Source organism: Algibacter sp. L4_22, assembly GCF_023473045.1.
In the GTDB taxonomy this organism is placed as follows: domain Bacteria; phylum Bacteroidota; class Bacteroidia; order Flavobacteriales; family Flavobacteriaceae; genus Algibacter.
The window spans coordinates 57,672-115,342 of record NZ_JAMCOK010000004.1 but is presented as its reverse complement, the minus strand read 5'-3'; the positions used below and the strand labels follow the sequence as shown (position 1 = coordinate 115,342).

General features: G+C 32.5%; 39 protein-coding genes (2 of these 39 cut by a window edge). 12 read left to right on the top strand and 27 right to left on the bottom strand.

What is annotated here, in order from left to right; translation table 11 throughout:
• The 10 genes from M4I23_RS12185 to M4I23_RS12140 form a co-directional block, all read right to left on the bottom strand.
• Positions 1–801, bottom strand: partial view of a sugar MFS transporter gene (locus tag M4I23_RS12185; protein WP_249754560.1) — the 5' portion only. The gene continues 504 nt to the left of window position 1, outside the view; the window shows 801 of its 1,305 coding nt (coding positions 1–801); the start codon lies at positions 799–801; its stop codon lies off the left edge, out of view.
• 369 nt (positions 802–1,170) lie between these two features.
• Positions 1,171–2,352: a PNGase F N-terminal domain-containing protein gene (locus M4I23_RS12180; RefSeq protein ID WP_249754559.1), complete on the bottom strand. Its 1,182-nt coding sequence runs from the start codon at positions 2,350–2,352 to the stop codon at positions 1,171–1,173.
• A complete protein-coding gene (locus tag M4I23_RS12175) occupies positions 2,349–4,568 on the bottom strand; it encodes a GH92 family glycosyl hydrolase (RefSeq protein ID WP_249754558.1) in 2,220 nt (739 codons plus the stop codon). Before M4I23_RS12175 ends, M4I23_RS12180 begins: the two co-directional genes overlap by 4 nt.
• 135 nt (positions 4,569–4,703) lie before the next feature.
• A complete protein-coding gene (locus M4I23_RS12170) occupies positions 4,704–5,723 on the bottom strand; it encodes a N(4)-(beta-N-acetylglucosaminyl)-L-asparaginase (protein ID WP_249754557.1) in 1,020 nt (339 codons plus the stop codon).
• A 13-nt stretch (positions 5,724–5,736) separates the two neighbouring features.
• Positions 5,737–7,983, bottom strand: coding sequence for a GH92 family glycosyl hydrolase (locus tag M4I23_RS12165; protein ID WP_249754556.1), 2,247 nt, complete (start codon positions 7,981–7,983; stop codon positions 5,737–5,739).
• Between the two features lie 6 nt (positions 7,984–7,989).
• Positions 7,990–9,105 carry a family 10 glycosylhydrolase gene (locus M4I23_RS12160; protein ID WP_249754555.1) on the bottom strand — a complete coding sequence of 372 codons (1,116 nt, stop codon included), beginning with the start codon at positions 9,103–9,105 and terminating at the stop codon, positions 7,990–7,992.
• 8 nt (positions 9,106–9,113) lie between these two features.
• Entirely contained in the window at positions 9,114–10,184 is a 1,071-nt protein-coding gene (locus M4I23_RS12155) for a carbohydrate-binding family 9-like protein (protein ID WP_249754554.1), read from the bottom strand.
• A gap of 10 nt (positions 10,185–10,194) precedes the next feature.
• Positions 10,195–11,160 (bottom strand): glycoside hydrolase family 130 protein, encoded by a 966-nt coding sequence (locus tag M4I23_RS12150; RefSeq protein ID WP_158850768.1) that lies wholly within the window; start codon positions 11,158–11,160, stop codon positions 10,195–10,197.
• A gap of 17 nt (positions 11,161–11,177) precedes the next feature.
• A complete protein-coding gene (locus M4I23_RS12145) occupies positions 11,178–13,082 on the bottom strand; it encodes a sodium:solute symporter family protein (RefSeq protein ID WP_158850770.1) in 1,905 nt (634 codons plus the stop codon).
• Entirely contained in the window at positions 13,082–15,337 is a 2,256-nt protein-coding gene (locus M4I23_RS12140) for a GH92 family glycosyl hydrolase (protein ID WP_249754553.1), read from the bottom strand. The genes M4I23_RS12145 and M4I23_RS12140 overlap by 1 nt, the downstream gene beginning before the upstream one ends.
• Before the next feature lie 392 nt (positions 15,338–15,729).
• Between M4I23_RS12140 and M4I23_RS12135 the strand changes: the two genes are divergently transcribed.
• Complete coding sequence (locus tag M4I23_RS12135) at positions 15,730–16,551, top strand: sensor histidine kinase (protein WP_306799993.1); 822 nt, start codon at positions 15,730–15,732, stop codon at positions 16,549–16,551.
• A 14-nt stretch (positions 16,552–16,565) separates the two neighbouring features.
• Positions 16,566–17,276 carry a LytTR family DNA-binding domain-containing protein gene (locus M4I23_RS12130; protein WP_158850774.1) on the top strand — a complete coding sequence of 237 codons (711 nt, stop codon included), beginning with the start codon at positions 16,566–16,568 and terminating at the stop codon, positions 17,274–17,276.
• A gap of 29 nt (positions 17,277–17,305) precedes the next feature.
• On the opposite strand, the gene nagB is transcribed toward M4I23_RS12130, so the two are convergent.
• From nagB to M4I23_RS12115, 3 genes are all read right to left on the bottom strand, one after another.
• Positions 17,306–19,219: a glucosamine-6-phosphate deaminase gene (gene nagB, locus M4I23_RS12125; protein WP_249754552.1), complete on the bottom strand. Its 1,914-nt coding sequence runs from the start codon at positions 19,217–19,219 to the stop codon at positions 17,306–17,308.
• Positions 19,220–19,348: 129 nt separating this feature from the next.
• Positions 19,349–20,998: a beta-N-acetylhexosaminidase gene (locus M4I23_RS12120; protein ID WP_158850776.1), complete on the bottom strand. Its 1,650-nt coding sequence runs from the start codon at positions 20,996–20,998 to the stop codon at positions 19,349–19,351.
• Positions 20,999–21,024: 26 nt separating this feature from the next.
• Positions 21,025–23,379 (bottom strand): beta-N-acetylhexosaminidase, encoded by a 2,355-nt coding sequence (locus M4I23_RS12115; RefSeq protein ID WP_249754551.1) that lies wholly within the window; start codon positions 23,377–23,379, stop codon positions 21,025–21,027.
• A gap of 605 nt (positions 23,380–23,984) precedes the next feature.
• Here M4I23_RS12115 and M4I23_RS12110 point away from each other — a divergent pair.
• The 4 genes from M4I23_RS12110 (at position 23,985) to M4I23_RS12095 (ending at position 34,405) form a co-directional block, all read left to right on the top strand.
• Positions 23,985–27,194: a SusC/RagA family TonB-linked outer membrane protein gene (locus M4I23_RS12110; protein ID WP_158850780.1), complete on the top strand. Its 3,210-nt coding sequence runs from the start codon at positions 23,985–23,987 to the stop codon at positions 27,192–27,194.
• Positions 27,195–27,252: 58 nt separating this feature from the next.
• Complete coding sequence (locus M4I23_RS12105) at positions 27,253–28,968, top strand: RagB/SusD family nutrient uptake outer membrane protein (protein ID WP_158850782.1); 1,716 nt, start codon at positions 27,253–27,255, stop codon at positions 28,966–28,968.
• A gap of 412 nt (positions 28,969–29,380) precedes the next feature.
• Entirely contained in the window at positions 29,381–32,680 is a 3,300-nt protein-coding gene (locus M4I23_RS12100; RefSeq protein ID WP_158850784.1) for a TonB-dependent receptor, read from the top strand.
• Between the two features lie 18 nt (positions 32,681–32,698).
• Positions 32,699–34,405 carry a RagB/SusD family nutrient uptake outer membrane protein gene (locus M4I23_RS12095; protein ID WP_158850786.1) on the top strand — a complete coding sequence of 569 codons (1,707 nt, stop codon included), beginning with the start codon at positions 32,699–32,701 and terminating at the stop codon, positions 34,403–34,405.
• Between the two features lie 360 nt (positions 34,406–34,765).
• Here M4I23_RS12095 and M4I23_RS12090 read toward each other — a convergent pair whose 3' ends face one another.
• The 3 genes from M4I23_RS12090 to rhaD form a co-directional block, all read right to left on the bottom strand.
• A complete protein-coding gene (locus tag M4I23_RS12090; protein ID WP_249754550.1) occupies positions 34,766–36,070 on the bottom strand; it encodes an FGGY family carbohydrate kinase in 1,305 nt (434 codons plus the stop codon).
• 225 nt (positions 36,071–36,295) lie between these two features.
• Positions 36,296–38,083 carry an L-fucose isomerase gene (locus M4I23_RS12085; RefSeq protein ID WP_249754549.1) on the bottom strand — a complete coding sequence of 596 codons (1,788 nt, stop codon included), beginning with the start codon at positions 38,081–38,083 and terminating at the stop codon, positions 36,296–36,298.
• An 18-nt stretch (positions 38,084–38,101) separates the two neighbouring features.
• Positions 38,102–38,896, bottom strand: coding sequence for a rhamnulose-1-phosphate aldolase (gene rhaD / locus M4I23_RS12080; protein ID WP_249754548.1), 795 nt, complete (start codon positions 38,894–38,896; stop codon positions 38,102–38,104).
• Positions 38,897–38,998: 102 nt separating this feature from the next.
• Here rhaD and M4I23_RS12075 point away from each other — a divergent pair, with 102 nt between their 5' ends.
• The 3 genes from M4I23_RS12075 to fucP all read left to right on the top strand — a co-directional run bounded on the left by M4I23_RS12075 (position 38,999) and on the right by fucP (position 43,157).
• On the top strand, positions 38,999–39,898 hold the full coding sequence (locus M4I23_RS12075; RefSeq protein WP_249754547.1) for an AraC family transcriptional regulator: 900 nt from the start codon (positions 38,999–39,001) through the stop codon (positions 39,896–39,898).
• 415 nt (positions 39,899–40,313) lie between these two features.
• On the top strand, positions 40,314–41,753 hold the full coding sequence (gene aldA, locus M4I23_RS12070; RefSeq protein WP_249754546.1) for an aldehyde dehydrogenase: 1,440 nt from the start codon (positions 40,314–40,316) through the stop codon (positions 41,751–41,753).
• 105 nt (positions 41,754–41,858) lie between these two features.
• Positions 41,859–43,157, top strand: a complete 1,299-nt coding sequence (gene fucP / locus M4I23_RS12065; RefSeq protein ID WP_249754545.1) for an L-fucose:H+ symporter permease — start codon at positions 41,859–41,861, stop codon at positions 43,155–43,157.
• Positions 43,158–43,501: 344 nt separating this feature from the next.
• Here fucP and M4I23_RS12060 read toward each other — a convergent pair whose 3' ends face one another.
• From M4I23_RS12060 to M4I23_RS12050, 3 genes are all read right to left on the bottom strand, one after another.
• Positions 43,502–43,909 (bottom strand): hypothetical protein, encoded by a 408-nt coding sequence (locus M4I23_RS12060; RefSeq protein ID WP_158850801.1) that lies wholly within the window; start codon positions 43,907–43,909, stop codon positions 43,502–43,504.
• Between the two features lie 21 nt (positions 43,910–43,930).
• Positions 43,931–44,701, bottom strand: coding sequence for a sigma-70 family RNA polymerase sigma factor (locus M4I23_RS12055; RefSeq protein ID WP_249754544.1), 771 nt, complete (start codon positions 44,699–44,701; stop codon positions 43,931–43,933).
• A gap of 109 nt (positions 44,702–44,810) precedes the next feature.
• A complete protein-coding gene (locus tag M4I23_RS12050; RefSeq protein WP_158850805.1) occupies positions 44,811–45,299 on the bottom strand; it encodes a hypothetical protein in 489 nt (162 codons plus the stop codon).
• A 163-nt stretch (positions 45,300–45,462) separates the two neighbouring features.
• Between M4I23_RS12050 and M4I23_RS12045 the strand changes: the two genes are divergently transcribed.
• The 3 genes from M4I23_RS12045 to M4I23_RS12035 are packed head-to-tail and all read left to right on the top strand — an operon-like array spanning position 45,463 to position 46,375.
• A complete protein-coding gene (locus M4I23_RS12045) occupies positions 45,463–45,792 on the top strand; it encodes a YtxH domain-containing protein (RefSeq protein ID WP_158850807.1) in 330 nt (109 codons plus the stop codon).
• Between the two features lie 6 nt (positions 45,793–45,798).
• Positions 45,799–46,152 carry a hypothetical protein gene (locus tag M4I23_RS12040; protein ID WP_249754543.1) on the top strand — a complete coding sequence of 118 codons (354 nt, stop codon included), beginning with the start codon at positions 45,799–45,801 and terminating at the stop codon, positions 46,150–46,152.
• Entirely contained in the window at positions 46,145–46,375 is a 231-nt protein-coding gene (locus M4I23_RS12035; RefSeq protein WP_249754542.1) for a DUF6327 family protein, read from the top strand. The genes M4I23_RS12040 and M4I23_RS12035 overlap by 8 nt, the downstream gene beginning before the upstream one ends.
• Positions 46,376–46,395: 20 nt before the next feature.
• Here the strand turns inward: M4I23_RS12035 and M4I23_RS12030 are convergent, their stop codons facing one another.
• The 8 genes from M4I23_RS12030 to M4I23_RS11995 form a co-directional block, all read right to left on the bottom strand.
• A complete protein-coding gene (locus tag M4I23_RS12030) occupies positions 46,396–47,466 on the bottom strand; it encodes a response regulator (RefSeq protein ID WP_158850813.1) in 1,071 nt (356 codons plus the stop codon).
• Positions 47,444–49,978: a PAS domain S-box protein gene (locus tag M4I23_RS12025; RefSeq protein WP_249754541.1), complete on the bottom strand. Its 2,535-nt coding sequence runs from the start codon at positions 49,976–49,978 to the stop codon at positions 47,444–47,446. The genes M4I23_RS12030 and M4I23_RS12025 overlap by 23 nt, the downstream gene beginning before the upstream one ends.
• A 199-nt stretch (positions 49,979–50,177) precedes the next feature.
• Positions 50,178–52,253, bottom strand: coding sequence for a glycogen debranching protein GlgX (gene glgX / locus M4I23_RS12020; protein ID WP_249754540.1), 2,076 nt, complete (start codon positions 52,251–52,253; stop codon positions 50,178–50,180).
• Positions 52,250–53,428 (bottom strand): alpha-amylase family glycosyl hydrolase, encoded by a 1,179-nt coding sequence (locus M4I23_RS12015; protein ID WP_249754539.1) that lies wholly within the window; start codon positions 53,426–53,428, stop codon positions 52,250–52,252. Before M4I23_RS12015 ends, glgX begins: the two co-directional genes overlap by 4 nt.
• Before the next feature lie 627 nt (positions 53,429–54,055).
• Entirely contained in the window at positions 54,056–55,450 is a 1,395-nt protein-coding gene (locus M4I23_RS12010) for a hybrid sensor histidine kinase/response regulator (protein WP_249754538.1), read from the bottom strand.
• A 2-nt stretch (positions 55,451–55,452) separates the two neighbouring features.
• Positions 55,453–55,851 carry a response regulator gene (locus M4I23_RS12005; RefSeq protein WP_158850823.1) on the bottom strand — a complete coding sequence of 133 codons (399 nt, stop codon included), beginning with the start codon at positions 55,849–55,851 and terminating at the stop codon, positions 55,453–55,455.
• A 4-nt stretch (positions 55,852–55,855) separates the two neighbouring features.
• On the bottom strand, positions 55,856–57,568 hold the full coding sequence (locus M4I23_RS12000; RefSeq protein ID WP_249754537.1) for an ATP-binding protein: 1,713 nt from the start codon (positions 57,566–57,568) through the stop codon (positions 55,856–55,858).
• Between the two features lie 94 nt (positions 57,569–57,662).
• Positions 57,663–57,671, bottom strand: the 3' portion of a protein-coding gene (locus M4I23_RS11995; protein WP_249754536.1) for a hypothetical protein. The gene runs 465 nt beyond the window's last position; only the last 9 of its 474 coding nucleotides appear in the window; its start codon lies beyond the right edge, outside the window; it ends in the stop codon at positions 57,663–57,665.

Below are 57,671 nucleotides of genomic sequence, written 5' to 3'. Positions count from 1 at the left end.
GATTCCGTAAGATATAATAGTATCTCCAGCAATTACTTCTGCGCCTACATATACAAATAAGGCTAAAACACCTAACCATAAATGTGGGAATTGAAAGATACTAGTTTTAGTGCTTTTACCTTCTATTGTACCCTCTGAGTCTTCTGCTTCAACATCTGGTAATGGAGCCATTCTAATTAAAACACCCAATACAAAAAGAACGATAGCCATAATTAAATAAGGCATAAATACGCTATCGGCCATAGTATCTAAAAGTACATTTTTCTCTTCTAAAGAAACGCTTCCTAATTTATCCTTAACTTCATCTATACCCGATAGTAATAATGCACCAAAAATCAAAGATCCTAAAGCTCCTGCAGTTTTGTTTGCTATTCCCATAATAGCAATACGTTTCGCTCCACTTTCCATTGGGCCTAAAATTGTGATGTATGGGTTGGCAGCTGTTTGTAAAAGCGTCATACCAACACCTTGAATAAAAATACCTGTTAAAAATACCCAGTAAGTTCTAGCTTCGGCTGCAGGTATAAAAAGTAAAGCACCTATACCCATAATAATTAAGCCCAAAGACATACCTTTTTTATAACCTATCTTATTTAATATATAAGATGCTGGCAATGCCATTAAAACGAAAGAGATGTAAGATGCAGAAGCGACTAAATAAGATTGCGCATCTGTTAATTCGTTTATGGTTTTCATGAAAGGAATTAACGCCCCGTTGATCCAGGTAACGAATCCAAAAATGAAAAACAAACTCGCTATAATAACGATTGGAACTAGATTACTTTTTTTTGGTGATTGCATATTTTTTTTGATTTTTATTATTAAATCTGAATAAATAAAAAAAAATACAAAAAATCTAATGGTTGGTTCCCATTCTAATTCTTTAGTCGATTAATTGTTTTTTTGAATTTTGCAGATAGTTTTAATTGTTGACTAAATTAGATGTTATAATGTATTGAAACAAATACTAAGTTAGTAGAAAACTATTTTATTCTTTTAAGAAAAGGGAGGACGTTATGAGGATCCTCCCTTAGACTTAAAATAAAACAAAACTAAACTTCAAATAAACTTACCATAAAGTAACTGACTTTAAAGAAAACCAAGAAATTAGTTCGACGAATAACAATTCTAAAAAGGCGTTGGTTAAAAACATTTTAAATTAATGTTATTTTATCTCTCGTAAGTGATGTAGGCAGAAACTAACCAATGGTTAGTCTTATCTTTTTCCGCTTTTGTAGCGGGAATACTTATAGTTAAATTTTGCTCACCAAGTTTTAAATCGCCTAACTCTGCAACATAAGGTGTCACTTTAGAGCCTGGACACCAGTTAGATCTAGATAAATCTGAAGAAGCAAGACGTTCTTCTATTTCTTTAATTTTGTAGGTTTTTGCTTTTCGGTCCCTATAATAGGTTGAGTCTTTTCGTAACCAAACACCAGAAGTAGGGTTAAAACGTCTAAACGAAGCACAATCATCTCTCCAAGGAATTGTATCGATTACCGTTTTCTCATTAAATAAAACGCTGTTCTTTATTTTTATAAATTCATCGCCACCACTATGCCCACCATGACCTGTAGTTATATAATGAAGTTTTGCGTTTTTTATATTTTTATCTAAGTTGAAAGTATATTCTAGAGGTCCTTCAGCAAAAAAATAAGGTAAAGCTTGACCTTTAACATAGCTCACCACATTTATTAACGGTATTACGTTTCGCTGCGTTTTTGGTCTACCAGAATAACTAAGACTCAAATCTATTTTATAACCTACTTTGGTCCAAGTATCAATCCAAACACCTACATAGAAAGTATCGCTAACAATACTTTCTAAATCTGATATATCTTCATTCCAAACCACTTCCTTTTCCCATTTTGGTACATAAACAGGTTTTCTATGTTTAACCTTATCGTTACTATAATGTCCAACACCAAAAGGCGTCATAAACCTTAATAATTCAACAACAGGTTTATAATTTTCGGTTGCTTTAACTCCTCCATGTTTTTCATTAACATAAGAATCCTTAGGAAATTCCGCTTTAGCCTCTGCTATATTTAAAAATGAAATATCATCTGGATTTGTAATTACAAAGCAAGAACCCGATTTGTCCCATTTATCACCATTAGAACGTAGCGATAATTTAATATTAACGTCTGTTCCTTTTTTAAATTTTGGAACGGTAACTTTCTTTAAAATAACTCGACCACCTTGCAGTCTAATAATTTCAGGGTCATCAACCGTTGTCTTTCCATAATTTATTATTTGATCTTTAAATATTACTTTTTCTATTTTGTTTTGCGAAAAAGAAATTGAAACACTTATTAGAAGAATGAATAAAACTATTGACCTGACTTTCATTTTAAATTGATTTTTAATTTAGAACCTTTTATTAAATCTGAATGGTTTATAAAGTAGCTTTTATGCGTTTTACCATCGAGTTGAATATTATTTATAACACCATTCTTAATCCCTTCTTTTTCAATAACCAAGGTTTCCCCTTTATAGTAATTAGAATCTAATGTAATAGTGATTTTATCGAAAACAGGTGTAGATATCGTGTAAATAGGCTCTCCTGGAGATACTGGGTAAATCCCCATCATACTATAAATTAACCAGGCAGACATAGTACCTGTATCATCATTTCCAGGGAGGCCAGCGGGTTTGTTTTGGAAATATTTTTCCATTAATTCATTTACCATTTTCTGAGTACGCCATTCTTCCCCTTTAACATAATTAAACAAATAAGGATAGGCTATATCTGGTTCATTTGCCATATCGAATTGGTTTGTGCTAAATACTTTTTGAAGCTGATTACTAAATGCTTTTTGTCCGCCCATTAATTTCATTAATCCTTTTATATCATGCGAAACCATAAACGCATATTGCCAAGCATTTCCTTCTATAAAACCAATATTTTTAGTAAAATTTGCTCCAGCTAAAGGGTCGAAAGGTTCATACCAAGAACCATCTGCATTTCGCGGACGTAAAAGTTTTAGGTTCTTATCAAATAAAGATCGGTAAGAAATAGAACGTTTAGAGAACCGTTTATAATCTTCTTTTTTACCCAATGATTTTGCTAGTAACGCTATAGAAAAATCTGTAGCATTATATTCTTGAGTTGTAGATACAGAACCAATTTGTTGGCTTGTTAAATAACCTTTTTCTATATAAGGTTTAATACCAGGGCGCAACGGATTATTTTCTAAAGCATCGGCACTTTTCACCATCGCTTCGTATGCTTTTTCAACATCAAAATCGGTGATGCCTTTTAAATAGGTATCGGTTAGAATTATACCTGCAGGATCACCAACCATTGTTGTGGTTTCAGTAGCATTTAGTTCCCATTTTGGAAGCCAACCACTTTCGTCATAAATATCAAGCATACTTTTAACCATATCCGATTGTTGCTTCGGATACACCAAAGACATCAACGCATGCAGGTTTCTATACGTATCCCAAAAAGAAAACACAGTAAAACGCGTATTCTCAGTTTTTAATGTTTCGCGAGTTGACATTTTCGGATATTCACCATTAAAATCGTTAAGAATATTAGGATGAATTAAGGTGTGATATAATGCTGTATAAAATATGGTTTTATCATCTAGAGTACCACCTTCTACTTTAATTTTAGATAGCTGCTTTTCCCAATTAGACTCACTTTGTTTCTGTAAATCTTCAAAAGTAAATTCTTGCGTTTCCTTTTCTAAATTCTCTCTGGCATTCTCTATACTTACGTACGATACGCCTATTTTCACTTCTACTTGTGTGGGTTTATCAAAATTGTAACTAAAATAACTTCCAATACTATCACCTAAAACTTCCTTACGGTAGCCTTCCATTATTCTTGGTTTCCCATTATAAGGCATCCATTCTGCTTCGGCTCCTTTATATTTACGCGGTGTTTTCCAAACGCCAAAAGATTCTGCAGGTTTACTAAATTTTGCAACAAAATAAACAGGATAAGCTTCCTCTGGTTTATAATAACAAAACGATCCTACAGTTCTAATACCTTCAACTTCTGTTGGTGATACAATTTTAATGGCCGCGCCTTCTTCATTGGTTAACCCTAATCCAAGATTCAATAATATATTCGATTTACCTTTAGGAAATGTATATCTAGAGATACCTGTTCTAGTGGTAGCCGTTGTTTCTACTTTAATTTTATACCTAGTTAAAACATTAGAATAGTAACCAGCTTTGGCTATTTCGTTTGTATATGCACTCCCGTATTTTAAATAATTTGTTTCTAGTTCACCAGTAGTTGGCATCAATAAAATAACACCCAAATCTGGACAACCCACTCCACTTAAATTAACATGAGAATATCCTGTTAAAAATGTGTTCTCATTTACGTAGGGATTAGACAACCATCTGCTATCTTTTTCTAAAGTGTTTTGTTTTCCCGCAACATTAAAAGGCGATACACTTACCATACCTCTTGGCGCAATAGCTCCAGGATTTGTAGCACCAAAATTTGATGTTCCTATAAACGGATTAACAAATTTTGTAAACTCTTGTGCTTCTAAAATAAAAACATTGATTAAAATCGATATTATAAGAAGTTTGTTTTTCATAAGAAATTAATGTTATCAGTATTTTTGGATAAGTTTACTTTTAAATATCTTCTTGATTCCCAATTACCAAAAATAAAAAAACCTCTCAATTCCATTTCATCATTGGAAGTAAAAGGTCTTTTAATTTCTATGTATTTAATCTTTCCAAGTCATCTTAAAGTCTGGCTTTTCCATTCTATTCCCATTCTCACCATCACAAATGGCAAAATTAAAACCACCACGTAAACTATAACCACCGTATTCACCTTGCTTATTTACCGCAATAAAACCAACCTGAAGATAAGGCATGTCTTTATGGTTTTTGTGCTTATTGTAAATACGCTCTACAATAATTTTACAAGCTTCGTTTGGCGATTTTCCTTGGCGCATTAATTCTACAACCATAGCGCTCCCTGCTGTTCTAATTACAGCTTCTCCCAAACCTGTAGCTGCTGCTCCACCAACCTCATTATCTAAAAACAAACCTGCACCAATTATGGGAGAATCGCCAACGCGACCATGCATTTTCCATGCTGCGCCACTCGTTGTACAACCTCCAGATAAATTACCATCGGCATCAATAATTAGCATACTTATGGTATCGTGATTCTCTATATTTATTACGGGTTGGTATTTAGATTTCTCTAACCAGTTTTTCCAAGCTTTTTCAGATTCGGCCGTCAATAAATTTTCCTTTTTAAAACCTTGAGCTAATGCAAAATCTTGAGCGCCTTTACCGGTAAGCATAACATGCGGTGTTTCTTCTAGAACTTTTCTAGCCACCGAAATAGGATGTTTTATGTCTTGCAAAAAAGATACCGATCCACAATCGCTATTTTGATCCATAATACAAGCATCTAGCGTTACTTTGCCTTCTCTATCAGGAAGACCTCCATAACCAACGCTTCTTACTTTTGGATCTGCTTCAGATATTTTTAAACCTGTTTCAATCGCAGAGATTCCAGAATCACCTATTTTCAAAGCATTCCAAGCAGCTTCATTTGCTGCCAAACCATGGTTCCAAGTAGAAATTATTACTGGTTTTTTAACCGGCTTTAATGGTATTGTTTTATTTGCTGAAATAGCTTCGGCTGCTTGAGCCCCACAAGCACTAAATGCGCTAAGAGCAACAGAACCTAATGCTGCCTTTTTTATAAATTTTCTTCTACTTGACATAAAATGATAATCGTTAATTAAACACTTTTGATGATGGAGCCATTAGGAATTGATTGTCCTTATTTGGCTCACTTCCCATAACAAAAACTAAGTTACCACCTTCCATAATATTTTTGTGAGTAATATAACTTTGATTTATGGATTTCCCGTTAAGTGTTATAGATTGAATATATTTATTAGTCTCACTATTATTGTTAGCCGAAACTGTAAATATGTTTCCATTCTCTAAATGAATTGTCGCCTTATCAAATAATGGCGATCCAAAACTATAAACACCTTGAGCTGGGTTTACTGGATAAAAACCTAAACTACTAAAGATGTACCAGGATGACATTTGTCCGCAATCTTCATTTCCACAATGTCCATTAGGTGCATTTTTATACTGTGTTTGTAAAATTTCTCTAACTTTTTCTTGTGTTTTCCATGGCTTGCCAATGTAGTTGTATAAATACCCAACATGGTGGCTTGGTTCGTTTCCGTGTGCATATTGGCCAATCATTCCTGTGCTAAATATAGGTAGTTTATCTTCAGCTAAAGGATAATAAGAAAACATAGAATCTAATTTTTTCTCAAAAGCTTTTTCTCTTCCTATAGTATCAATTAATGTTTCTATATCCTGTGGCACCGACCAAACGTATTGCCAAGCATTACTTTCGCAAAAATAAGGTGTGTATTCCTTTGGAATAAAATGTTCAATAAATTTATCGTTTTTATATTTTGGCCGCATAAATGTACTAGAAGAATCGTATATATTTTTCCAGTAATTAGCACGTTCAGAAAAATATTTATAATCCTCATCTTTTCCTAAATCTTTAGCAAATTGAGCAATACACCAATCATCATAAGCATATTCTAATGTTTTTGATACCGACCAATTTTCATGATCTTCATCAATAGGAACAAAACCATATTTCATGTAATCATCAATTTGCCGCGTATTATCCATGGCGCTTTTTTTACAAGCTTCAAAGGCTAATTCAACATTAAAATCTTCGATCCCTTTAAAATAAGCATCTACAATTACGGGAACGGCGTGATAACCAATCATCATATTAGTTTCATTACCTTGCATAGACCAAACGGGCAATAACCCTGTTTCATTATAATGTGCTAATAAAGAATTCACCATACTAGATACACGTTTTGGGTGTAAAATAGTATGTAAAGGATGTGCTGCGCGATAGGTATCCCACAAAGAAAAAGTATCATATCTATCGTAACCTTTAGCGTTCATTATGGTATCATTCGCACCTTTATAGTCGCCATTTAAATCACTTAATAAAGTAGGAGCTAACATAGATTGGTACAACATAGTATAGAAAATAGTTTTCTTTTCCACATCGTCCGTTTCAATCTTTATTTTCTGTAATTGGTTATTCCAAATACTATCGGCTTTGCTTTTATATGTTTCAAAATTAAAATCTGGTGCTTCTGTCGAAATCGATTTGTAAGCACCATCAATACTACCTGTTGATAATCCTGTTTTTAAAACTATCTTCTCGTTTTCCGAAGTACTAAAATCAAGAATAAGTTTTGTATTCACACCTTTTACAGGAGAAATAACTTTTTCATCATTACTTAATAAAGTGTAAGATTTAAATGGTTTTGAAAGATTGATAACAAAATACAAACGCTGATCTCTAGCCCAACCTTTAGACATTCTATAGCCTTCAATAGTTGTATCATCAACGATATTAAAGTATGTTTCTGTTGGCTTATCCCAATTTAAAGAATACCCTAAATCAATATGAATTTGTGATAAGCTATCCTTTGGAAATGTATATTGGTGAATACCTGTTCGTCTTGTTGCCGTAACCTCAGCTTTTATACCAAAATCGGATAACATCACGCTATAATAACCTGGTGAAGCCGTTTCTTCTTCATGCGAAAAACTAGAAAATGGTTTAAAATTATTGTCTTTTATTTTTTCTGAGAATCGACTATTGGTTGGCATTACAAGAATATCGTACATATCTCCCGCTCCTGTTCCGCTAAGGTGTGTATGCGAAAAACCAGAAATTATAGAATCTTGATAAAAATAACCCGAAATTCTATCCCAACCAGGAATACCATGATCTGGACTTAATTGCACCATACCAAAAGGAACCGTAGCACCAGGATATGTATTACCTGGCCCATCGGTTCCTATAAATGTATTTACAAAAGAAGTTAGTGCTATTGGTTTTGTTTCGTCTTGTTTTTCTTTTTTGCAGGCATAAAAACAAGCAATTAATAAAACTAAATAAACACTTTTGTTCATGATAATTTATTCTTTTGAATTTTTAATAATTTCGAATTGTTCTTCCGTCATACTGTAATCATCGAAAAACGCAACACCCGCAGCACCGTTATCTTTAGCTAATTGAATAGCGTCTTTTAAATCGGCATTACTTAATTTTGGCGTATACAAACCTGTGTGTAATTCTGTTGGTCTGCCTTCTAAATCTTCAACACCTTGTTTCGTAGCATAACCAATCCAATCTAATTCTTCATTATAGAAGTTATAATAAATCATAGGTAAAACCATATCTACATTCCATTTATCCCAACGTTGGCGCACCATATGGTCTGCCATTTCAGGGTAAGGAAATACGGCTGCACTTAATTTTTTATTGTGATCGTGTACAATAGTATACGCTTCGTTTACTAAAGATTTTATTTCGTTTAAACGGAAATTTTTCCACTCAATATCTATTGCAGGATTTTTCATTTTCCTTGGATCTTTATGATGAAGTGCTATAAACTTCTCGACACTAGCATCAGAATAATCGAAATCGTAATCCGCCATTTCATCTTCTTGTTCTAAATTATATTTAGGAAGCAAACCAATTGGTAAATACACATCTGGATAACGTATATAATCTAAATGGACACTGGCAACACCTTCAACTTCAGCTAAACCTTCAACTAAACTTAAAATATGTTTTCTAGCATCTGGATGACTTGGTGATAACCATTGATAATAACCAACATAAGGTCTATCTTCTTTAACAAAACAAGACTTTCCGCTTCTGCTTACCATATACCATTCTGGATGTTGTTGAGCTATAGAATCTCCAGGTCTATTGGTTGTAAACATCCAAGCATGAACCTCTAAACCCTCTTTTGTTGCTATAGGTGTTAACCTTTTTAAAAGTTTTGGATCGGCACCTGTGTTTAATAAAACAGCATCGAAACCATTATTTTTTAATTTTTTGAAATGCGCTGTATATGCAGAATCAGATTTTTTATTTCCTACACTCATCCAGCTCCAATATTTGAATTTCGCTACCGCCTCTGTAGTTACGTCTTCTGTTTTACTTACTTCTGTCTCTTTTACTGTATTGTTGCAAGACATTACGCTTAATAGTAGACTTAAAACTGCTAATTTTAATACTTTCATGAGATATTTTAGTTTGATATAAATTTACCGTCTTCTGTAACCGTTAGTACTTTATTTGTAAACGGACTTTTAGTTGAAATATTCCATCCTGTACTATGGTTTTCCAGTGTCGGTGTAATTAATTTTCCTTCTACTTTAATTGGCGAGTTTGTTAAACTGTCTATTGAAGTGAAGTATTTTTTATGCTTTTTAAAATTTGTGGTTTGAACTCTATATAATTTATATAATTCCCATTTCACCTTATCATCTTGAGGAATAACAAACGTATTTGTGATTTTAGGTAATTCTGAAGAAAACAAAACGTACGCCCATTTTTCAGGTTCGTGCATATTTACAACTCCCATTGGCGACCACACCCAATTATATTCGTGTAGCAGTTTACCATTGGTGTCTTTTTTTCTTTCGTATTTACCATCGTTAATTTGATGATCCCAATTCACTCTGGAAAAATTAACACGCCAAAACTTATCTGTTGGCACATTTTTATGAAAATAACCCGTTTTATAAGCTGCCCAAGGAATAGCTATTTCTAAAACCCAACCGGTATCTATATCATTCGGGTTATTGATGGTGCCGTTAACTTTTACTGCAGATTTTAAACCTGTAATATTCCAATCGTTCAATACAACATTGGTATTTCTGTAAGGTTTGCTTACAAATAAATCCCATGCGGTGTTTAGTGCGTTTATTTCAAGTTCATAGTAATTATGTGTATCTCCGGTTGGATCTACAAAAATTTCAAAATCATTATTATGAAAAATAATTGCATCGCGTTTAGTGATATCTCCCCAAACATGTGGTTCTTCCATTTTGGCTAACACATAAAAATAGGTGTCGTCCCACAACATTTTAACTTCCGTTTTATACTTGGGATGTTTTTTGCCTTCAATATCAATAAAAGGATTAGTCCAAGATACTTTACTCCAAGCTACATCATGATCTTCACCATCTATAATAATTTTTTCTGAAGTTTTATAAGCGGTATATGTTTGTGGAATAATATCTGCTTTTTCCTGTGCACAGCTAATAGCCGATATGCTACATAATAGTACCCATAAAAATTTCACCTTAACCTGCATGCATTTTATTTTATAAACTATTATTTTTTGTAAACTCTATAACCTCGCTAAGTTTACCAAACGCTAAAGCTACAACAGTATCTGCTGCACCATAATAAACGGCTAATTTATCTTCTTGAACATCATGTAAAGCAGCACATGGGAATACCACGTTTGGCACATCTCCAATTTGCTCGTAAGGTTCTGCTGGACCTAATAAATAAGGTTGTGTTCTATATTTAACTTTATCGGGTTCGTTTTCATCTAAAAGCGCAGAGCCCATAGCATATCTAAATCCATTACACGTATTGATAACACCATGATATAGCATTAACCAACCTTCATCTGTTAGAATGGGTATTGGTCCTGCTCCAATTTTTGTGCATTGCCAAGCGCTATCCTCAAAGTTAGACGCCTTCATAACACAACGATGTTCTCCCCAATATTTCATATCTGGACTATAACTTATATAAATATCACCAAAAGGGGTATGACCATTATCACTTGGCCTGCTTAACATAGCATATTTACCGTTTATTTTCTTCGGAAACAAAACACCATTTCTATTGAAAGGTAAAAAAGCATTTTCACACTGAAAAAACTCTTTAAAATCGAAAGTATATCCAATACCAATTGTTGGACCATTATACCCATTACACCAGGTAATCCAATAACGATCTTCTATAAAAACAACACGAGGGTCGTACTTATAATCAGAATCTATCATTTCGGTATTTCCAGCCTGCATTTTAATAGGTTCATGTTCTATATCCCAATTGATACCATCTTTACTAAAACCTGCAAAAATATTCATTTGCACGGCTTTATTATCACAACGAAAAACACCAGCAAAGCCATCTTCAAATGGAACTACTGCACTGTTAAAAATACTATTAGACGACGGGATAGCATATCTATCTATAATAGGGTTTTCGCTATAGCGCCACATAACATCGTTACTGTTACTTGGTTTATCTTGCCAAGGTATTTGCTTCATTCTTATTAATTTTTGAATTAATTTTCTATAGAAATCGAATCGTCCGTATCTGGAAGTTTTCGAACTTTATCTAACCATGTAAATTTTAGAATAACCGTAGTTATTACAAAAACAGACAATGCTATTAATGTTTTAGGATAATCCCTAATCATAAAATAAATAGGCAATAAAACCATACTAGATTGCCAAACAATACCAACAACGCAATTTAACATATCTGCTGTAAAATCACTGTTTTTGGTTACGGTGTTATCATCTTTTTTAAGTTCATTTAAAACGGGTTTCCACCATCCCCATGGACGAACATTAAAATAAAATGCTTTTAATGTTTTCATATTAGTAGCTGGTGTTAAAAACGTTCCTAAAAACGAACCTAATAAAGATACTGCAAATATGATTGGAAAAATATAAATAACAGGAATATGAGCGCAGTAATATAACCAAGAACCAACCTCAAAATTAGCTTTATTCATATCTAACAAAAACTGTAATGTTGCTATAATTAACCCAGAAGTCATCCCCCAAAAATAACCCCAACCGTTAAAACGCCACCAAATCCATTTTAAGAAATTCGATGCCACGTAACCACCATAAAGTGCACTTGTTATCCAAAGTGTTATTGCATTGATAGACTCTGCGAAAAACCCCATAATAACACCGAAAATCACAATAACAAACGATGTAATATGACTCGCTTTTATGTAATGAGACTCTTCCGCTTCTGGTTTATAGTATTTTTTATAAATATCGTTTACAACATAAGCTGGCCCAGAATTAACAAATGCTGAAAAGGTAGACATAAACGCTGCTAAAAGCCCTGCAAGTAATAACCCTTTGATACCAACAGGCACATGATTATTAATTACGTTAGGTAAAATAATTTCCAAATCGTTTAGACTTAACGTTGGAGATACTGCCATAGATGGTGCTAAATGCACTAAAGCTAAAACAACAATACCACCAATAAGTAAGTAGCGCGGTATAAATAAAATAAGATTTGTAAAACCACTCATGTAAGCTGCTTCTTTTACCGACCTAGTCGACAAAATACGTTGCATATCATAACTTGGTGTTGGCCCAGCAATACTTGCAAAAAAGCCCTTAAACAAACACATACCAATAAAAGCACCAAACATTTTATAGCCTTGCGTATCTACCAAATCATTAAAGGCTGTAAGTTTACCCGACCACGATCCTTCAATAGTATTTCCGAAAAATATGGTACTCCATTCTGTTGAAATGATATTGTTAATTTCTGCATCGCTAACCGAAATAAATGCATAAACAGCTATTAAAATCCCAGAGAGTACCATAATACCATATTGTAAAACCTCTGTTGCTACAACCGAAAACATACCACCTTTTATGGTATAAATAGTGGTTAAAAATATTATGATTAAAGCATAATTCTGACTAGATGTTAGCAAAACAGCTTCGTTTATTATTAAAGAAATATCCCAAGGTAGAATAACAGACATAAATTTACCTACCCCTTCAAAAAAATATGCTATGAAACCTACCGATGCTACAATAGCAAAAATGGCAACGATTAAGTGTGAAGCTCGCCCTGCTCTATCATCTCCAAAACGTGTTAAAATCCACTCGGACCCTGTCATGATATTAGAACGCCTTATCCAAACGGCAAGAAACACCATAATAAAAATTTGGTTCCAAATAGGCCACATCCACATAAACATAAAACTCTTTGCTCCGTAAAGAAATAGCAAACCAACCATCCAAGCAGTTCCAGAAACATCAAACATCCCAGATCCATTACTTAAACCTAAATAATACCATTTTATACTTTTTCCTCCTAAGAAATAAGAACTCAATCCTTTTGATGCACGTTTAGATATCCAGATACCAACTCCAAGCGTTAATAGGATATAGAGTACAATTATTATAACATCTATACTATGCATTATTTATTGCTGTTTTTGTTAATTCCCCATGTTTTGTTTGGTCTATTCCCCATTACGAAATGAAGTGTACCACCTTGCCATATAGTTTTGTGAGAAATTGACGATTGGCTAAATAATTCGCCGTTTAATGTTGCTGACTGTATGTAAATATTTTTATCTGAAACGTTTTCTGCTTCAATAGTAAATGTTTCATTATCTGAAACAGTAAGTGTTGCTTTATCAAAAATAGGGCTTCCAATTTCGTATTCGGTAGATGCAGGATTCATGGGATATAGACCTATGGAACTTAAGGCATACCATGCACTCATTTGCCCACAATCTTCATTACCACTCAATCCATTTGGTGTTGTATTGTATTGCGTATCCATAATATAGCGCGACCAGTATTGCGTTCGCCAAGGTTTATCAGCATGATTAAACATGTAAGCGATATGATGACTAGGTTCGTTACCATGCGCATATTGACCTATTAAACCTGAAATATCTGCAGATGTGTTACTACCAGTAATTTCTGAACTTTCTGTAAATAATTGCTCTAATCGGTCTGTAAAAATATCGTTGCTGCCGTGTAGTTCTATAAAATTATCAACATTATGAGGCACAAACCAACTGTGCTGCCATGCGTTACCTTCGGTATAATCTGTATGTTCTCTATGGTTAGAATATTTTGGATCGAAAGGTGTGTGCCAAGATTTTCCATCTTCAGCTTTACCTCTCATAAAACCTGTTTCAGAATCAAATAAATATTTATAAGCGTTAGAACGCTCTAAAAAATAATTATAGTCCTCAGTTTTACCTAATGCTTGTGCCATTTGCGCAACACACCAATCATCGTAAGCATACTCTAATGTTATGGTTACAGATTCATCCAGTAAATTATAAGGGATATATCCAAATTCTTTGTAAAACTTCAAACCTCTTTCATCTTGCATCATTGTTGTTTTCATAGCCTCGTAAGCCTTTTCAGCATCGAAACCTTTAATACCTTTTAAATAAGCTTCAACAATTACAGGTATAGAATGGTAACCCGTCATGGTATTGGTTTCGTTAGCATAAAGCGTCCAAACTGGAAGAATCTTTTTTGTTTCATAATATGCCAACATCGTATTCGTAATATCCGAAACTTTATCTGGCGCAATTAATGTTAACAATGGATGTTCTGCCCTAAACGTATCCCAAAGAGAGAGGGTGGAATACGCTGTATAATCTAAGGCAGTTTCAATACTATCATTCTCTTTTCTAAATTGTCCGTTTTTATCGCTATATGTAACCGGAGCCAATTGCGCATGGTACATAGCGGTATAAAAAATAGTCTTTAAAGAATCAATTGAGGTTTCTACTTTTATTTTCGATAAGGCTTCTTCCCAAGTATTTTCGGCAGTTGCTTTTATGGCTTCAAAATTAAAACCTTCAGTATCTAAATTACCTTTTGCATTTTCTACACTCACCGATGAAAGTGAAACTTTTACAAGTAATTCATTAGTTTCTCCTGCTTCGAAAAACAATTGTGTTGCTGTTTTCACTCCTTCTGCAATACTTTTTTGCACGGTATTATTATTGGTAACTAAATTATACTTTGCAATAGGTTTAGAAAATTTAGCAACAAAAAATACTTTTTGATTTTTTGCCCAACCTGTACTAAAGCGATACCCGCTTATAGTGTAATTGTCCTCAATGTTTATAGATGAGCTCGTTGCTTTATCCCAATTAATACCAAAACCTAAATCTACTACTACAGCTTGTGTATCGGCTTCTTTAAATGTATATTTATGATAAGCAGTTCTTAACGCTGTAGTTAACTCTACATTTATATTGTGATCTTCAAGAAAAACTTGATAATATCCTGGAGTTGCAGTTTCATTTTCATGACTGTAAGTTGATTTATAACTTAAAGAGTCACGGCTTTTAGGTGTTTTAGATATATCGACTTCTTTATTTATAGGCATAAATAAAATATCGGCTAAATCGCCAATACCTGTTCCGCTTAAGCTTAAATGACTAAATCCTATAGCAATAGAATCTGAATAATGATAACCAGAACACCAATCCCAACTACTTATACCATTTACAGGACTTACTTGTAACATTCCAAAAGGAACGGTTGCACCAGGGTAAGTATGTCCATGACCTCCAGTACCTATAAAAGGATTTACATGTTTGATAGCAAAATCATTAATAGAAGTCTTTTTTTCTGTTTTTTTATTGCAACTTGTAATAAAAACAATTGACAAAAAGAATAGTGTAATGTTTTTCATAAAATGATTTAAACGGTTTAATACATTAAATTTTCATAAATTTAGCGAATATTGAAAGTAATTTAGACGGATAACGTATTAACTAAGGTAAACATCAAAAAATACCTTCAAATTTTAAATTCCAAGTGCAATTTATCTCAAATCATCTTTACAAAGTATCGCTAAAGCATCATATTCTTTTCTGGCTAGTGTATTTTTCACTAAACACTTTACGCTGGGGTAGTTACTTCAACGATGTTTCTTTCGAGGGAGCCATAAAACTCCCATATCTATATTCTTTAAAAACAAACACGCTAGGATTCCCAATCCACATGATATTATGTTATTTAAATATCTATGTACTTATGCCAATGTTTGCATTAAAAAAAAGATATGTTTCTTATTTTATACTAATGCTAACAGCCATTTTTGTAATGGTATTTGTAAAGTTTAATTTAACTTATTTCCTGGTGAGCCAGAATGTTTGGCCAGAAGGACCAGAAGTTATAAACAACTTAACTCTAAACTACACAATAGACATGATGTTTGGCGAATTCTATGTTATTACATTCGTTACAGCCATTAAAATAACTTTAGATTTTTTAGAGGAACATAAAAGAGTTGCAGATTTAGAAAAAGCACAATTAGAAACAGAATTATTATTCTTAAAAACACAAATCTCTCCTCATTTTTTCTTCAACACACTTAATAATATTTATTCTTTAGCTGTAGAAAACTCAAAAAAGACTCCTAAAATAATATTAAAGCTAGCTGAATTAATGCGCTATTTACTTTATGAAACAAAGGGTAAAAGGCAATCTTTGGAAAATGAAATCATTTGTATTCAAAATTATTTAGACTTAGAACGCGTTCGCCATAATGATGATTTAGAGATAGATATGTCTATTTCTGGTGATATTGAAGATAAGGAAATCTCACCAATTCTAATGTTGACATTTATAGAAAATGCTTTTAAACACGGTGTCCATAAAAATATTGGAGAAGTTAAAATCACGATTGATTTATCAATTAAAGAAGATTTTCTGTACTTTACAATTTCTAACCCTATGCCGGTTATTACCAAGCACCAAGATTCCTTTAGCCAATCTAGTGGAATTGGTTTAGAAAACGTAAAAAAGAGATTAGCTTTAGGTTATAAAAAAAATGATTATAAACTAGAAATCAAAAATGATGATAACATGTTTGTAGTTAAACTTAAAATAAAAGTATCATAAAATATTTTGAATAAATGAAGGTAAAGTGCTTAATAATTGACGACGAACCATTGGCTATAAATATCATTAAAAATTATTTAGAGCAGATTGAGGATTTCGAGCTAATAAATACTTTTGGTAATGCCATAGACGGTTTAAATTTTTTAAAAAGTAATACGGTCGATGTGATATTTTTGGATATCAATATGCCCGTGCTTGATGGTCTTAATTTTATTAAAAGCCTAGAAAACCCTCCGCTTATAATAATTACAACTGCTTATGATGAATTTGCTGTTGAAACTTACGAGTTAGATGTTCTAGATTATTTAATAAAACCTATTGAATTCCCAAGGTTTATGAAAGCCTTAAACAAAGTAAACAAAAGATTAGAAAATAATAAAGTTATAACAGATACCTCTAGCGACAGGCCTTACCTTTTTGTTAAAATTGATAAGAAGAAAATGAAAAAGATTTTTTTAGATGAAATTTTAACCGTAGAATCGTTAAAAGATTATTTAAAAATAAATACCCTTACGGGGAAATATATTATACACAGTACACTATCGGATTTCACAAACTTATTACCGTCTAACGATTTTATTAGAATACATAGATCTTATACCATTGCTATGGATAAAATAGATGCTGTAGAAGGCAATAGTGTAGAAATAGAAGGACTTAGGTATGTAATAGGAAGGTCTTATATTGAAGAGGTTAAACAAAAAATATTAAACTCTTCTATATAAGACCAAAATTTACTTGCTATTAATAAATCCTAAAAATGATAGCGTTTAAAGGCCTCAATAGCTGCATAATCAGCTAAGCCAAGATCATTATATTTTTTTGCTGTTAATCTATTTCTATCTTCAGCTCTTACCCAAAACTCTCTGTTATCGTCTCCTTGAAACATAACACCATCTTTTTGTGATTGATGACAAAATATAGCATGTCTTTTTCTAAGTACTTGATCCGGACTCATAGGCACTGCCATTTCAATCTCGTAAGATTCCCATTCGTGCCAAGCACCACGGTATAACCAAACCCAACAATCGTTCATATAGTCTTGCCCTTTTAAATCATCTAAAGCTTTAAAAATAGCATCAAGACAAACTTTATGAGTACCATGCGGATCTGCTAAATCTCCAGCGGCATAAATTTGATGTGGTTTTATTTTTTCGATTAAATCGGAAACAATACTTATATCCTCGTATGATAAATTATTTTTCTTTATAGTTCCTGTTTCGTAAAACGGAAGGTCTAAAAAATGAACATTACTATCTTTTAATCCTAAATATCGTGTTGCTCCCAAAGATTCACTTCTTCGAATTCGCCCTTTTAGTTTTCTTACTTCTAATGAATCTATTTCGTTACCCGTTTTATTATTTAGATCATCTATAATGGCATTAGGTTCTTTACTATCTTCATTATATGATTTAACAATTTCAGCAAACTTTAAAGCCTCATCATCTGAAACCGCTATATTACCCGAGGTTTGATAAGCAACATGCACATCATGACCTTGTTGCACTAATCTATCGAACGTGCCTCCCATAGAAATAACATCATCATCTGGGTGCGGACTAAAAATAATTATGCGTTTTCTCTCCGGCGTTGCTCTTTCTGGACGGTTAGAATCGTCTGCATTAGGTTTTCCTCCTGGCCATCCTGTAATTGTTTTTTGCATTTTATTAAACATCTTTATGTTTAAATCGTATGCAGAACCTTCTTCAACTATCAAGTCGGACATGCCGTTATCATTATAATCCTTATCGGTTAATTTTAGGAAAGGCTTATCTACTAATTGACTTAACCAAACCACAGCTTTTAGCTCAAGTTCTTCAGTCCATTGGCAAGTAGCTACCAACCATGGAGTTTTTACTCGCGTAAGCTCTGCCGATGCACCTTGATCTAAAACAAATGTAGTATTATCGTGATCTTGTAAATATGTTGCCGGAACTTGACCTGTAATTTCGCCTTCAATTGTATCCTTAAGAATACTTGCTTTATTTAAACCCCATCCTAATAAAACAATTCGTTTAGCAATTCTTACTGTACCAACACCCATTGTAATAGCTTTCCTTGGAACATTATCTATTCCTCGGAATGAAGGTGCAGCATCTGCTCTTGTAATATGATCTAAAATGATACTTCTAGTTCTAGAATTAAAATGCGATCCAGGTTCGTTAAATCCAACATGTCCTGTACGCCCTATTCCTAATAATTGAAAATCTAAACCTCCAAGTTCTTTTATTTTGTTTTCATAATCAATACAATATTGATGTAAATCATCTGGGCTAACTGAACCGTTAGGAACATTAACATTTTCAGGACGAATATCCACATGATTAAATAAGTGCTCATGCATGAAGTAGTAGTAACTCTGGATATTATTTTTATCCATTGGATAATATTCATCCAAATTAAACGAAACTACGTTTGCAAAACTAAGCCCTTCTTCTTTATGCATTCTTACAAGCTCTTCATAAACTTTTATAGGTGAAGATCCTGTTGCAAGGCCTAAAACGCAAGGTTCGTTGATAGCACTTTTGTTTTTAATTAAAGTTGCTATTTCTTGAGCAACGATAATTGAAGCTTCTTGTGATGATTCAAAAATAACGTTATGAATTTTTTCAAAACGTGTTTCTTCAAATTTACCGGCTTCTTTGTATTTAATAAGTTCTGTTTGCATATAACTTCTAATTTTATACTTAGCGATTAAAATTAAATTTTTAAATACCTAATAGCGCATAATTTCGACCAGTAACTTCTGGTTATAGATAAAAAAACAAATGAGTTACAACTTTTTTTATAAAACCGTTTATTTTTCGGTCTTTAACTCTAAACTGTGCTTAGCATAATTTAAACCTAAAGCATCATACCTTTTTGTTAAATGAATTAAACGCATTTGAAAATCGCTCCAATCCTTTGTTTCGTAAGTAGACCAAACCACCTCAGACAATGCTGTTAATCTTGGTAAAACCATATATTCTACCTGTTTGGGTGTTGTAATATATTCACTCCACACATTGGCTTGCGCTCCTAAAATGTATTTTTGCTCTTCTTTAGTTAATTCTTGTGGCAAAGGATTATAACTATATACTTTTTCTACAGATGTATAACCTCCTATAGCAAGTGGTTCGTTTTTTCTATCTTTAGTTTGATAAAAATCGAAATAACAAAAACCTGTTGGCGTCATAACTACATTATGGTGCATTTTTGCTGCTTGAATACCGCCTTTTTCGCCTCTCCAAGACATTACGGTTGCATTTGGAGCTAAACCTCCTTCTAGAATTTCATCCCAACCAATAATATTTCGTCCTTTAGAGTTTAAGAATTTCTCTATTCTTCTTATAAAATAACTTTGTAACTCGTGTTCATCTTTTAAGCCTTCTACTTTAATAATATCTTGAGCCAATTTGCTAGATTCCCATTGTGTTTTTGGAGCTTCATCGCCTCCTATATGAATTAGTTTACTTGGAAATAACGCAATAACTTCTGTTAAAACATCCTCCAAAAATTTAAAGGTTTTCTCGCTTGGCGCATAAATTTCAGGAAAAACACCCCATCGTGTTCCTACTTCATATTGCTCTCCTGTATTTCCTAATTCTGGATATGCTGTTATAGCCGCTAAAGAGTGTCCTGGCAGTTCTATTTCTGGAATTATGGTTATGTGCCTTTTTTCCGCATAAGCGACAACGTCTTTTACATCTTCTTGTGTATAAAAACCACCATAAGGTCTTCCATCATATTTAACATCGGGATTTCTCCATGTATTACCATGACCAACAATAGTTTCTTTTCTAATACTACCAATAGATGTTAGTTTTGGATATTTTTTTATTTCTATACGCCATCCTTGATCTTCGGTTAAATGCCAATGAAACGTATTCATTTTATGCATAGCAAGTATATCTATATATTTTTTCACGAATGAAACAGGAAAAAAATGTCGAGCAACATCTAAGTGCATACCTCTATAAACAAACTTTGGGCTATCTGCTATTGTTGCAGCAGGAATTAAAAATTCTGTATTTAGACTAGCTTCCGGGTTGCTAGCTAAAGGAATTAACTGGCTTAGAGTTTGTATGCCATAAAACACCCCTTTACTTGTGCTTCCCGTTATTGTTATTTGATTGTAATTGATTGTTAAAACATAACCTTCACTATTAGGTATAGTTGCATCTAGTTTCAATAAAATATTACCATCCGCTTTTCCTTCATCTGTAAAAGGTATAGGCTTATCTAACATGCTACTTAATAAACTTGAAAGATAATCACCTTCGTTTTCCAGAGCTGCTTCACCTATAACCTTTGTGTTTGAATCTAACAAAAACTTACCATTAGAAATCTCTAATGATGTTGGTTTTGGAACTATAAGATAATCACTTTCAGAATTCACAATAGCCTCATATTTATTTGAGCATGAATTAACGAGTAAATAGAGTACTACTATAAATAAATGTTTCATTTTATATATTCTTTATTATTAATGTTTTAAAATATTATAAGTTCGTCAATTAAAATTTTTGATGCACCTCCAACCCTGCGATGTCCTTCTGGAATTGGATTAACACTTTTTGCTTTTACCTTTATTACTTTTACCGTTGTTTCCTTAAAATTAATTAAAGAAACCACCTTGTTTCTTCCTTGAGTGTGGCTTTTTTCAAGTTGTTTAATTTCTCCTAACTTAGTAAATGTGTTACCATCTTCAGAACCATAAATTTCAATGTATTCTGGAACATAAACACTCGAATTAGTAAATCTAAGACTTGTAACTTCTAACGATTGTATTGATATTGGTTCGTTAAAAAATAGATCCACATCTAAATCTCCATTAATATTTTGCCAATTACGATCGCCTCTATTCAGTTTTGCATAATTTAAATCGACTAAACGATGTAGTGATTCTTCATCATTAAGTTTTGGTGAATTATAAACTACTTTTGCTCCAACCGCTTTATGAATAGGAAAATATTTTGTTGAAACATTACCCGTTTGCTCTTCTTTTTTATATGAAGTTGCTTTTACGGTCGATGTATTTTTTAGTAAAAATGGCGATTTGTATTTAGTTGAAGTTAATGATGGCTCCGTACCATCTAAAGTATAGTAAATATCCAACCCATTAACTTCGGTTTTAAGTGAAACATTGATAGAACCTTCTTTTTGACCTTTATGATCTATTCTAACATTATAAGCACTTGTAGCATAACGCTCTCCTTTTTCTTCTAATCGTTCTAATTGATTTAGTAAACGGTCTGTAAAATCATCCCAATTTTTTGCTTTTTGATCTGTCCATCCATTTTCTGCAACTGCATATAACCTAGGAAAAGTCATATAAGTTAATTGGCTCCAATTGGTTATAGACTCTGTCCACAAATTCCCTTGTATACCTAAAACGTGTTTTCCTTGTTCGGCAGTTAAACTATCGGATACTATTTTATAGTTATATGTATCTTTTAAAAAGGAGTATGCGTAGCCCAAATTAGGCTCTAAATCGTCGTCGCCTTGTTTTAAATCTAAATAACAATATCTTGAAGGCGTCATAATAACATCATTACCAAGTCTTGCCGCAGCAATACCGCCTTTTTCTCCTCGCCACGACATTACGGTTGCATTTGGAGCTAAACCACCTTCTAATATTTCGTCCCAACCAATCATATTTTTATCATGTGCATTTACTATTTTCTCTACTCTTTTAACAAAATAACTTTGCAATTCATGAACATTGGCAAGATTTTCTTCTTTCATACGCAATTGGCAATCTGGGTCTACTTCCCAAGCTTCTTTATTACACTCATCACCGCCAATATGCATATAATCAAAAGGAAATAAATCCATAACTTCTCCTAAAACATTTTCAACAAACTCAAAAGTAACTTCTTTACCAGGGCAATACGTATTGTTCCTAACAACTCCGCCTGTACCCACATAAAAAGGGCCTTCGGAACATGATATTTCTGGATACGATGCTATAGCTGCCAATGAATGCCCCGGCATATCTATTTCTGGAATAATTTCGATATAGCGCTCTTTAGCATAAGCTATAATTTCTTTAATATCTTCTTGAGTGTAAAAGCCTCCATAGGTTGCTTTCTCACCTTCTTTTTGTCTAGGTCTCCCCCACCAATTGGATGTATTTTCATCTTTAGCATTATAGTCTACACGCCACGCTCCTACTTCTGTTAATTTTGGATATTTTTTAATCTCTATACGCCAGCCATTATCATCTGCTAAATGCCAATGGAAGCGATTTAGTTTCACTTCTGCCATAAAATCGATAGCATCTTTTACTTCTTCTTTTGTGAAAAAATGACGAGATACATCTAGCATATAGCCACGCCATTTAAAAGCCGGTTCGTCTTTAATAGTAACAGCTGGAATACCCCAAATGGTATTTGCTTGTTTTTCTTTGGAATATAATGTTGCAGGTAGTAATTGCCCAATGGTTTCCATAGCATAGAAAAAACCGGCCCCTGAGGCCGATTTTACATGTATGCCCCCTGTATTAATGACTAATTCGTAAGCTTCAGGGTTGAGAGACTTTTCAGTATAAAAAATAATATCTGCTTGATCATTATTTATACTTATTTCTGGGATCCATCCGGATGCTGTTTCAAATTTTTTAAAAAAATTAATTACAATAGTTTTTTGCTCTTCATTATTAACGGAAATTGTTGTTTTCTCGCTAATAATGAAATGTCCGTTGCCTTCTATTAATTCTGCTGGTAACGGGATAATTTCAGTTTTACCTATTTTTAGTTCTTTTTTATCGCATGATGTAAGCGCTAGTAAGAAACATAATAAGTATGGGGTTAATGTGCTTTTTATCTTTCTAAAAAGGGTACTCATGTTTTGGTTGATGTTAGAAGTTAGTGTTGTTAATAGTTTACTTTTTAGCGGTGTAAAAAAACAAACTGATTTTATCTACACATATAAGTATGTTATAAAAATATACTTATTTATGTTTTATGAGTTGAAATTTCGACCAATAACTTAGGGTTATAGATAAAAGTCGTTTTCGTCTCACGTCTTTTAGGTTTCATAAAAGACTAAAGGAATATTATTCAGTAATCAGGTGTATGATAGCGTACTAGGTTGTATTTGTAGGTTTTAAGAGCAAGAATTTATGCTGTGCTTAGGTGCGTATCTGGAGGTAAATACTGCTTTTTGTAAGATAAGAAACACGTTTTATGTTAAGGATTATCCTAGTGATAATGGGCTTTTAGGTTGTGTTTTGATTATTTGTCGAGAGCTAGAGGTCATTGGTCGAAATAGTTACCTGTTAACTTTAAAGAACTTATAAATTTATTACATTCTTAATGTAAATTTTAAAAGTATTAGTATTAAAAGTATTCTATATTGTTTAAACAATATTGAGTGTTGATTAATATTTTTGCTTGAAAATAAAATTAAGAATATCTAAAAAAAAATATTGTTAATTAATTCGAATTTCTATGAAAATTAAATTAAAAAATTTCTCTTTCTATCGAAAAAAAGAGCACTTAAGTTTTTTCTTGAGCGTATTGGTTTTTTCGTGTGTTTCTGCTAGTTACGGTTTGGAACCTATTATGAGTGTAGAATCTAAAAAAACTACAAACTATTTACAACAACAAGTAAAAGGACTTATTACAGACGTTAACGGGCAACCTATTCCGGGTGTTAATGTTGTTGAAAAAGGTACAACAAACGGAGTTCAATCTGATTTTGATGGTGGCTTTTTTATTAGTCCATCAAACGAGAATGCCGTTTTGGTGTTTTCATTTGTTGGTTTTGTCACAAAGGAAGTTCCTATTGGTAGCCAAACAGATATTACAGTTGTTTTGGCTGAAGATATTGCACAACTGGATGAAGTTGTAGTTGTTGGTTATGGTACACAGAATTCTAGTAAAGTAGTAAGTTCTGTAGTTCAAGTTACTAATAAAGAACTAAATCTAGAGAAAAGACCTGTAACTAATGGATATTCTGCTTTAGTAGGATCTGTTCCTGGTTTAGTTATGAATAATACTAGTGGTTCTCCAGGAGCTATACCTAGTATTCAAATTAGGGGAACTAGTACTATTGGCGATGCTAATGATGTATTGGTTATAATTGATAATTTTGAAGGTTCTTTATCTGATATTAATCCTCAGGACATTGAAAGTGTATCTGTTTTAAAAGATGCTTCTGCTGTAGCTGTTTATGGTGCCCGTGGTGCAAATGGAGTATTATTGGTAACCACTAAAAAAGCATCTAGAAATAAAAAGACAACTGTAAGTTATAATATGACGAGTTCTATACAAACAACTCCGAGATTACAACAAACATTAAATTCTAGCCAATATATGGCGTTTCAAAATGATATTGCTCCGGGGACTTGGGATGAGAATTCTGTAAGTTTGGCTAATAGCGGCTTTTACCCTGAAACTAATTGGATAGAAGAAGTTTTTGAAAGTAGTGCTGTGCAACAATCTCATAGTTTAACCTTATCTGGTGGATCTGAAAACACAGGGTATTTAATGACAGGAAGTTACCTTACGCAAGAGGGGTTAGCGCTTGGAGAAGATAAATTTGAGAGATTGAATTTACGTTTAAAAATAGATACAGATATTAATAGTTGGTTAAACGTTGGTACTAACACATTAATTAGTAATAGAATAGATAAATCTGTAGAGGTTGTAGGAGGAACTAATGTAAGAGGTTTGCCTTTTTATCCTGTAAAAACGGAAGATGATTTATGGGTAAGTAATGGAACTGCAGATGGGTCTAACCCAGTAGCAAGTGCATCTTCAGGAAGCTTTAGTGAATCTGATTTAGATAGAATAAATGTACAGTTATACGCTAAAATAACACCTGTTAAAGGATTATCTTTGGAGGAACGTGTATCTTACATAAAAACTAATGAGTATGCAAGAGCATGGTCTAATCCATTTGCATCAGTAGGTCTTGATGCTACGGATCCTGACTCTTACACAAACCCAGATTCTGCAAACAGAGATTATTTTTCAGTTTCAACAGATGAAAGAGTATTAGAGGTACAATCTACTAAATCTCATAATTTTCGTTCTTTAACCTCTTTAACATACGAGTTTGAGAAAGGAAAACATTCTGCAAAAGCATTTTTAGCAATACAAAGTGAGAGTGGAGAATCAGAACTTTTAGCGGCAAGTAGAACAGGATTTCTTTTTGATAATATTATATCGTTAAATCAAGGTGAGCTTGTAAACGATTCTAACACTTATGATGGTCTTGGAAACACTGAGACTAGAGGTGGTAATGCAAGAACTTTGTCTTATATAGGTAGGTTTAACTACAGTTTTGCCGATAAATATTTAATTGAAGCATCTTTTAGAAGAGATGGGTCTTCTTATTTTACAGACGAAAATAAATGGGGCTTTTTTCCATCTGTTGCTGTAGGTTGGGTTGCTTCTAGAGAGAAATTCTTTGATAACGTTAATTTTGTAAATCTATTAAAATTTAGAGGGTCATACGGTTCTGCAGGTTCAGATGGTACGTTAGGTTCTGTAACTCAGCAATTAGTAACTTATGATGCTTCTGGATATCCTTTAGGAGGAGTTTCAAATGCAAGACTTGGAGTAGATAACTTTGTAAACCCTGATTTAATTTGGGAAACATCAACAATATTAAACATTGGAATTGACGCTTCATTATTCAATAGAAAACTAGACATTGGAGCTGAGTACTTTGTGAATAATCGTAAAGATATCTTGGATAATATTTCTTCAACGGCATACGAATATGGTTTTGGAGATGCGCAAGGTAACCCATATGATGTTAGAAGTTCTGGTTGGGACTTTAATATAAAACATAAAAATACTATTGGGAAATTCAAATATTCTGTTGGAGCTAATATCTCTAATTATGATAATGAAATTACTCGTATTGAAGGTGGTTCGGAAAGTAATAACCTGCAAGTAGGTTTAAGTGTAAATAATAGATTTGGGTATCAAGTAGATGGCTTTTTTGACAGTCAAGAAGAAATTGATACTTATGTTACAAGCGATGGAACGCTTATAGACCAGAGTAACGTTAGTGGTGCTAATGGTGTTGGAACTTACTTAGGTGGATTTAAATATATCGATCAGTTAACTATAGATAGTGATGGAGATGGTGTAATGGACACTGGAGATGGTGTTATTGATAGTGAAGATCGTGTTACAATAGATGATAATAGTGATAGAAACTGGAATGTTGGTTTTAACTTAGGAGTATCTTACGAAAACTTAACATTATCAGCTCGATTTTATGGTTCATTTGATAATAATCAGTATTGGAATTCAGCAAATGTAGTAGATCCGTTTTTAGGTGGAGGTATTCCATGGACATACCAATTAGATTACTGGTCTGAAGGAAATACAGATGCACTTTTACCAAGACCTGTTAGTACAAGTAATGAAAATTATAATAGTGCTGTAGATCACTTTATTGTGGATGCAGAATTTATTAAGCTACAAAACGTAACGCTTAATTATGATTTTGGTGAAAACATACTTAATCGTATTTCATTTATTAAAAGTATGAATTTATACTTGTCTATGGAGAACGTTGGAGTGATATGGACTAACAGTCCTGTATATGAGCATGGTTGGGATCCTGAATTAGGTGTGAATAATGTGGATTACCCATTACCATTTACTACGGCATTAGGTTTAAATATTAAATTTTAAAACTATGAATAGAATAAAAATATATCAAAAACATTTATTTTTAAATATATTATTTAATATGAAATATATAAAAACATACAAATTAGCATCTCTACTTGTGTTGCTTGTTTTCATTACATCTTGTAATGAAGACTTTCTAAAAGTAGATGATCTAGATGATCTTGATTTATCTACTGTTTACCAGTCGGAAGAAGATTTAAATTTAGCATTAAATAACCTTTACTTTTCATTGCCTAATTTAGATGTTGAAGATCCGTTATTTTCGATAGATGCAAACCAGGCCTATATTGTTCCTTATTTTTGGACAGATGATGCAATACATAGAAATATTGCAAATACTGCAGATAACCAAGGTTCAGATTTTAATTGGAGTGATAGTAGAAGATCTTTAAGAACTTTTTATAGATATCAAGATATTGCAAATATTAATTTTTTCTTAGAGTCATTACCTGGTGCTACGTTTCAAACAGAATCTAATAGAGAAAGATTTGCTGCAGAAGCAAGGTTTTTTAGAGCATGGATATATGAAACTATGGTATTAGCTTACGGAGATGTTCCATTAGTAACAACAACATTAACACCTGCTGATAACCCTGCTAGAACACCAAGACAAGAAGTGTTTGATTTTATTATTAGTGAATTAGATGAAATTGACAATCATTTACCAGAAACATACTCAGGTGACGATGTTGGTCGTATAACTAAAGGTGCTGCATTAGCATTAAAATCGAGAGCATATTTAAATGCTTTAGGTTGGCATTCGGACCAAAATGCTTTATATGAAGGAGCAGAGGCAGCTTGTTCAGAAATAATTAACAGTGGTGTTTACGCTTTGGTAGATGGTATTGATGGTTTTAAAGAGCAGTTTACTCCAAATAGCGATTTAATATCTCCAGAAACTATACTTGCAACAATTTACGTAACAGGTATTAATGTAAGTAGATATGCGTTGCAGGTTTCTCCTAGAGATTTATATAAAGGGATTAATGGTAGTGGAAATAATCAAAGAAGACCAGGGTTTACTTCAAATTTTATAGAAGAAGTTCAAACTATCAATGGTTTATTTCCTAAAGATGATTCAACATACGACCCTGCTAACCCTTGGGTGAATAGAGACCCTAGACTTGAGGCTTCTGTTAGGTTACCTTTAGATGAATATCTTGGAACTGATGGTGTAAATAATGATATCTTTTTACCTCACCCATCTTATGGAGATACAAGAGATAGAGTTCAAGGCTCTAACAATAACCCAACGGGATATGGTTTTAAAAAGTATACAGATTATACTATGCTTAACAATATAGAAGGAGATGCTGATCTTAAAATAATTAGATATTCTGAAGTTTTACTGATGTATGCTGAAGCTTTAGCAGGACAAGGAAGAGATGGAGAAGCTATAACATATTTAGACCAAGTACGTGAACGTGTTGGAATGCCAAAATATGCAGATATTGGATTACCAACTGTAACAAGAGGAACCACTGGTAACTCCATGATCGATGCTATTCTATTAGAAAGACGCTATGAATTTGCTGGTGAAGGCCCACAACGTTGGTTTGATATTTGGAGATATAAATTAGGTAACCAAGTTATTGGTACTGTTTATGGAATTCCTGATGATGTAGACTTACCGGGCGATTTAATAGGTCCAAAATACGATTCATCAGATCTTGAAATTTATCAAAGAGTTTGGGATGATAATTACTATTTATTACCAATTTTTATTAACTTTTTAGATGATAATGTTAATCTAACACAGAATCCTGGGTACTAAAATTCAGAGTATTTATTCATAATAAAACCTCCAATGATTTAAAATCGTTGGAGGTTTTTTATTTGGTTTAAACACCTTGAATATTAAAATTTTATACACCCCGATACCATAATTTAATCAATTTCTTATTGTCTGTATAAAAAGGGTTCTTTTTTAGTTAATAAAAAATTAACATGATTTTAATACTTATCTGTCGAATGGTAGGTGTTGTTTGTCGAAATTCTTATCTTCATTACGTTTAGAATATATAGGTTTATTATGTTTTTAACATTGTTTTATGAAAATAAACGCTACAAAACCGAATTCGTTTAAGATTTTTTTTGCTTTCGTTTGTTTTTTTTAGAAGATGTTTAAAGATGAAAAGCTATTACTAACCACAAAAATTTTTAACTATTAATTAACTCACATTTCTATGAAAATTAAATTACACAATTTCTCTTTCTATCGAAAAAAAGAGCACTTAAGTTTTTTCTTGAGCGTTTTAGTTTTTTCGTGCGTTTCTGCCAGTTATGGTTTGGAGCCTATCACGAGTGTAGAATTTAAAAAAACTACTAACTATTTACAACAACAAGTAAAAGGAACAATTACCGATATTAACGGTCAACCAATACCCGGTGTTAATATTGTAGAAAAAGGCACAGCTAATGGAGCTCAATCTGATTTTGATGGAGGTTTCTCGATAACACCATCCAATGCAAATGCAGTGTTAGTATTTTCATTTGTGGGATTTGTTACAAAAGAAGTTTCTGTTGGAGGCAAAACAACACTTAAAATTGTTTTAGATGAAGATATCTCTCAATTAGACGAAGTTGTTGTTGTTGGGTATGGTACACAGAAAAAAGTAAATTTAACCGCAGCAGTATCTCAAGTTGGTGCAGAAACTTTTGAAAACAGACCTTCAGCAAATGTAGCTCGTTCATTGCAAGGTTCCGTACCAGGATTAGTAATTAGTAACTCATCTTCTGGTGGTGCGCCTGGTGCTGATACCAATATTAATATACGTGGATTTTTAACTAGTGCAGGTAGCGGTGGTAATGTTCAAGAATCTTCGCCATTAGTACTTGTTGATGGTATTGAAATGAATTTAAATGATATTGACCCTGAAAGTATCGAAACTGTTTCTGTACTTAAAGATGCTGCAGCAGCCTCTATTTATGGATCACAAGCTGCAGGTGGAGCCATATTAATTACCACAAAAAGCGGTAGTAATATGAAAGGGAAAATTAGAGTAACTTACAGTACTAACTACGCTTTAACCCAACCAACAAAAATTCCCGAATTAGCTAGCCCCATTAATTTTGCTTATGCTGTTAATGATTCTAGGATAAATAATGGTCAAAACCCATATCATGATGAAACAGATTTAGCTAATATTTTGGCCAACATGGCAAACCCTGGAAGTGCGCCATCAATAGGTGTTAATGCTGCGGGTACAAACTGGAACTATACCAGTATTGGAATTGATGCTACAGGTGCTACCGATTGGACTGAAGTTTTATATAAAGATTGGGCTGAAAGAACTAAACATAACTTAAGTATATCAGGTGGAGATCAAAAATTAAACTATTATTTTTCTGCTGGGGCTTATGACGAAGGTGGTCTTTTGAAAGTAGGAGATGAATCTTTTCAACGATACAATCTTGATGCAAAAATTTCTTCACAAGTTAATAAATGGTTAAAAGTAGAATTATTAACTAAAGTTTTAAAAAGCTACTCAGATTACCCAACGCAAGGAGGTACAGATAATGACTTATCTGGAGTTTTAGACTTATTATCTAAAATAAAACCAACCTTTCCTTTAGTAGATCCTATTTATGGAGAGGAATGGCTTGGACACTCATATTTTCCGTTTTGGGCTACTCAGCGTTTTAAAACAGAACAAAATCAACTTGTTTTATTACCAAGATTTATTATTGAGCCTATTAAAGACTTGAAATTAAACGTTAATCTTAATTATAAAAGAAGTAATAACTATGAAGAAGAGAGTATTTTATCAAGTCAACAAATAAGACCTGCCGGATTTATTGATAGAGTAGCACAGCAAAACACATCTTATTCTCCAGCTTTTGCAACAACCGAATATTTTTCTCCTAACATTTTTACTACTTATGATAAATCTATTGGGAACCATAACCTTAATGCTACAGTAGGATACCAAAGTGAGGTGAATAATTTCCATAGTTTAGGTGCACAGACTGATTATTTAATTTCTGATAATGTAGTTTCTATAAATGCATCTTTAGATGATGATCAACTTGTAAGTGAAGCCATAACGCATTGGGCAACACAAAGTGTGTTTAGTAGATTTAGATATAATTACAAAGAAAAATATTTATTTGAATTTAGCTACCGAAGAGATGGATCTTCTAGATTTGCTCCAGAGGATAGATGGGCTGGTTTTCCAAGTTATTCGGCTGGATATAATGTAGCTAAAGAGAATTTCTGGCCAATAGATGCTATTAACACCTTCAAATTAAGAGGGTCTTATGGTACGTTAGGAAATCAAAATGTTAGTAATTATTTGTATTTATCTAATATAGAATTAAATACTGGCGGAACAAGCTATTTATTTGATGGTCAACGCGAAACTTACGCTTTTACGCCAGGTTTAGGTAGTGAAAACTTAACTTGGGAAAAAGTAAAAACTACAGATATTGGTTTTGATCTTAGCGCATTTAACAACAAACTGGATATAGGTTTTTCTTGGTATCGTACAGATATCGAAGGCATGGCTACAGGTGGTCTTAATTTACCTGCACAGTTAGGAACAAATGCTCCTGTAGCAAACGCAGGAATTTCAAGAGTTCAAGGATGGGAAGTAGAGGCTAAATGGAGACAAAATATAGGTAAAGATTTTAGTTATAATATTAGAGCGGTACTTTCAGACTATACAAGAAGCATAGTAGATTACCCTGTTCCTGATGGAACAGCGGAGCAATCTTTAACTCAAACCTACTACCCAGGACAGGATTTAGGTACAATTTACGGTCTTACATGGGATGGCTGGTTTTTAACAGATGAAGAAGCAGCAAATCATCCTATAGACCAAAGTGCGGTTACTGGTTGGTCTTATTCAGCTGGTGATACAAAATATAAAGATCTTGATGGCGACGGATCTATAAACAGAGGCGCATGGGAAGTTGGAGATACTGGAGATTGGAGTGTACTTGGTAATACTACACCACGTTATCAATATGCAGTAAATCTTGGTTTTGTCTATAAAAATTTAGATTTTAATGCTTTTATACAAGGTGTTGGAAAAAGAGATGTCGTAGTATCTAATCACCAAAGGTTTAGAGGTCCTGCTCAAGGCGCATTTCATGCTAATGTTTGGGAAGAACATTTAGATTATTTTAGACCTGAAGATACCACAAATCCATTAGGTCCAAATTTAGATGCTTATTTCCCAGCACCATACTCTGCCAACCCAGGTAGAAATAACAAAAATTATAGTCAAGTAGTTGACCGTTATATACAAAATGGAGCTTATGCTAGATTAAAAAGTTTACAATTAGGATATACAATACCTAAAGATGTAACTAGCAAGCACGGTATAACCAATTTTAGACTTTATGTTACCGGAGAAAACCTATTTACAGTTAACGATATGCTCTTCTTTGATCCAGAAAATATTACAGCTGGTGTAACAGGTAGTGCCATATCTTACCCGTTACAGAAAATTGTATCCATGGGATTAAACGTATCATTCTAATTACAAAATTGTAGAAATATGAAAAATATAATAAAATTATTTATTTTAAGTACAGCAGTGACTTTGTCGTCTTGCGAAGACTTTTTAGAAAAAACACCTTTGGATGTTGTCTCGGAGGTTGATTTTTATAGCACACCTGGTGATTTAAGAGCATCAGTTAATGCTTTTTATAATGATTTACCAGGTTGGTCAAATACTAATGTAGGTTTCTCTGTACTACCCGATCTTGATTCTGATATGGGTATTGCTGAAAATATAAACTCTAGACTTAGTGGTCAAACAGGTGTAGCTACAGAGTCTTCAAATTCAGTTTGGAGTTGGGACGAGGTAAGAGAAGTTAATTGGCTTTTAGATCATGTTGATCAAGCAGAAGGTGATCAAACAGAAATTGACCAATACATAGGAGAAACTTATTTTTTTAGAGCGTATTACTATTTTAATCTTTTAGTTGATTACGGTGATTTACCAATATTTGATAAATATTTTGATGATAAGGATGAAGAGTTTTTATTCGCTGCTAGAGAACCAAGAAATGAAGTAGCCGATTTTATTCTTTCGGATTTAACCACTGCTATTTCTTTATTACAATCTTTTCCAGATATCTCAACAAGTCCTCGTGTAAGTAAAGAAGCTGCTTTATTACTAAAAGCAAGGATTGCTCTTTATGAAGGGACATGGGAAAGGTATCATAATGGAACAGCTTTTGGCGTAGAAGGCTCTAACGGTTCTGCTTATTTAGAAATCGCTGCAGATACTTCTGAAGAACTTATCGATAGTGGTGTATTTACACTTGAAGATGATTATTCTTCTTTGTTTAACCAAGTTGGACTGAGCGGTAATAGCGAAGTAATGCTTTGGAGAGATTTTAATGACGATTTAGGTTTTAATAATAGTTTACAACTTTCTTGGCCGAACCGTTGTGCTTATACTAGAGAAGCAATACGTAGCTATTTATGTATTGATGGTGACCCTATTTCAGTAAGCGATTTATACGATGAAGGAGATAAGTCTTTAGCTACAATTGAAGTAGACAGAGATCCAAGATTAGCCGCTTTAATAATGGTGCCTGGAGATTTAATTAAAAGAGATGGTAGCTCAACTGTTGCTTATATAGCTCCTGATTTCACTACTGCTAATGCAGGACTTACGGGGTATGAATCACAAAAATATAGAAATATTGATATAGATCCTGTTACTAGTGATTTTACTAAAAACACGTCCAAGGTTATAATGCGTTATGCTGAAGCTTTATTAATTTTTGCTGAAGCTAAAGCAGAATTAGGTACCATTACTCAAGCTCATTTGGAAAAGTCTATTAATAAGTTACGTACTCGTGTAGGTATGCCTGGTATAACGTTAGGATCAATAACTATGGATCCTGATTGGCCAAATTATGGATATACCCTTACAGATATTTTGTATGAAGTTCGTAGAGAACGTACTGTTGAACTAATGGCAGAAGGTTTTAGACTTGATGATTTATTACGTTGGAGAGCTCATGAATTAGTTAATGGAACCACTCCTAGAGGAGCATATTTTTACGATGGTATTGTAAATTCAGATACACCAGAATCAAATGTAACGATAGATTCTGAAGGTTATATTGCTCCATTTCTTAGTTCAGACCCTTATAATTTTGATGAAAGTAAAGCATATTTATTGCCTATACCAAGTAACGAATTAATACTTAACCCTAATTTATTACCACAAAATCCAGGTTGGTAAAATTTATTTAATAATTAGTTTTTTTAATTAAAAAGCTCAACATCAAATTTTGATGTTGAGCTTTTTTTTATAAACGAATATAAATAATTTATAGAATACCTTACCCCTTATTAAGTAAAACGCCTTATCTATTTCAATACTACTTTTATTTTTAGTGCTCCATTACTTTTATAACCATCATTAAAAATAGTTATAATTAATTAAAACCCTCCTGATTAAATAACTGTAAGCTTCTTAGAAAACCGAACTGGTTAAAATAGTTCTATACAAGAAAAAGTATTGAATAAATTGCTAGAGAATATGGGGTTGGCTCATTGGTGTTTTACAAATCATATTCGTTCTTAACCATGTGAAATATAATTACAAATAATCTTTCATCAACAAAGCCGCACCTAAAGCACTTTCATTTTTACAGTCTGAAATTTTAACAGTTATATTTGGTCTTATACATTTTAAAAACTTAATAAACACTTCATTTCTATTAAATCCTCCAGAAATAAATACATTTGAAATTTTAGAGTTTTTATCCGATATTAAATTAATACCAGAAATTACTTTTTTTGAAATTTCAAAAATTAACTGATAGTAAGCCGTTTCATAAGAAAAAAAGTTTTTCAGTAATTCAGGGTGCGCTTCAAAATCGGTATCAATACCTTCCGCTAAAAATATGCGGGCATCTTGATCCATTAATTCTTTACAAAGCGTGGTATTTAATACTAAATCCATATACGTATTGATATCTACTTTAAAATAATCACTCAACGCTTTTAAATATACCTCGTGAATACGCCCTAAAAACTGCATGGACGATTTTACTTGCTGCTTTTCAGGTGTCATAAAACACAAACAATTATGTTTTAATTGATCCTGTGTTAAAGTTTCTTTGCTAAACGGATTCATAGCAATAATCCAAGTTCCCGTAGAAAGTAAAACAAAATCTTTTTCTTTTTCCAAAATAGGGATAATAGATGATGAACTATCGTGCAACCCTGTACCAACAGCAATGCTTTCTCCATTTATTTCGGATATTACAGCTTTATTACCTTTACAAGGTTCTGGTAGTATAATATTTTCATCTTTTAACCATTTATGGTATTGCATGGTATCAAAATCCCAAGTAGCTGTATGTGCACCTACAGAGGTAAAATCGGCCGTTATTTTCTTTGTAAATAAATAACTTAGATATTGTGGGTAATGCAAAATAGCATCGACTTGTTTCCATATATCCGGTTTGTTCCTCTTAAGCGATAACATTTGGATTCCTGTATTTAACATGCCATAAGCTGGTGATGCTGTTTTCCTAGAAAACTCTTCGACACCTCCTTGCGATTCATAAAAACCATTATAATCATTGATATCCAATGGTTTTAAATAATTATACAATGGAGCAATGCGTTTTCCTTCTTTATTTAAATATACCAATGAAGCGCCATGTGTTGAAAAATTTATAGCTTTAATTTTATAGATACCTTGATCTTGAATTTTTTTTATCTCGTTTTGAATCCAATTTTCAATCGATTCTATATCGTCACAACAAAACCCATCATCATCTTTAATTTCTTTAAACTGAATGGCATTTTGAGACACCACTTTAAACGTTTCATCAAATAAAAATATTTTTTTATTGGTTTTCCCTATATCTATAACTGCTATAACTTTTTTCATGCGTATAAGTTTTATTTGTGCTTTTGGTATTATGATATTTGTCCATTAAGAATATAAATGGACAAAAAAATAAAATATTCTATGAGTTAGAATATTAAAAAATGAGCGACCTTCCTTTTTATAGATTTTACGTCGTTAAAAGGATAAGCCACTCATCATTCTACAAATCAGATCAGGTATTTTAAACTAAAAAAATATACCTCTCCTTTTTTTATATTGCTATTATTATTCTTTAAAACCGTAAAGTGGCCCGTAGTTTTTACAAGCTCTATAATCGCCTCCCTCTAGGTTTTCACCAAAAGCCGACCATGCACTTGGTCTAAAAACATCATTTTCCTCTACATTATGCATGTTCACAGGAATGCGCAACATAGCCGCTAATGAAATTAAATCGGCACCAATATGGCCATGAGAAATTGCACCGTGATTAGCACCCCATTTAGACATTACAGTATAAACATCTTTAAAAAAGCCCTTACCTGTTGTTCTTGGTACAAACCAAGTTGTTGGCCATGTTGGATCTGTTCTTTCATCTAAAACTTTATGAACATCATCTGGTAACTCTACACTCCACCCTTCAGCAATTTGTAAAACAGGTCCAATCCCTTTAATTAAGTTTATTCTACACATAGTTAAAGGCATAGTTCCTTTGGTTAAAAACTGAGAAGAGAATCCGCCACCTCTAAAATATTCGGTTGTAGCCGGTGGCCATTTTGTATTATCTAAACATCTCTTAACATCATCCTCGGTAATATCCCAGAAAGGTTTCATGGTAGGATTTCCATCAGCATCTTTTTGTTGAGCCGTAGCATCTAAAGTTGTAGAACCAGAGTTAATTAAGTGAATGATACCGTGTTCTGCAATTCCAGTTAATTTTTTACCAGTTACACGTTTTACAGATTCTGGACTCCAATAGGTTCTTACATCTGAAAACAACTGCGCTTTATTAGTCAATAAGTGACCAAATAACATAGAAATAGCATTTAAACAATCGTTTTCCGTAGCAAAGGTATAGGCTTGACGAATACCATTCCAATCGAAAGATGAGTTTAAAATAGACTCTGTAAAATCGGCATTAGGCTGATAATCTGTCCATTGGCGTTGTCCTTGAAATCCGCCCATAATGGCATTTCTTCCTTTAGATTCTTCACCAAATCCCAAAGCTTTCAACTTAGGATTTCCATTCATTAAATCTTTACAGATCAAAGTCATTTTTACAACTTTTTTCCACTCTTCATCTTTTTGTTCACGTGTTTTTTGTGATTCTGGACTATTTCTATCTTCGCCTTCTTCACAATTTTCTTTGGTCCAAGCTAAAGCTTTTTGATACTCTTCTTGATCAAAAATATTATTATCAATACGTCTTAAAATCTCAATAGACTCTACAAACTCTGCTCTAACTCCTAAGTAGTCTTGTAAAAAGTTTACATCAACCATAGAACCAGCAATTCCCATAGAACTATAACCTATAGATAAATACGATTTACCTTTCATTTGAGCGACTGCTAAAGCCCCTTTTACAAAACGTATAATTTTTTCTGAAACATCTTGAGGAATACTTTGATCGCCTCCATCTTGAACTTCTTTACCATAGATTCCAAAAGCAGGTAATCCTTTTTGAGAATACCCTGCTAAAGCAGCAGCTAAATACACCGCTCCAGGTCTTTCTGTTCCGTTAAATCCCCAAACGGCTTTAGGTGTTAACGGATCTGTATCCATAACTTCTGTTCCATAACACCAACATGGAGTTACTGTTAATGAAACCTCTACGCCTTCTCTTTTAAACTTATCTGCACAAGCTGCAGCATCTGCAACACCGCCAATTGTTGTATCTGCAATAACACATTCTATTTGTTCTCCACTTGGGAAACGCAATGTATCTTGTATTAATTTTGCAGCCGCTTTGGCCATATCCATACATTGAACCTCTAAAGATTCTCTAACTCCTAATTCACGCCCATCGATAACTGGGCGAATGCCTACCTTTGGTAGTCTACCTATTAATCTACTCATGATATATAATGCTTTAAATTATGTAAATTGTTCTAATTCTGTTAATTGAGCGTTCGATAAGCCTGCTGGTTTAAATCCTGCAGCCCAGCACATCATTAACATTTTAGCGCCTTTGTTTGCTACATCTAAAAAGTCCCAAGCTTTCATGACATCGGGAGCGGTAGACGTTGCACCATGTTTTTCCCATAGGGATACGTTTCTTGTTTTAAACGCTTCCATAGTTACTTCTGCTAAAGCTGCTGTGCTTGATAAAGCATATGGTGTACAGTGAATGCCTTTAGGTACAAATACTTTCACCTCTGGGCACATCATCCAAATTTGTCTGTTTAATTCGTCTTCATTATCAAACAATTCATGATGACTCATACAAATTAATTCTAGCGGGTGGGTATGTACCACAGCTAAGTTTTCTGGATGGTATTGTGAATTGAATAAATGGATACTCGCGTGAGAAATTAACTCGCAGGTAGGACCAAAATTATCACGTTTTCCTCCCCAAATAATTGAATACCCAGTAGCATTTTCATTTATATAAAGAATACAAGACACTTCTTCAAGTTTATCTACTAAATCCCGTAAATAACATCCTGTTCCTGTTATGTAAATAACAAACCCTGCGGATTCTTTAGGAAAATCGAAAGCCACTTCTGTACCAATCCCCTTAACTTCTTCTTTTGTAAAAAAAGACGTTAAATTCATCGATATATTTCCGGCATTTCGTTCTGCCCATTCACGCTGCCATAAATAGCCCGCTACTTCTGACACTTTTTTTAATTCTGTTTCTACCTGTATTGGGAGCTTTAACGTTTTCATAAAATTTGAATAATAATTTATTCCACAAATATACTTGTACACTTCAATGATATAAATATTCAAAATCTGTATTTTTGTATCTAATTCAAACATTCCACTTTTATGAAGTTTGTAAAAAACATAGAACTAGGAGATCCATCATTAAACAAACAAAACTTTATAGACCTAAAAATAAAGATGTTATGTTGCAGATATTGGTTATTAGATTTATGGGATTGCCACGAAATGGTTTTCCCGTTTTGGCGACTATATTGGAATAAAAACTCAGGCGGTCAATTAATTGATCAAGATACTGTTATAGAAATGGACCCTAATCATATATACATTATACCTCCATTTACATCATTTTCTTCGCGCTACACAAAAAATCATATTTATAATGAAGGTATTCATGTTTCTGGTAAACATTTAAATACAAACCATAAAGAAGAGGACTTTGAAGATAAGTATCTCATTCATTTCTTCATTCATTTTAATTTAGGTATCCCATTTGACAATATATATCCTGGTATTTTAAAAATTGAACTAACCGATTATTTAAAGGATAGATTGAGCTATTTAACGGAACGATTAAAAATAGAAAATAAAGATTTCAAACTTACATTTAATTTAAAATTACAAGCTTTTATTAAAGAAGCACTTACCAATATAGGTCCCGAATTATGGAAAGCAATAAATATAGACGAGCGTGTTTTAAAAGTAATCCGTTTTACAGAAGTCAATCTTCATAAAAAATTAAGGAATACAGAGATGTCTTCTCTTGTAAACATGGCACCAAATTCGTTTGCTAGATTGTTTAAAGAAGAAATGAATATAACACTTCATAATTTTATTCAAAATCGAAAAATAGCAAAGTCTTGTGAATTGTTTGAACATACCAACAAGTCTATCGAAGATGTTGCGTTTAATTTAGGGTTTTCAGACAGATACCATTTTTCCCGAGTATTTAAATCTGTCACAGGATTAACACCTGCCTCTTACAAATCTGGAAAATACACATAGCCCACTCTTTATAATATAGGTCGTTTTTTATTATCGTATTTTAAAAACAACATCAAGGACGAAATGGCAAATACATCTCCATTTTCACTTTTAAAAAAATCTATCCCTATTAAAAATGGCTCCTTTTTAAAGAAGAAGGAATAAACGAGTACTCTAATAAATTAAGCTTAATATCTACTCTTAATTTTTCTACAATTAGTAGCATAAAATACATCGATTTAATAATCTATAACGGTTAAAATAAAAACCGAAAATAATCACTATGTTTAAATTATACATATTATTGATTATTATGGATAAATATTTAAACACCATTATATCATAAGTTTGCTAAGCACATCCTTCCAAATAGCACGCAGTGTTTGTTTGTTTATAAAAATAACCAATAATACATATAACTAAACGTAAATAAGCCATGAAAGAATTTAAACAATTTATAAACGGAAAATTCATAAAATCGACTTCAACAGATGTCATTGAAATTTTAAACCCCTGTACTGAAGAGGTTTTATCTTTAATGCCTATCGGAAGTGTTAAAGATGCAGAATTAGCTCTAGAAGCTGCGCAAGCATCTCAACATGCTTGGAAATCATTAACAGCAATCGAAAGAGCTGGATATTTGCATAAAATGGCCGATGTTATTCGTGAGAATCGCGTATTTTTAGCTAAAACTTTAGCTGCTGAACAAGCTAAAGTAATGGGTTTAGCGCAAGTTGAAATCGATGTTACTGCCGATTATTTTGACTATAATGCAGGTTGGGCAAGACGGATAGAAGGTGAAATTATTCAAAGTGACAGAAAAAAAGAACATATTTTTTTACATAAAGCACCTATAGGTGTAGCTGTTGGAATTCTACCATGGAATTTCCCATTCTTTGTAATGGCTCGTAAAATAGCACCATCTTTAATAACTGGTAATACATGTATTATCAACCCTAGTTCTGTGGCGCCAAATACGGTTATGGCATTTGCCGAATTAATTGAGAAAATAAACATTCCTACTGGTGTATTAAACTTTGTTTGTGGTAAAGGTAGTATTGTTGGAAATGCTCTATCAAAAAGTCCAATTACTGGTATTATTAGCTTAACAGGAAGTGTTGGTGCTGGACAAAAAGTTATGGAAGCTGCATCTCTAAATATTACAAAAGTATCTTTAGAATTAGGAGGAAAAGCACCAGCAATTGTATGTGCAGATGCGAATTTAGATTTAGCTGTAAAAGCAGTAGTAGATTCGAGAATTATATTTAGTGGACAGGTTTGTAATTGTGCAGAACGTGTTTATGTAGAAGATTCTATTTATGACCAATTCATGGAAAAAATCACTAAAAGATTTTCTGACATTAAAGTTGAAGATGCGTTTTCAGCCAACAATCCAGATATGAGTAGTTTAGTTTCTAAAGACCAATTAGATAAAATATCTGAAATGGTAGACTATGCTAAAAAAGAAGGTGCTGAAGTTGTTGTTGGAGGCACTAGATCAAGTCAATTTGATAAAGGATATTTTTATCAGCCAACTTTATTAACTAATGTAACACAAAAGATGCAAATTATACAGGAAGAAGTTTTTGGACCTGTTTTACCAGTAATGAAATTTAGTACTTTAGATGAAGCTATTGCACTATCAAACGATTGTGAATTTGGTTTAACATCTTCTATCTACTCAGAGAATTTCAATAAAGTAATGCATGCCTGCGAAGAATTAGAATTTGGTGAAACTTATATTAACAGAGAGCATTTTGAAGCTATTCAAGGTTTTCATGCAGGTTGGAAAAAATCTGGATTAGGTGGAGCAGATGGTAAACATGGTATGGAAGAATATCTACAAACTAAAGTAGTTTATGCGCAATACAGATAGTATTTAAAGACAAACAGAACTAAGGCACTATTCATTTTACAACTATTAAATATAGCTGTAAATAAGAATAGTGCCTTCTTTTTATAGAAACTAAACAAAAAACCAATGAACAACCAAACAAGTATTCCCATAGTATCCAAAGAGGTGCTAATTCCATTCATCATTATAACATCTTTATTTGCATTATGGGGTTTTGCTAATGATATTACAAACCCTATGGTGGCTGCCTTTGGAACGGTTATGGAAATATCTACCGCTAAAGCCGCTTTAGTACAACTTGCCTTTTATGGTGGTTATGCTACTATGGCGATACCTGCGGCTTTATTTGTTAGAAAATACAGCTACAAAAAAGGGATTCTTTTAGGATTAACACTTTATGCTACAGGGGCTTTATTATTTTTTCCTGCGGCACAATTTGAAGTCTTTGGTTTCTTTTTAGGGTCACTTTATATTTTAACCTTCGGATTGGCCTTTTTAGAGACCACCGCAAATCCGTATATATTATCTATGGGTGATGAGCGTACTGCAACACAGCGTTTAAATTTAGCGCAAGCCTTTAACCCTATCGGGTCTTTATGTGGCATGTTTGTAGCATCAAAATTTATCCTAGTAGCTTTAGATTCTGATAAAAGAAACGAAGCAGGTGAATTAATTTTCAACACTTTAGGGGAAGCAAAAAAAGCCATTGTAAGAACGCACGATTTAGCTATTATTCGAGATCCTTATGTCATTCTTGGTTTTGTTGTTATTGCTATGCTTCTTTTAATTGCTTTTACAAAAATGCCAAAACGAATGAATAAAGGCCAATATTCTTCCGCAGGGGCTTCATTTAAAAGATTGTTTAAAAACGGAAAATATAAAGAAGGAGTTTTAGCTCAATTATTTTATGTGGCGGCACAAATTATGTGTTGGACCTTCATTATTCAATATGCCGATAATTTAGGTATAGCTAAAGCTGAAGCTCAAAACTACAACATAATAGCGATGTCGATATTTCTATTAAGCCGATTTGTAAGTACCTTTTTAATGAAATATGTAAACTCTAAAAAATTACTAATGATTTTTGCTCTTTGCGCAATGACAACCATTTCGGGTGTTATTTTAATTGAAGGTATTATGGGCTTATATTTATTAGTTGCCACCTCGGCTTTTATGTCGTTGATGTTTCCTACTATTTACGGTATTGCACTAAATGGTTTAAGTGAAGAAGACTCTGCCTTAGGTGCTGCCGGTTTAGTTATGGCCATTGTTGGTGGCGCATTAATGCCAATTTTACAAGGGCTTATGATAGACATGGAAAGTATTGGGCCTTTTTCCGGAGTTAATTTTTCTTTTATTCTTCCTTTTATATGCTTTTGCTTTATTGCATTTTATGGATACAGAACATTGAAAGTTTATAATTAATTATGATGTGCCTTTTTTTTAAATGAAACCATACAACAACTTATTATATTTGATTAAAAGGTAAAATAACAGAGTTAACAACATCTACCTCAATACTTAATGTGTTTTAAAAGTTAATTATAATTAAACACTATTATATAGAAAAACACAAAATATTAAATGAAGAATAATCATAAATAAAAACTTTACAAAAACTATCCGGAAGTGGCAAACCTGCGTTTTAGGCTCGGGCAATTACTTTCGGATTGTTTTATTTTATTTCAGAATAATTTAATGTATTCTTATCTTTTGTAAGCCCTTCATAAATGGTCTTTACATGCTCTGAATGAACAAAAAATCTACGTTTATAAATTTAACATATAATCGAAAACCGTCTTTTTAAACTCCTGGAAATTACTTGTAAAGCGTTCTAATCGTTGTTTAAGTAGAAGGTGTTTTTCTCTATAATCAGCATCTGATATACCTTTTTCTCCTTTTTCTAAACGAGACAACAACTTTTCATGATCAATAATATCATTTGCTAAATAATCGAACAATTCTGAATGTACGGAATCCAGATTCCCTAATATTTGACCATAAGCCGTATGAGCAACTTCTTTTACTTTTCTTTTTTCAAACAAATTGGAAAAAAACTTAATCTCGTCTTTATAAAAAGCAATGTTGCTTAACCATTCTTGACTTTCAAAATGAAGAACATCTAACCCTGCACCTAATAATAATTCTGTTTTTGGATTTAATAATTTCGTTTTCATAACAATAATATTTAAATAAATTTATTCTTTCAAGTTATATCTCTTAAAGAAACTAGTTTCTAAACTTTTACGCGCATCTTCTAAAAGTTCTTTTACTTCTTCAATACTTTGACTACGGATCATAGCTATTTCTCGCATTGAAAATTGATACTCAGTAGCCAATTCAAAAACAGTTCGCATAGATTGTGGTAGATTACTTAAAACCATAGATGTATGTTTTATAATATTTTCTTTACCCAAATCCTTATCAAGTTGTTCCATAAATTCTTTTTTATCTTCTTCTACAAAAACATGATTTAACACATAATCGTTCTTAGCGTATGAAATATCGTCTAACTCATCAATCATAACAAAATCTCCGCCACCATCGATACTATATTTTTCTTGCATTGCATCCCATGCTGGACGAGAATAATCATCAATATTCTTAAAAAAATAATCATCAAATTCTTCTTCCACAATACTATCCTCCAGAAGTTTATCTGCCGTTTTAAACAACCAAGGATGTAGACTTTCTTTGTCTTTCACCTCATCAAAATGATCATAAACCTCAATAAATAGTTGATCAATAAAATCATCTGGTTTATACTTTCCCTTAGGAAGGTTTCCTTTGGATAAAGCAGTAGCCAATGTTTTTGTAATATATCGGTTAACTTGATATAAGGTTTTTAATAATAAATTGTTAAACAAAGCCTTATCACCTTGCTGTTTAAACTTGCTTAAATCAGAAAACGTACTCGCTACGAATACATTAAAATCCTTTTTACTTTCATAATATTTTAGAGTGTCCATATGATATGTTTTAAGTTAAAATACATCTTGAAAGTACAGAGATATTAAATAGAATACAATGACCTAGATCAGTCTAAAAAAGCATATTCTAATTAACCGCAGTACTTCATTATACTATATTTTTAATTTTATTTTTCAATATTTCAATATTTAAGCGATCTCCCCTTGCTACTAGAAAACTATCACCATTTTTAAGTTTTTCAATATCTAAACTAGCTTCTGCTTCACTTATACCAAGTCCTCTTAATATCCCAAAGGGTCCGCCAAACAGTCCACCAATCGCTTTTTTACCTATTAAGTTTGAAAATGTAGAAACCAAGAAACCGGCTACAAATAAACGACCGAGTTCAGGGTTATAAAAAGTATCAAATTCAGTATGCATACCCAATAATTCCTTAAAAAAGGCTTTGAGTTTTTTTTCTTGAAACATCCACTTTTCCCTTTCGGCTATGTTATCTTCTCCAAGATTACCAATAACCGATATAACCATCTTATCAAAATCCATTTCACGAATGGTTTTTATAGCTTTTTCTAACTCTGGAATTTGAGTATACGGTTTTATAAAAACTTGCTTTTGTTCTGTTTTAGAGGCATTCATTTTAATAAAAATTTTAAAAATAATATCGTTTTAAGAGGACCTATTCTCTATGGCTAATTTACAAGCAGATATTTTCTACACCCCTGACCTAGGTCATGATAATAAAAAATAAACCGAACTAAATTTGTAATATAAATTTAATATTAATTAAAAATTTGAAATCATGGCAAACGATAATGGAAATGTCCTTTTGGCATTATTAACAGGAGCCGCAATTGGTGCGGGTTTTGGAATATTGTATGCTCCAAACAAAGGAGTTGAAACACGACATAAAATAAAAGAACGCGCTTTAGAGGCTAAACACGATATAGCGGAGCGCGTTACACACGCTAAAGACGAGCTGACTAAAACAGCCAACGAAAAGAAAGAAGAGTTCGACCAAAAACTAGATGAAACCATTAGTAATATGAGCTATAAAGCAGATGATATTATAGCTACTTTGGAACGCAAATTGGAAGATCTTAAGAAAAGAAACGCTCAACTACACAAATAATGCATTATGGCATTTGAAACATTAAAAAAAGACCTCGTTGACCTAGATAGCGATATGAGGTCTTATATTGAGACAAACAAGGCGTATTATAAACTTAAAGTTTTTAAAATACTAATAGGTTCGATTACCACTATAACACATTCTTTATTAATTGGCGCTATAGTATTTCTTGCCATTTTTATGATATCACTTGGTATATCTATGCTTATTAGTGAGGCTATAGGTAATTTATATTCTGGCTTTTTAATTGTGGGAGCTTTTTACCTTGTAGTTGCCATAGGGTGTTACATATTTAGAAGCAGACTCAATAGACCGCTGATTAAGAAGTTCTCAAAACATTATTTCGATAGTTATGAATAAAAAATATAGCACACTTGTAGAAATAGAGCACGATTTGAAAGTTTTACGACTTCAAAGAGATATTGTAAAAGAAACTTTAAAGCTAGATTTAACAACCACAAAAAACCACCTAAATCCTAAAAAATTAATGGATACTACTGGTTTTGGGCTCAAACAATTCGCTATAGATTTTGCTCTCAACAAAGGATTGGAATGGCTTAGTAAATTACGCCATAAACGGTAGCACATATTAACGGCCATCTACTAGCCAAATTTAGCAACTTGTTGTAATTGTTTTTTATCTAAAAGAACAATTCTACGGGCTTCACCTAATTGGATTAAACCTTCATTCTTAAAATCTGAAAGCACTCGTATTGTAGTTTCCGTTGCCGTACCTATTAAACCTGCAAAATCTTCTCTAGAAACGCTAAGTCCATCATTAACACTATCTTTTATAAGTCCTTTACCGTAAAGCTCTAAAAGTGCCGTAGCTGCTCTTTTACGAACGGAATCGAAAGCCATACCCATTAATTGGTCTTGCATATGCAATACATTATTAGAAATCATACTAATAAACTTATGCGATACCTCCTTGTTATTAAATAAAAGTTGCGTAAAATCGCTTTTAGGAATACAACAAATTTCACAATCATTAAGCGCTATGGCTGTTTCTGTATATAACCCCGAACTTCCTAAAACACAAAGTTGCCCTATAAAGTCGCCTGTATTAAACATACCGGTAACATATTCTTTTCCGCTTTCATTATACTTGTATGTTTTAACTTCTCCGCTTTGTATAAAAAAAAGATTATGTGCTGCAGATCCTTCTGAAAAAACAGCTTCTTTCGCTCTAAAATTAATAATATTTCTATCTTCGGAAAGATCGTTTAGATTTTGATATACTGAAGCTTCTTTAATAAATTGATTGATACCTTGTACATCTCTAGCAAACTCCTTCCGCATAAATGTATTCTTATTTAAACGTGCTTCAATAGCTAATAGTAACTCGTCTGCATCGAAGGGTTTGGTTAGATAATCATCTGCACCCATCGTCATGCCTTTACGCAAATCTGATTTTTCAGATTTTGCCGTTAAAAATATGAATGGAATATAGGCCAATTTATGATCTTGACTTAACTGCTCAAAAACACCATATCCATCCAAAATAGGCATCATGATATCACATAAAATAAGATCTGGCATAAATTGTCGTGCCTTTTCAACCCCTACTTTACCATTTTCGGCAGTGGCCACTTCATAATTCTCAATTTCAAGAATTTCGGCAGTCATCTCCCTAACATCTTCATTATCTTCAATTAGTAGTATTTTTTTCATTTTTAATTAAATTTAAAGGTAATTCTACTGTAAAAGTGGTGCCTTTGTTTAATGCACTTACAAAACTAATATTTCCACCCATTAATTCGATATACTGCCTTACTATATTTAAGCCTAATCCGGTTCCTTGATAAGTTGTGGCGTTACTTGCTCTAAAAAATCTTTGAAATAAACTGTGTTGATCTTCGATAGGAATACCAATACCTTGATCGGCAACTACAATTATAAGCCTATCCTTATCACCTTGAATTTCAAACTTTATAACCTTGTTTTCTTCGGAATATTTAATGGCATTTAACAGTAAATTATGCAAAAAATGCCTTACTAATTTAGGATCAAGATTAACTTCTAAATACGTTGAATAACTTTTGAAATCGATAATTTGCCCTTGCTTTTTAATGCCTTCAATTTCTTCAACTAAAGATTTTGAAAAATCGATAAAATCAAATAACGTAGGTTGTGCTATTTCCTTTCCTTCTTCTAGCTTACTTAATGAAAGGAGGTCGTTAAGAATATAAACCAAATTATTAACGCTGGCTTTTATTTTGTCGACATATTTTATTAATTTATCCCCTTTTGCGGTTATATTTTGGCGTTCAATGAGGTTGGTAGCAGAAAGAATGACACTTAAAGGCGTTCTGAATTCGTGAGAAGCCATAGAAATAAAGCGCGATCTAAGTTCATTGAGTTCTTTTTCTTTCTCTAATGTATTTCGGATTTCGATCTCTATGTTTTTTTGATCGGAGATATTATTATGCACCAATAAAACCTGAACAATATTTTTATCTTTATCGAATAATGGTGTGGTATTAATTAAATAAGACCGGTCTTGAATATCTACTTCAAAAGAACAATGCTGTCCTTTAAAGGTCTTTTGAATGTTTTCGATAATATCATGCTTCACCTCTTCTAAAATCCCTTTAACGTCTCTAATAGCAACTTTAGTAGCGGCTAAACTTCTAAATCCTAATTCATCTAATTCTTCTCCTTCTATAAACACCACTTCAACTTGTAAATTAACAACTGCCACAAAGCCTCTAGGAAAATTTCTAGAAATATTCCCTAATAATTCATGACTGGCAATAGCCCTATTTTCGGCTAATTTTGTAAACTGAATTTGATCCTCAAGGCTTAAATTAGATTCTACTAACTTCTGTACTATATCTTTAAGCTCGAAAGTACGCTCGGACACCCTGTTTTCTAGTACTCCAGCATAAGCAGCTAATTCTTCTTTACTTTGATGTAAAGCTTCACTTGTATTATATTGCTCTATAGCTACACTAGTGACTTGGGCCATATTTAGTATTATTTCTCTTTCTGCCGCAAGTGGTTTTCTTGGTGTATTAAAATAAATAGCAAAGGTTCCTAACAACTCTTGATTTGAAGAAAATATAGGAAACGACCAACATGCTTTTAGATTAGCGGCTAAAGCTAGTTCTCTATGGTTTTCCCAAAAAGGATCTGTAAAAATATCTGTAACAATAACTTCTTTTTTAAAATAAGCAGCAGTACTACAAAATTCTTTTTCTACACCAATAGGAAGCCCCTCAATAGCATTAGTAAACCCTTTAGGAAGATTTGTAACGGTTAATTTTTGTAATGTTTTAGTTTCTTTGTTTAATAATAAAATAGAACCTATGCAATTTGGAATGGCTGTTTCTATGATTTCAATAATTCTATTTGTAATGTTTTTTAATGGTTCATGTTGGATAATCATGTCCATAACATGAGACTGCCCTATTTTAAAAAAATCTTCCATTTTTTGCTCTGTAACATCGTTTTGGACACCAACATAATGCGTAAGCTCTTTTTTATTATTAAATATTGGAGAAATAGAAACCTCGTTCCAAAACAAGGAACCATCTTTGCGATAATTACGCAATACTACGTGACATTCTTTTCCTTTTTTTATAGCAGCCAAGATAATTTTAATATCGTTTTGCTCTCTATCTTCTCCTATCAAAAAACGGCAGTTCTTGCCCATAAAATCGGAGTTCTTATACCCCGTAATCTTTGAAAAAGAATCGTTACCATAAACAATAGGATAATTTGGTTGCTGAGCATCGCAAATAATAATGCCTCTTGCTGTAGATGCTAATATTTGGTTTCGGATATATAGAATATTCTCAATAGCTTTTTCTTCTGTTATATCTCTTATAAAAGCAGTGACTAATTCACTCCCGTTTATTTCAGTGTGACTCAGACTTATTTCTAATAAAATTTGTGTACCATCCTTTTTTAGTCCGTAAATATCCTTTCCTTCACCTAAAAATCGACTCGTAGTTTCTGTGGTATCCTTTACTATAAGTGCCTTATATGCTTGTATGAATTTATCAGGAATAAGACCTTCTACTTTTCGCTTAACTAATTCTCCTGGTGCGTAACCAAACATTTTTTCAACCGAAGGATTAGCCTTAATGATATAACCGTGATTATTTACAACCAAGATACCTTCTACTGAAGATTCAAAAATACCTCTAAAAAGTTCCCTGTCTTTTAATTCATCTACCATACTATAAAAGCTAATAAAATTAGTTTAGTACTCATTACGCTAAATTTTCAGAAAAATGCTTCTGCTAATTTACAAAATACTCCCCTAACCTAAAGAGAACTAAAGCCTATAATATTGTTAATAAAAACCAATTAAACTTGTTCTGAATTTATCTTGTATTGATTTTTTAAATTCACTTAAATTAAAATCTAGAGTACAATTAAATAGAAATTGCAATAAGAAGAACAACCGATCTAGCTTTAACGATATAAGAACGTTCTTTTACTATTGTTGCTTTTTCTAGCGTTACAATATCTTCTGGTGATGGCAAGGAGGTATCAATAATACGAAACCAATTTTTCTTATTAAAATCCTCCGAATCTGGAATTTCAAAAGTCATATCCTTGTTATAGGCATTGCACGCAAGAAACAGCACGTAATTTTTTTTACTAGATTTTACAACACCAGCTAAACTATGCGATGTTGAGCTCCAGTCTGGCTGCCCTAATTTAACACCACTCCAATCAATTTCTTGTTTAGTTTGCAGAAACTCCATTAATGGCAAAGTATAATCTGCATCCATCAAACTTGTATCTAGTCTAAAGGCATTCAACCCCTTAACAAAGCGGTGTAAGGATGCGTTCTTTTCCAAAAGGTCCCAATCAAACCAATTTATCTCATTATCCAAGCAGAAGGCATTGTTGTTCCCTAATTTTGTTCGTTTTACTTCATCGCCCATCAAAATCATTGGTGTCCCATAAGAAAGAAGTGTAACAGCTAAAAAATTCTTTATCTGTTGCTCCCGTATTTGTTCTATAATTGGATCGGTCGTTGGCCCTTCAACCCCATAATTATAACTGAGACTATTGTTGCTTCCATCGCGGTTTTCTTGTCCGTTATCCTCATTATGTTTTTGATTATAACTTACCAAATCATTTAAGGTAAAACCATCATGGCAGGTAATAAAATTGATACTTGTATCCGCTGGTTGGTTTTTATGACCATAAAGATCTGGACTTGCCAAAATTCGTGATGCAAAATTAGATATTGAATCTTTATCGCCTCTAATAAAACGGCGCACATCATCCCGAAACTTACCATTCCACTCTTTCCATTTATCACCAATAAAACTACCTACTTGATAAAGCCCTGCTGCATCCCAGGCCTCTGCTATAAGTTTGGTTCCGGCAAGAATTGGATCAGATTGTATATCCCAAAGTATAGGCGGGTTCTGTTGAGGTTTCCCTGACTCATCTCGAGATAATACAGAAGCAAGATCAAATCGAAATCCATCAACATGCATTTCAGAAACCCAAAAACGAAGACTATCCATTATCATTCTTCGAACGGCAGAATAGTTGGCATTAATAGTGTTTCCGCAGCCAGAATAATCCCCATAGGTTCCATTGGGATTTAATATATAATAAGCATTATTGCCAATACCTTTAAAGCTTAATGTTGGTCCATTTTCATTCCCTTCACCTGTATGATTATAAACCACATCGAGTATAACCTCTATATCAGCATTATGCAATGCTTTTACCATATCACGGAATTCATCTAAAGGACCAAATAAATCTTTACTAGAACTATAATCGCTATGTGGTGCAAAAAAAGATACAGGACTATAGCCCCAATAATTGGTTTTTCCCTCCGGTGCATCTTGTTTATCAAACTGAAATACAGGTAGTAATTCTACAGCTGTGATACCCAAATCTATTAAATAAGGTATTTTTTCTATCAATCCGGCATAAGTTCCTCTTTTATCATCCTTTATTCCCGAATTAGGGTTTTGAGTAAATCCCTTTACATGTAATTCATATATAATAGTCTTTATAAAAGTATGGCGAAGACAACGATCCTCTTCCCAATCGTAAGTACTAGTGTCTACCACAACACTTTTCATGGCACTACTTACATTATCACCTGGCTTACTTGCCAAATCTCGCCGATAAGCCTGAGGGGTTACCACGAGTTTACCATAAGGATCTAACAACACTTTTTGAGCATCAAAACGATATCCTTCATCAGGGTTAAACGGACCATGAACGCGATAAGCATATATTTGACCTGCCTTAAGTCCTGGCACAAAAATATGCCAATATAATTCTGTTCGATTTAGTTTTTTATCAAGAATTATAGTTTCGCTAGGTTTAACATCTTCTATACCATTAAACAGCAGTAATTCTACAGCTGTACTATTCTTGGAAAAAAGACTAAAATTAACTCCGTTAGCTTTAACAGATGATCCAATTGGATAAGGCCACCCTTTTGTTATATCTCTATGTGTTTTCAATTTTTTACGTTTTCCTTGTTTCTATATTTTATAATCAAATCCTTAAACCCTTCGATGAATTGGGGATTAATAGCTTTCCAATCCATTGGTGCTCTAACAGCCAAATCAGATTGCGGTATGGAACCATTAATAGGTTCCTTGTTATATTTACAATTTTCGGTACCATAATAAATAACTACTGGTTGATCTAAGGAAAGTAGTAATTCAAAAGCTTGTAACATAACCTTAACATCTCCTTTACAATGCAACAGAAATCTATCCACATCATGATTATCCAAAAATGTCACCATAAAATAGCCAGATGGTACTTGCTGAAAATGTTTTTTTATTTTGTCTTTTAGTTTACTATCTAGCAACAAATTTTTTCCTTTTTCTGCAGCTTTAACAATTAAAGTATTTAATGTGAAATCCAATACTCCATCTAACTCTCCATAATACTCTAATTGAACCTCTTCTTGAAAAACACCAAACTTTCTTTTCTGCATTTTATTCTTTAGTCCTGTAGTTTTTATAAGCTTTTTGTCTAAACTATCGCACCAAACCTCACCAACGAAAACACTTTGCGGATAATGTGCTTTCATTTTTTTTCTGAATACCTTCCAAAACTTATGTGAAGGACCTATGGCATGGTCTAATCTAAAACCATCCAGTCCTAAAGACATCCAGTAATCAGCAATATCAATCATATAATTCCTAACCTCTACATTGTTCAAGTTTAATTTAGGTAATTCTGGAAAATCTAAGAAACAACGATACGTAGCAGGCCATTTTTCAAAAATAAACCAATCATGATATTTACTATTCTCATTTTTATAGGCATCCTCAAAAAAAGGATGTTTGTTTGAGCAATGGTTTGGAATAAAATCGGCAATAATATAAAGTCCTCTTTTGTGCGCTTCACTAATTAGTGTTTTTAAATCTTCCTCTGTACCAAAATGCGAATTCACTTTTTTAAAGTCCGTAACATTATAACCATGATAACTTAGTGATTCGTAAAACGGAGATAGCCAAATAACATTTACACCTAAGCTCAAAAAATAGTCTAGTTTCTGTGTAACACCATTAATGTTCCCTCCAAGAAATTTAGGTGAATTTCTTGTTTCCTCAAAACCATTGAATCTATCGATAAAGACTTGATATATTACAGCCTTTTTAAACCAATTAGTTGCACTCATAACTGTTACATATTTGGGAATGTTTTTTAATGATTAGATATGAAATGGATTACACAATATGAGTTTAAAGAACTTATATCATAGGAGTCTTCCCTCTTCAAAAAGCTGTTTAACTTAAACAACTTGAGTATTGACAGCTTAATATAATACTTCAAGAACCTCTCAAATAATAAACTAACCAATGCTATGGCAAGACACTCCAAACCTATTCTTATAATAAAAAAACATTCAACTATAAAACAAATTACTGCAATTAATAGCAATATTAAACTGATTTAGGTCATGAAGCGAAATATTTTGTTTTATTAATTATTGCTAAAACCAAGGTATAAGGTGAAGAAATAATTCCATAATGATACATGATTCTCAAAAAAGATTGAAAGAGAACACAACAAAAAGAAGTTATTCGGGATACTGAATTTATAAGAGTTCTAGTTCAATTTAAAATTGGAAAATTATATCCATTTATTTAACTAAAAAACTATTTCCAATTTATTAAGACACCAAAAATAAAAACGCTTTATTTCTAATACTGAAAATATATAATTTGTATTATTTGAGACAAATACAAATTAAAAGTAATGCGGCCTTCTTTTAGAAAGACTAAAAGTTAACTGTTAATATTCTTTAAATTTCATTAACATCCTTACAGCTATCGATAATAATGTCGTTTTTAATATTTTTAAGTGGAATGGAGAAAAAGAACGAGCTACCTTCTCCTAATTTTGAATCTACCCATATATTGCCATCTAAAAGATTAACAAGCTTTTTTGCAATGGTAAGTCCTATTCCAGCACCATCATATTGTCTATCAAAGGCCCCATTAACTTGAGTAAAGCCTTTAAAAATTAAATCTTGATGACTTTTGTCTATACCAATTCCTGTATCTGAAACAAAAAAAGTAATATGTGTTATTTCTTCTTTTTTACAAATATTAAAGCCATAATTAATAGTACCACTTTCTGAAAATTTAATGGCATTTTTTAAAAGGTTTACTATAATGTTTGTTAGTTTTAATTTATCGGTATGTATCGTTAAATTTTTATAATCTGATGGAATTATTAAATTAAAATCTATATGATGCTTTCCTTGTTTTTCTTGATGAATTTTCATCGATTCATGAATTTCATTTAGAAAAACACTTAAATCAATAGCCTTCATAAACACTTGTACTTTACCAGATTCAATAACCGAAATATTAAAAAGATCTTCAATAAGTTTAAGTAAATGCTCTCCGCTATTATGAATAATTTGTATATACTCATGAATTTCTTCTGTAGATGAATCTCGATCTACTAAACCAGAAAGCCCAATAATAGAATTAAGAGGTGTTCTTAACTCATGAGACATGGTTGCTAAAAACTGAGATTTTAATCGGTCGCTTTCTTCAGCTTTATCCTTTGCAAGAGTTAATTCTACAGTTCTGTCTTCAACAAGGTTTTCAAGGTGATTTCTATATTTTTCTAATTCTTGATTCTGAATCGTAATTTCTTGTTGCTTTTCTAAAAGCAAGTTGTTTTTATTATTTAGTTCCTGCGTTCTCAACTTAACTTTATGCTCAAGTGAAGTACTTAACACCTGCAGCTCTTCATTTTGAATTTTAAGTTTATTTTCTTGTTGATAACTCTTAAGAGCTTCTTTAACTGTTAAAACAAGATCGTTAGTATGCCAAGGTTTAGATATATATCTATAAAGACCTGCATAATTTATTGAGTTTGCAACACCTTCAATCGTAGCTTGGCCGGTTAACAAAATGTTTAATGTATTAGGTGTTTTTTCATGAAGTTTCTTTAAAAACTCATCACCCTTCATAACTGGCATTGCATAATCTGCTATTACTACTGGAATTTCATAATTTAAATCTAGTAAATTATTAATAGCTTCTAAAGCTTCAATGCCCGACTCTGCAGTTTCAATAATATATGCATTACCAAAAGCATTTTTTAGTTCAGTTTTTAAGCTATTTAAAACTATTTTTTCATCATCAACGCAAAATATCACTCCCATTTTCATACTCATCATTTTTAAATTAATAACCTCCCAGAATCTATACAAGAAAATAATTCAGATTGCATCCATGGTTTTCTGATGCATTTATATAAATTAGCTTCTCTTTTTGTTTTTTCGATTGATTTAAAATCAGCCTGACCTGTTAACATTATTTTTAACGAATTGGGATATTTATTATGAACTCTAATTAAAAACTCATCCCCTTTAATAACTGGCATTAACCAATCACTAATAATTATTAATTTAACTTTAATATCCTCCATCATTAGCTCGTCAATAATATCGAAGGCCTCATTTGCACTCTCGGCAGTTTCATACACAAATAAATTACCATAATTCTCCCTTAATTGAGCTTTAATACTATTCAATATTATTTTTTCATCATCGACACATAATATTACAATTTTCTCCATAGTCTTATTCTTGTATTATTGTTGATTCTTTATTATTATTTATGGGCAGATAAATACTAAACGTTGTTTTACCTGGCTCACTTTCTACTTCAATTTTACCTTTATGCTTTTCTATAATTCGTTTTGAAATATCTAAGCCTATCCCTGTACCTTCTCCAGTTGGTTTTGTGCTAAAAAATGGATCAAATATTTTATCAATTTCTTCTTGAGGAATACCTTTTCCACTATCTGTAATTGAAACTACCACCCAACTATTTTCTGTATAAGTTTTAATAGCTAGCTTGCCATTAAGATCCATAGCATAAATAGCATTATGAAGTATGTTGGTCCATACTTGATTTAACTCATCATAATAGCAAAGAATTTTTGGTATTTCATCATATTTTTTAGAGACTTCAATTCCTTGCTTAATCTGGTTGTTATATAAGGTTAAAACACTTTCAATTCCTTCTGTAATATCTGCAAAAACTTGTTCCTCGTAATTATTAATTCGTGATGAATTTTTGAGAGCAAATACTACTTTTGAAGCTCTATCGGCTGCAAACTCAATATTTTCTGTACTTCTTTGCAGACCCGTAATTTTATATGCAACTTCTATAATTTCATTAGAATCTTTATTTTTTAAAAGATCCATATATTTTTCAATATTCTCTACAACCATCATATCTACAAAAGTATCTGCAAAAAAATATGCGTTTTCAATATTGTTATTTTCCAGCGTAGCTGCTATTTTTTTCTTAAAGCTCCTTTCCTCTCTTGAGGTTAACCTGTGCCTGTTTTTAAGAGAATCTTCCATGAGCGATAAAAATTCTAATTTTAATTTATCAGGTAATCGGTTAATAAATACGGGATACTCTTTTAACATAAAGTTTAGAGTGTTTTTAATATTCCCTATTGACGAACGAATAGCACCGAGCGGTGTATTTATTTCATGTGCAACACCTGCAATTAATTGCCCTAGTGCAGCCAATTTTTCCGAATTAACAAGTTTTTGCTGTGTTTGTTTTAGATCACCTAATGTTTCTGTTAATTCATTTGTTCTTTGTTTTAGCGTCTCTTCCCGTTCATGTATTTGCGATAACATTTTATTATATTCATCAACTAAAATTCCAATTTCATCATTTCCTTGTTTTTGAACTCGTAAATTGTAATTACCCTCTTTAGAAATTTCTTTAGTAGCTTTAGTTAATTTTAAAATAGGTTCTGAAAGTACTTTTTGTAACCAGGTAGCAAGTATATAATTAATAATAAGCAGAGCGAGAAGTAGTATTCCCATTTTCAATAAATAGTCACTTATTTTTATTGTTAACTCCTCTGTAGAGACTCTTAAATAAATTTTACCAGCCAATTTATTATCGTAAAAAATAGGTCTAGAAACATTTAAATAATCATCCTCAAATTCACCCATTGAAATTGAGTTATCAGAGTTTGAAACTATTTTTTTATCCTCATTCTTATAAAATTCTGCAAAAATTTCATTTTTATCATTATAAACAATTCCAATATCTACAGATGGTATATTTTGTAATTTTTCTAATGTTTCAATAGCACTGTCCGACATATCAAAAGCTAAAGGAACAGCACAATAATCACCAATAAGTGTGGCATTAACTATGGTGTTATTTCTCATATCCTCCTTGTAATCGGCAATATTACTCAATGTTACGTAAGCAAAACCAACCAAAAGTGAAAACAATGATACGATTTGAATAATCATTATCATTTTAAATCTAATTGAAAGGTTTTTAAATAACATAGGTGAAAAAATTATTTTAATATTTCTTTAATTTACTTCTATTTAACAAATTTTTTTAAATAAA

What these genes read in the sequence shown, in the direction of transcription:
- M4I23_RS12105 (WP_158850782.1), top strand. Translation starts at nt 27,253, where the DNA reads ATGAAATATATAAAAACATACAAATTAGCATCTCTACTTGTGTTGCTT.
- M4I23_RS12075 (WP_249754547.1), top strand. Translation starts at nt 38,999, where the DNA reads ATGAAGTTTGTAAAAAACATAGAACTAGGAGATCCATCATTAAACAAA.
- M4I23_RS12055 (WP_249754544.1), bottom strand. Translation starts at nt 44,701, where the DNA reads ATGGACACTCTAAAATATTATGAAAGTAAAAAGGATTTTAATGTATTC.
- M4I23_RS12180 (WP_249754559.1), bottom strand. Translation starts at nt 2,352, where the DNA reads ATGAAAGTCAGGTCAATAGTTTTATTCATTCTTCTAATAAGTGTTTCA.
- M4I23_RS12165 (WP_249754556.1), bottom strand. Translation starts at nt 7,983, where the DNA reads ATGAACAAAAGTGTTTATTTAGTTTTATTAATTGCTTGTTTTTATGCC.
- M4I23_RS12050 (WP_158850805.1), bottom strand. Translation starts at nt 45,299, where the DNA reads ATGAATGCCTCTAAAACAGAACAAAAGCAAGTTTTTATAAAACCGTAT.
- M4I23_RS12030 (WP_158850813.1), bottom strand. Translation starts at nt 47,466, where the DNA reads ATGAAAAAAATACTACTAATTGAAGATAATGAAGATGTTAGGGAGATG.
- aldA (WP_249754546.1), top strand. Translation starts at nt 40,314, where the DNA reads ATGAAAGAATTTAAACAATTTATAAACGGAAAATTCATAAAATCGACT.
- M4I23_RS12135 (WP_306799993.1), top strand. Translation starts at nt 15,730, where the DNA reads ATGCTAACAGCCATTTTTGTAATGGTATTTGTAAAGTTTAATTTAACT.
- M4I23_RS12170 (WP_249754557.1), bottom strand. Translation starts at nt 5,723, where the DNA reads ATGTCAAGTAGAAGAAAATTTATAAAAAAGGCAGCATTAGGTTCTGTT.
- M4I23_RS12100 (WP_158850784.1), top strand. Translation starts at nt 29,381, where the DNA reads ATGAAAATTAAATTACACAATTTCTCTTTCTATCGAAAAAAAGAGCAC.
- fucP (WP_249754545.1), top strand. Translation starts at nt 41,859, where the DNA reads ATGAACAACCAAACAAGTATTCCCATAGTATCCAAAGAGGTGCTAATT.
- M4I23_RS12175 (WP_249754558.1), bottom strand. Translation starts at nt 4,568, where the DNA reads ATGAAAAACAAACTTCTTATAATATCGATTTTAATCAATGTTTTTATT.
- M4I23_RS12090 (WP_249754550.1), bottom strand. Translation starts at nt 36,070, where the DNA reads ATGAAAAAAGTTATAGCAGTTATAGATATAGGGAAAACCAATAAAAAA.
- M4I23_RS12085 (WP_249754549.1), bottom strand. Translation starts at nt 38,083, where the DNA reads ATGAGTAGATTAATAGGTAGACTACCAAAGGTAGGCATTCGCCCAGTT.
- M4I23_RS12035 (WP_249754542.1), top strand. Translation starts at nt 46,145, where the DNA reads ATGAATAAAAAATATAGCACACTTGTAGAAATAGAGCACGATTTGAAA.
- M4I23_RS12145 (WP_158850770.1), bottom strand. Translation starts at nt 13,082, where the DNA reads ATGCATAGTATAGATGTTATAATAATTGTACTCTATATCCTATTAACG.
- nagB (WP_249754552.1), bottom strand. Translation starts at nt 19,219, where the DNA reads ATGCAAACAGAACTTATTAAATACAAAGAAGCCGGTAAATTTGAAGAA.
- M4I23_RS12040 (WP_249754543.1), top strand. Translation starts at nt 45,799, where the DNA reads ATGGCATTTGAAACATTAAAAAAAGACCTCGTTGACCTAGATAGCGAT.
- M4I23_RS12140 (WP_249754553.1), bottom strand. Translation starts at nt 15,337, where the DNA reads ATGAAAAACATTACACTATTCTTTTTGTCAATTGTTTTTATTACAAGT.
- rhaD (WP_249754548.1), bottom strand. Translation starts at nt 38,896, where the DNA reads ATGAAAACGTTAAAGCTCCCAATACAGGTAGAAACAGAATTAAAAAAA.
- M4I23_RS12010 (WP_249754538.1), bottom strand. Translation starts at nt 55,450, where the DNA reads ATGATGAGTATGAAAATGGGAGTGATATTTTGCGTTGATGATGAAAAA.
- M4I23_RS12045 (WP_158850807.1), top strand. Translation starts at nt 45,463, where the DNA reads ATGGCAAACGATAATGGAAATGTCCTTTTGGCATTATTAACAGGAGCC.
- M4I23_RS12000 (WP_249754537.1), bottom strand. Translation starts at nt 57,568, where the DNA reads ATGATTATTCAAATCGTATCATTGTTTTCACTTTTGGTTGGTTTTGCT.
- M4I23_RS12015 (WP_249754539.1), bottom strand. Translation starts at nt 53,428, where the DNA reads ATGAGTGCAACTAATTGGTTTAAAAAGGCTGTAATATATCAAGTCTTT.
- M4I23_RS12115 (WP_249754551.1), bottom strand. Translation starts at nt 23,379, where the DNA reads ATGAGTACCCTTTTTAGAAAGATAAAAAGCACATTAACCCCATACTTA.
- M4I23_RS12120 (WP_158850776.1), bottom strand. Translation starts at nt 20,998, where the DNA reads ATGAAACATTTATTTATAGTAGTACTCTATTTACTCGTTAATTCATGC.
- M4I23_RS12005 (WP_158850823.1), bottom strand. Translation starts at nt 55,851, where the DNA reads ATGGAGAAAATTGTAATATTATGTGTCGATGATGAAAAAATAATATTG.
- M4I23_RS12130 (WP_158850774.1), top strand. Translation starts at nt 16,566, where the DNA reads ATGAAGGTAAAGTGCTTAATAATTGACGACGAACCATTGGCTATAAAT.
- M4I23_RS12025 (WP_249754541.1), bottom strand. Translation starts at nt 49,978, where the DNA reads ATGGTAGATGAATTAAAAGACAGGGAACTTTTTAGAGGTATTTTTGAA.
- M4I23_RS12060 (WP_158850801.1), bottom strand. Translation starts at nt 43,909, where the DNA reads ATGAAAACGAAATTATTAAATCCAAAAACAGAATTATTATTAGGTGCA.
- M4I23_RS12155 (WP_249754554.1), bottom strand. Translation starts at nt 10,184, where the DNA reads ATGCAGGTTAAGGTGAAATTTTTATGGGTACTATTATGTAGCATATCG.
- M4I23_RS12150 (WP_158850768.1), bottom strand. Translation starts at nt 11,160, where the DNA reads ATGAAGCAAATACCTTGGCAAGATAAACCAAGTAACAGTAACGATGTT.
- M4I23_RS12110 (WP_158850780.1), top strand. Translation starts at nt 23,985, where the DNA reads ATGAAAATTAAATTAAAAAATTTCTCTTTCTATCGAAAAAAAGAGCAC.
- M4I23_RS12095 (WP_158850786.1), top strand. Translation starts at nt 32,699, where the DNA reads ATGAAAAATATAATAAAATTATTTATTTTAAGTACAGCAGTGACTTTG.
- M4I23_RS12160 (WP_249754555.1), bottom strand. Translation starts at nt 9,105, where the DNA reads ATGAAAGTATTAAAATTAGCAGTTTTAAGTCTACTATTAAGCGTAATG.